The following is a 56,580-nucleotide window of genomic DNA, read 5'->3' as shown; positions in this document are numbered from 1 at the left end:
GAAGGCCGGACCCGGCGGCACGCTGGTGATCGCATTGACCGCCAGCAGCTTCGACGAACAGCGCGAGGAGTTCCTGCGCCTGGGTTGCGACGACTTTCTCGGCAAGCCGTTCAAGGAAGAGGCGCTGCTGGAGATGATCGGCCGGCACCTCGGCCTGCGCTACGAGCATGAAGCGCAGCCGGCCGCGCCCGCCGACGCGGTGCTCGACCGGCAACGGCTCGCGCAGCTGCCGCAGCCACTGCTGGCCCGGCTGCGCAGCGCGCTCGATCACGGCGACCCGCAGTCCATCGGGCAGACGCTGCAAGAGATCCGGCCCGGCGATGCCGACACCGCCGACGCCCTCGCGGCGATGGCCGCGCGGTTCGAATTCAAGCGGATCCAGGCCTTGCTGAACGAGGTGGGCCGCTGACAGGAGAGTTGCCATGGACACGACGCGTCGACAGTTCCTCGGCCACGCCGGAGCCGCCCTCGGGGCCGCGTGGTTCGCCCGCGGCGTCGCCCGGGCCGGACCGCCCGGCGACAAGCCGGTGCCGATCGGCCCGCCGATCGAGACGCTGCGCATCGTCATCGGGTTCGCGGCCGGCGGCTCCGGCGACCTGCTCGCCCGCAGCGTGGCCGAATCGCTGCACGGCACGCATGCGCGCACGGCGCTGGTCGACAACAGGATCGGCGCCGGCGGCCAGCTGGCGCTGCTGTCGATGAAGACCGCGCCGGCGGACGGCAGCACGCTGCTGCTGACGCCGTCGTCGATGCTGACGCTTTTTCCGCACACCTACAGGCAGCTGCCGTACGACCCGCTGCGCGACGTCGCCCCCGTGTCGCTGGCCTGCACCTTCGACCTGGCGTTCGCGGTCGGGCCGCAGGTCGATGCGTCGGTGCAGACGCTGGCGGATTTCATCGCGTGGGCGCGGGCCCATCCGGAACTGGCCAACTTCGGCAGCCCGGCCACCGGCTCGTCGACCCACTTCGTCGGCGAGATGCTGGCTCGCGCCGGCAACCTGCCGCTGCGCCACGTGCCGTACCGCGGCAGCCGGCCCGCCATCGTCGACCTGATGGGCGGGCAGGTCGCTGCGGTCTGCACACCGCTGGGCGACATGTTGCCGCACCTGCAGGCCGGACCGATCCGCCTGCTGGGCGTGTGCGGGTCACGGCGAAGCCGCTTTGTACCGGAGGTGCCGACCTTCGTCGAGCAGGGCCTGAAGGACATCGTCGCCGACGGCTGGTATGCGTTCTACCTGCCGGGCGGCGCCGGGCCGCAGGTCGTGCAGCGTGCGAATGCCGCATTGCGCGGCGCGCTCGACGATGCGCAGGTGGTCGCGATGCTGGCGCGGATGGGCTTCGATCCGGCCGGGTCGTCCGCGGCCGAACTGGCGGCCTTGCAGCGGCGCGACACCGAACGCTGGGGCGCCGTCGTGAAGGCGCTCGGGTTCGCCGCGGTGTGATTCAGTCGCCGGCCAGCCGGTTGCGGCGCGGTCGCTCGGGCTTCAGCAGGCTGCGAACCCGCGTCTTGCGCGGCACGGCGGCGCCGCTGTTCGACGGGTCGTCCGCCTCGTCGACGCTGCCCTGCGCGGAGGCCTCGGCCGGCGGCGCTTCGCTGTAGCGCGGCGGCCAGTCCTTCAGCGTCGAGCGGCGCAGCAGCGCCATGCCGCCGCTGGCGGCGTAGGTGCGCTCGAGCACGTGCGTGACGAGCCGCTTGTTGACGCGCTCGGTGATCACCAGCGTCGAGCAGCGGGTGCCGTAGCTGCCGTCCGGCGTGCGGATGAACGCGGCCGACAGCAGCTTCTCCCAATCGGGCGACACGCCGGTCGACGGCAGCAGCGCGTCGTCGGCCAGCGTGCGGTCGCCGAGCGCCTCGAACAGCCGGCTGCCGAGCGCGTCGACCGTGTCGCTCGCCGACAGCGCCGCATCGACGCGCGCCTTCAGCAGGTCGACCTTGGGCCACGGCGCATCGAGCCGGCCGTTCGACAGGCCGAACAGCCCGCGTTCGAGCCGCACCGGATGCACCTCGTGGCTCGACGCCCAGAAGCATTCGCCGCGCTGGAAATCGGCGGCCACCAGGTTGAAGCCGTTGTAGCCGGCCAGCGCGGTGCGCATCCAGAAGCGGTCGGTCTGCAGCTCGCCCGACAGCCAGCGCGGCACGATGTCGCCGCGCGAAGGGGCCTGCGGGTCCTGGCGCGACGGATCGCGCACGTTGGTGACGAAGGCCAGGCGCCCGGCGGCCGTCAGGCCGAGCCAGGTGCCGCCGGCTTCGAGGTCGCGCCCGCCGAGGATGTCGGGCCGGTCGGCACCCGGCGACCACCAGGCGAGGCGCGCGGTGGGGCGCTTGAAGAATTCGTCGCGGTTCGCCGCGATGACCAGCGGGAAGCGGCGCGACTGGTCGATCGCCAGTGCTACGAGGCACATGGCACGAAGCCCTCGCAGTGGCGGGGGCCGACGATCCACGGCGCGAGCACGGCAGCGAGCTGCGCTTCGATCAGGCGCGCCAGCGTGTCGTCGATGCCGTGGGGCGCGAAGGCGTAGGTTTCCATCCAGGTGTGGTGTTCGTCGCGGGAATCGGGGCGGCGCAGCAGCCGGGCCTGGAGCCCGGGCCAGGCCGACTGCAACAGCGCCTGGGTCGCAAGGACCGCGGCCGACAACGCCTCGGCGTCGCCGGCCTTCGCCCGATAGTAGATGAACAATTCGCGCACGATGCCGCCGCCGATGCGGGTCCGTGAAGTCGTGCCTGGAATGCCCGCGGCGGCCCGGCCGGTCAGGCCGTCACGTCGATGTCGACGTCGTACGGCATCGGTTGGCGGACCAGCACCGGCCCGTCGACGGCGCCCAGGTGCAGGCTGCCGCCGTCGAGCGCCGCGAGCTTGACCTCGGCCAGTACGCGCGGCCCGGCCGCATTGACGACGAGGCCGGCCGGCTGCCCGGGGTCGGCGCTGTGGAAGATCTCCTGCCCGGCGCTCGCCGGCACCGCCGACTCGAACAGGAAGCTGCGGCGCTTGATGGTGCCGCGGTACTGGCTGCGCGCGACGATCTCCTGCCCGGGGTAGCAGCCCTTCTTGAAGTCGACCCCGCCGACCAGCTCGAAGTTGAGCATCTGCGGCACGAACTGGTCGACGGTGGCCGCCTCGACGCGCGGCACCGCGCTCGCGACCTCGCCTTCGCGCCAGGCGTCGAGCGACAGCACGGGCAGGGCAGGGGCCGGCGTGCCGGCGGCCGCGGCCCACAGGTAACGTTCGTGACCATCGGCATCCGGCAGGCGCACCAGGCTGCCGCCGGCGTGCTCGATGCGCTGCCACGGCTCGGACATCGCAGCGCTGCCGAGCCAGGCCCGCGCCGAGGCGCCGGCGAGGCCGTGCAGCACGAACTCGGCCGACGCATCGCTCAGCTTGCACTGCGCGCGCAGCACGAACATCGACAGCCGCTTCAGCGTCGGTGCCAGCAGGTCGGCGCTGCAGGCGAGCAGCAGCTCGTCGGGGGCGGGTTTCCACACCACGAAGCTCGCGAGCAGCCGGCCCTTGGCCGAGCAGTAGCCGGCCAGCCGCGCCTGGTCGGCACCGAGTTGCGCGACGTCGCTGGTCAGCTGGCCGTGCAGGAAAGAGGCGGCATCGGCGCCGCGCGCGCGGATCACGCCCCAGTGGGACAGGGTCGCGATTCCGTCGAGGGAGAGTGTTGTGCTCATTGGATACAAGCCGTGCGGAAGTGCCGATTATCATCAGCGCCCGTCATCGGGTCCCGACCGGGGTCTCCAGGCCTTCTTTCGAGCTTCCCGCCGTGAAATTCCTGCGCCGTCTCGTCCTGCTGGTGTTCGTGCTGGGCCTCCTCGTCGTCGGCGCGGCCGTCGGCGGCACGGTGTGGTGGCTGCAGCAGCCGCTGCCGCTGAATGCCGATGCGGTCGAGGTGTCGATCGAACCCGGCACCTCGCCGCGCGAGGTCGCACTGGCCTGGACCCAGGCCGGCGTGCAGGCGCCGCCGGTGCTGCTCTACGAATGGTTCCGCTGGTCGGGCCAGGCGCGCAGGATCCGCGCGGGCAGCTATGCGATCACGCGCGGCATCACGCCGCGCGGCCTGCTCGACAAGATGGTGCGCGGCGACGAGGTGCTGTCCACCGTGCGCCTGATCGAAGGCTGGACCTTCCGCCAGTTCCGCGCCGAACTCGCGAAGGCCGAGAACCTGAAGCAGACCACCACCGGCATGACCGACGCGCAGCTGATGGCCGCGATCGGCGCGGCCGGCCTGTCGCCCGAAGGCCGCTTCTATCCCGACACGTATGCCTACAGCAAGGGCGCGAGCGATGTCGCGGTGCTGAAGCGGGCACACCGCGCGATGCAGCGCCAGCTGGAGCTGGCCTGGGCCGAGCGGGCCGCCAGCTCGCCGCTGCGCAATGCCGACGACGCGTTGACGCTGGCCTCGATCGTCGAGAAGGAGACCGGCACGCCGGCCGACCGCAGCCGCGTGGCCGGCGTGTTCACGAACCGGCTGCGCATCGGCATGCCGCTGCAGACCGACCCGACGGTGATCTACGGGCTCGGCGAGGCCTTCGACGGCAACCTGCGCAAGCGCGACCTGACCACCGACGGCCCGTACAACACCTACCTGCGCACCGGGCTGCCGCCGACCCCGATCGCGATGCCGGGGCGGGCCTCGCTGCTGGCCGCGGTGCGGCCCGACACCACCAAGGCCTTGTACTTCGTGGCCCGAGGCGACGGCAGCAGCCAGTTCAGCGAGACGCTGGCCGAGCATAATCGCGCGGTCAACCAGTACCAGAAGTAGCCACCAGACTCGTGCGCGGACGATTCATCACCTTCGAAGGCATCGACGGCGCCGGCAAGTCCACGCACATCGACGCACTGGCCGAGCACCTGCGCAGCGCCGGCCAGCCGGTCGTGCTGACCCGCGAGCCGGGCGGCACCACGCTGGCCGAGCAGTTGCGCGAACTGCTGCTGCATTCGCCGATGGACCCGCTGACCGAGGCGCTGCTGGTGTTCGGCGCGCGCCGCGATCATTTGACGCAGGTCATCGAACCGGCGCTGGCCGCCGGCCGCACCGTGCTGTGCGACCGCTTCACCGACGCGAGCTTCGCGTACCAGGGCGGCGGGCGCGGCTTCGATGCCGGCGTGCTGGCCACGCTCGAGAGCTGGGTGCACCGCCACCTGCAGCCCGACCTGACCTTCTGGTTCGACCTGCCGGCCGCGCTGGCGGCCGAGCGCCGCGCCGCGGTGCGGGCGCCGGACCGTTTCGAACAACAAGACCTGGCCTTCTTCGAGCGCGTGCGCTCGGGGTATGCATCGCGCCTGCAGGCCGCGCCGGATCGCATCGTCCGCATCGATGCCGCCGCACCGCGCGAGCAGGTCTGGCAGCAAGTTCTCGCCTCGCTGGAGCAGTACCCGTGGTAGATCCCGATGGAAAGCTGCCGTTGCCCTGGCTGGCGACGGCGCTCGACGAGGCGCTGCGCACGCAGCGCGGCCATGCGCTGCTGATCCACGGGCCGCAGGGCATCGGCCAGTTCGAACTGGGGCTGGCGCTGGCGCAGTCGTGGTTGTGCGAGGCCGTGCCGGTCGGACAGTTCAAGCCGGCCTGCGGGCGTTGCGCGAGCTGCCACCTGGTGCAGTCGCGCTCGCATCCCGACCTGCTGGTGTTGCTGCCCGAGGCGCTGCGCGAAGCATTGGGTTGGGACAGCGCCGACGACGGCGGCGACAGCGAGGCCAAGGCCTCGAAGGCCAAGCCGAGCAAGGAACTGAAGGTCGAGGCGATCCGCGGCGCGGTCAACTTCGCGCAGACCACCTCGGCGCGCGGGCGTGCCAAGGTCGTGCTGCTGCACCCGGCGGAGCGGATGAACGGCATTTCGGCCAACACGCTGCTGAAGACGCTGGAAGAGCCGCCCGGCCAGGCGCGCTTCATCCTCAGCAGCGGCTCGCCCGATGCGCTGCTTCCGACCATCCGCAGCCGCTGCCAGGCGCTGCCGCTCGCGCTGCCGCCGACCGACCAGGCGACCCGCTGGCTCGCCGAGCACAAGATCGCGCAGCCCGACGTGCTGCTCGCCGCGGCCGGCGGCCAGCCGCTGCAGGCGCTCGACTGGGCGCAGGACGGCGTCGACGCGGTGGCCTGGCTGCGCCTGCCGAAGCAGCTTGCGGCCGGCGACGCGGGGCAACTGGCCGCCTGGCCGCTGCCGCGGCTGCTGGAGGCGATGCACAAGCTCTGCCACGACGCGCTGTGCCTGGCGTGCGGCGCACCGCCGCGCTACTTTCCGCCGGCCTCGCTGCCCGCGGCGATGCCGCTGTACGGGCTGACGCGCTGGGCGGCGTCGCTGTCGGCCGCGAGCCGGCATGGCGAACACCCGTGGAATCAGCCGGTGATGGTGGAATCCTTGGTGCAACAGGCCCGCGAGGCGCTGGCACCGGCGCGCCATGCCAAGGGTCCTTCGGTACACTCGGCCCGATGAGCGATTCCTCCGCCACTCCCTCCCGCGCGGTCGCACCGGCCGCAGCCTCGCGGCCGAGCGTCATCCAGCTGGTCTTCCGCGAAAAAGGCGCGCTGTACGCCGCCTACATCCCGCTGTTCAGCGAGGGCGGCCTGTTCGTGCCGACCACCCGCGAGTACAAGCTCGGCGAAGACATCTACCTGCTGCTGTCGCTGCCGGACGATCCGCAGCGCTATCCGGTCGCCGGCAAGGTGTCGTGGCTGACGCCGCCGAACGCCTCGGGCGGCCGCACCCAGGGCGTCGGCGTGCGCTTTCCGACCGATGAGAAGACCCGCGTGCTGAAGCTGAAGATCGAAGAGATCCTCGGCACCTCGATCCAGTCCTCGAAGCCGACGCAGACGATCTGAACCCTGTCGGTCGGGCGCACTGCGCCGAGCCCGTCGACGCCGATGTCCCGCTCCCGCCGTTCCCCCATGTTCGTCGACTCGCACTGCCACCTGAGCTTCCCCGAGCTGCACGCTCGCCTCGACGAGATCCGCGCCGAGATGGCGGCCGCGCAGGTCGACCGCGCGCTGTGCATCTGCACGACGCTCGAGGAGTTCGACGGCGTGCAGGCGCTGGCGGCGGGCCACGACAACTTCTGGGCCTCGGTCGGCGTGCACCCCGACAACGAAGACGTGCTCGAGCCGAGCGTCGAGACGCTGGTGGCATTGAGCCGACGCGACAAGGTGGTCGCGATCGGCGAGACCGGGCTCGACTACTACCGCCTGAACGGCCGCAGCATCGCCGACATGGAATGGCAGCGCGAGCGCTTCCGGGTGCACATCCGCGCCGGGCTCGAACGCGACCTGCCGCTCGTGATCCACACCCGCAGTGCGTCGGAGGACACCGTCGCGCTGCTGAAGGAGCAGGGCGCCGGGCGCTCGCGCGGCGTGTTTCATTGCTTCACCGAGACGATGGCCGTCGCGCGCGAGGCGCTCGACCTCGGCTTCCTGATCTCGTTCTCCGGCATCCTGACCTTCAAGAGTGCCGTCGAGCTGAAAGAGGTCGCGCGCTACGTGCCGCTGGACCGCTGCCTGATCGAGACCGACAGCCCCTACCTGGCGCCGGTGCCGTACCGCGGCAAGACCAATTCGCCGGCGTACGTGCCCTACGTCGCCAAGCAGCTCGCCGAATTGAAGGGCTGCACGGTGGACGAGGTCGCGGCCCACACCAGCCGCAACTTCGAAGCGCTGTTCCGGCTGCCGAGGCTCGCGGCCGTGTAAGTGGCAAGATCTAAAGTCTTGCATGAGGTAACTCATTCAATTCATTGATCTGTAACGATAAATATGATTCCATACGGAGCTGGATCACCGGCTTCCGCATGCCTCGCCGACAGACTTGTCAGGGTTCTTCTGACCCCTCGTTTGGAGCAGTACCGACTACGAGGAAACGGACGCGGCGCCTACAGTGACTCCATCGACACACCCGTTCACTGGAGCGTCACCATGCAGAGCACCGACAGCACCGAGATCGTTGGCAACCCCTTCGTTCTGATGATGAATCCGGCCGAAGTGTTCCAGGCGATGGAGCGTTCCGAGCGACTCGAACGCCTGCAGCGCCGCATCTGCCGCCCGCTGGACAAGCCGCTGATCCCGCGCGTCGAGTCCGACATCAACGCCTACGATCACCTGATCGACGCGGAACCCGAATCGGACACCGATTCGGCCGACTGAATTCCTCGGGGTCTGTCCGGGCCCGGCCAGGCCGGCCTGACGTAGCATCGATGCACAACGCATCGATGACATGACGACCAAGACACCCGCCTACGACGCGCTGGCCGCCCTGAGCCAACGCCTTCACCACTTCGATCACCTTCGCGCCATCGCCGGCTGGGACCAGGCCGCGATGATGCCGCCCAAGGGCAACGACGCCCGGGCTGCCGCGGTGGCGGAGCTCTCGGCGCTGATGCATCGCTTGCGCACCGATCCGTCGACCGCCGGCGAACTCGAACGCGCCGGGCAGGAACCGCTCGACGACTTCCAGCGTGCCAACCTGCGCGAGATCCACCGCGAATGGCGGCTCGCGAACGCGCTTCCCGAATCGCTGGTGCAGGCCCGCTCGCTGGCCACCGCACGCTGCGAACACGCGTGGCGCACGCAGCGCCCGGCCAACGACTGGGCCGGCTTCGTCGTCAATTTCCGCGAGGTGCTGCGCGTCGGGCGCGAAGAGGCGAGCCTGCTGTCGCAGCAGACCGGCCTGTCGAAATACGATGCGCTGATGGACCGCTACGAGCCCGGCATGACCAGCGTCGAGGTCGACCGCGTCTTCGACGACCTGCGCCAATGGCTGCCCGGTCTGATCGCGCAGGTGCGCGAGCGGCAGTCCCGCGAGACCTGCATCGAACCGACCGGGCCGTTCCCGGTCGAGCAGCAGCGCCGGCTGTGCGAGGCGGTGATGCAGCTGCTGGACTTCGATTTCGACGCCGGCCGGCTCGACACCAGCGCCCATCCGTTCTCCGGCGGCGTGCCGGAAGACGTGCGCCTGACCACCCGCTACCGCGAAGACGGCTTCCTGCAAAGCCTGATGGGCACCATCCACGAGACCGGCCACGGCCGCTACGAGCAGAACCGCCCGCGCAGCTGGCTCGGCCAGCCGGTGTCGAGTGCGCGCTCGATGGCCATCCACGAAAGCCAGAGCCTGAGCTTCGAGATGCAGCTCGGCTGCAGCCGCGGCTTCACGCAGCTGCTGGCGCCGGTGCTGGCCACGCATTTCGGCGCGCAACCGGCCTTCGCGCCCGACAACCTGTACCGCCTGGTCACACGGGTGAACCCGGGATTCATCCGTGTCGACGCCGACGAGGTGACCTACCCGGCGCACGTGATCCTGCGCTACCGGATCGAGCGCGCGCTGATCGAAGGCGAGATCGAGCCGGAAGACATCCCGGACCTGTGGGACGCCGGCATGATGGAATTGCTGGGGGTCGACACCCGCGGCAACTTCACCAACGGCCCGCTGCAGGACGTGCACTGGCCCGAAGGCCTGTTCGGCTACTTCCCGTGCTACACGCTCGGCGCGATGTATGCCGCGCAATGGTTCGCGACGCTGCGCCGCCAGCACCCCGACCTCGATTCGCGCATCGCCGCCGGCGACCTGTCACCGGTGTTCGACTGGCTGCGCGAGCAGGTCTGGCAGCAGGCGAGCCGCTGGACGACGTCCGAACTGTCGGTGCGCGCGAGCGGCGAGCCGCTGAACCCGCTGCATTTCCGCCGGCACCTCGAAAGCCGCTACCTCGGCTGAACCTCTGCGCTGCCCGTGGTGGCGGCGCGGCGCGGCCGCACCATCGCGTCGAGCAGCCGCTCGAGCGCGCCCGGCAGGTCGCGGCAGCGTCCGGTGTGCACCGGCGAGGTCTGGATCGCGGTGCTGCGCGGCGCGACCAGCCAGTCGAAGCGCTCGCGCGGCAGCAGCCGGCCGAGCACGCCGGCGTCGGCACCGCCGCGGCAGATCGCCGGGATCGCGGCCAGCGACGCGCGGATCGCGGCCAGGTCGAGCCCTGGGTCGAGCGCCAGCAGCCGTGCGTCGTCGACCTCGATGCCTGCCTGCAGGAAGCCCGACGGCGCGCACGAGACGATCGCCCCGACGTTGATGAACTCGCCGCGCTCGACCCGCGGCACCACGCGGACGATCGCGTAGTCGTAGGTGCAGAGATCAGCGGAGCTGGGAGCGGGCACGGATCGCCTCCTCGACAAAGACATGCGACGCCGCCAGCCGGTGCGTCAGGTAGTCGGCATAGGCCTGGCGGTGCGCGGCCCGGTCGGCGAACACCTCGGGCTCGTCGAGCCAGGCATCGGGAATCAGCGCGACGATGTCGGCAATGGCCTGCGGCGTGATCGCTTCGCGCATGCGCGCATCGGCCTCGGGCAGCGCGGCCGCGAACGGCAGCAGCACATGGTCGCGCACCAGCGCAAAAGGGCTGGCAGCGCGGTCGAGGTGGCCATCCCACGAGTGATGGAAATACAGCGCCGCGCCATGGTCGATCAGCCACAGCCGGCGGTGCCACATCAGCAGGTTGCTGTTGCGCGGCGTGCGGTCGACGTTGGTGACGAAGGCGTCGTGCCAGACGATGGCCGACGCGATGTCGGCGGCCGGCCGGTCGACCAGCGGATCGAAGGTGACCGAACCGGGTAGGTAGTCGAGCGCGAGGTTCAGCCCGGCGCTTGCGCGGATCAGGTCCTGGATCTCGGGGTCGGGTTCGGTGCGGGCGAGTTCGGCCTCGAGTTCGACCAGCACGATCTCGGGCACCGCGAGGCCGGCCACCCGGGCCAGTTCGCCGCACACCAGCTCGGCGATCAGCGCCTTCGGGCCTTGGCCGGCACCGCGGAACTTGAGGACGTACAGGCCTTCGTCATCGGCTTCGATGATCGCGGGCAGCGAGCCGCCTTCGCGCAGCGGCGTGACGTAGCGGTGGGCGCAGACGGTGCGCAGGGCAGGGCGGGACATCCGGCGATTGTCGCTGGCTACGAGCCGTAGCGTTCGGTGCGGATCGTCGCGGCGTCGATGCCGGCCGCACGCAGGCCCGACGCGACGGCCTCGACGAAGGGCGTCGCGCCGCAGACGAAGGCGGCTGCGGGCGCATGGCCCCAGTCGGCCAGCGCCTGGCGCAGCAGCGTGTCGTCCAGCCGGCGGTCGAGGTCGCCGGGCCGGCGGGCGGGCTCGCGGGTCGTGATGAAGACCAGCCGCAGCGATGGATCGGCCGATGCCATCGCACCCAGTTCATCGGCAGCGATCAGCTCCTCGTGGCGGCGCGCCGAGTACAGCAGCAGCGTCGGCACGCCGCGGCCGGCGGTGTGCCGCAGCCGCAGCATCGCCAGCAACGGCACGACACCCGAGCCGCCACCCACCAGCAGCAGCGGTCCGCCGTCGGCCGGTTGCCACACGAAATGACCGCCGATCGGGCCGCGCGCTTCCAGCGTGTCGCCGGCCTCGGCGGCGTCGTGGAACCACGGCGAGACCTCGCCGTCGTCGAGCCGCTCGATCAGCAGCTCGACCCGTGCCGCACCGGGCGCCGACGCGATCGAGTAGCTGCGCTGCGCCTGGTAGCCGTCGGGCGCCGACAGCCGCAGGTCCAGGTGCTGGCCGGCCTGCGACGCGGGCAGCTGCAGCCGCAGGAACACGCTCGCGACGCGTGGCGTGCGCCGCACGATCGCGTCGATCGCGACCTCTTGCCAGGGGCTGGTGGCCATCACGGATCGTTCGTGTAGCGCTGCTCGCGCCACGGATCGCCACGCATGTGGTAGCCGCGCAGCTCCCAGAAGCCGGCCTCGTCGCGCGAGGTGAAGCGCAGGCCCTTGAGCCACTTCGCGCTCTTCCAGAAATACAGGTGCGGCACCAGCAGCCGCGCCGGGCCGCCGTGCTCGGGGGCGAGCGGGGCGCCGCCGAAGCGCGTCGCGACCATCGCGCGGCCGTCGACCAGGTCGGCCAGCGGCACGTTGGTGTCGTAGTCGTCGAACGAACGCGCCAGCACGTAGGGCGTCGGCGCCTCGATGCCGGCGGCGCGCAGCAGGTCGTCGATGGTGACGCCCTGCCATTCGGTGTCGAACTTCGACCAGGTGGTCACGCAGTGGATGTCGCCGCGCCAGGTGGTCTGGGGCAGGGCGTTGAATTCGTCCCACGACCAGCTGGCCAGCGGCCGCGGCCCGTCGTGCAGCGTGAAGCGCCACGCGGCCAGCGGCAGCTCGGGCGTCGGGCCGTACGACAGCACCGGGAAATCGTCGGTGAGGTGCTGGCCCGGTGGCAGCCGCTTCGCCAGGTCGGTGGCGGGGCGGCGGCCGAAGAATCCGCGGGTTGCCATGGGAGATCTCCGTCGCAAAGGTGTCGGCCCGATGTTCGCATGCAGGAACGCGGCCTGCAGACCGCGGCGCGTTGCCCCCGCTACAGGCCGCGCACGTCCGATTCGACGCGTGCCAGTTCGGCGCCGATCTCGTCGAGCGCGGCACCCAGGTCGCCCGCCGTGCCGGTGTGCACGCTGTCGGCCAGCGCCATCGACAGCGTGGCCAGCCGCTCGGCGCCCAGCTGCCGGCCGGAGGTGGCCAGCGCATGGGCGGCGCGCTTCAACTCGGCCCATTGCACCGGTTCGCCCGCGGCGGCACGCATCTGCTGCAGCAGCCGCGGCGCCTCGCCGAGGAAGGTCGACGTGACCGAATGCAGCAGGTCGTGCATGCCCGGGCGCTGCCGGGCCCGCAGCTCGGCCAGCGCTTGCGGCGCCAGGCGGGGCGGCGCGCTGAGCCAGCGCTGCAGCACATGCTCGATCACGTCGCGGGTGAACGGCTTCGCGATGTAGTCGTTCATGCCGGCGGCCAGGCATTCGTCGCGGTCGCCCGCCATCGCATTGGCCGTCAGCGCGATGATCGGCAGGTCGCGCTCGCCGTGGGCGCGGATCCGCCGCGTCGCCTCCAGCCCGTCGATGCCCGGCATCTGGCAATCCATCAGCACCGCGTCGTAGACGCGCTCGCGGCAGCGCGCGATGGCCTGCAGCCCGTCGCTCGCGCGATCGACCTGCAGGTTCAGCGATTCGAGCATCGCCGCGGCGACCTCCATGTTGACCGGGTTGTCCTCGGCCAGCAGCACGCGCCGGCCGGCCAGCGGGGCGCCCTGGCCGCCCGGTGCGGCCGGCCGCTCGCGCGGGGCGGGCATGCCCTGCGCCGCGGCGAACGGGATGCGCACGCAGAAGGTGGAGCCGCGCCCCTTGGCGCTCTCGACCGCGATGGTCCCGCCCATCAGCGTTACCAGCTGCCGCGTGATCGCGAGGCCCAGCCCGGTACCGCCGTAGCGCCGGGTCATCGAGCCATCGGCCTGCGTGAACGGCTGGAAGAGCTGCGCGCGGGCCGCGTCGTCGATGCCGATGCCGGTGTCGCGCACGCTGAATTCGATGCGCGATCCGGAGGCCGCGCCGCCCAGCGCGACCAGCTTCAGCTCGATCTCGCCGTGCTCGGTGAACTTGACCGCATTGCTGAGCAGGTTGGCCAGCACCTGGCGCAGGCGCATCGGGTCGCCGCGCACGACCTGCGGCACGCCGTCGCCGATCTCCACCGCCAGCGCGACGCCCTTGCGCCGGGTGGCTGCGGCGTACATGCCGAGTTCGTCGTGCACCAGCGCGGACAGGTCGAAGTCGATCTCCTCGAGCTCGACCTTGCCGGCTTCGATCTTGGACACGTCGAGGATGTCGTTGATCAGGTGCAGCATGGTTTCGCCGGAGCCGTAGGCGGCGGTCGCGAGGTCGCGCTGGCGCGGCGTCAGCCCGGTCTGCAGCAGCAGCTCGGTCATGCCGAGCACCCCGTTCATCGGCGTGCGGATCTCATGGCTCATGTTGGCCAGGAATGCGGATTTCGCGCGGCTCGCGCTTTCAGCGGCCGAGCGGGCACGCTCCAGCTCGCTCAGCATGTGGTCGCGACGCTCGAGGAGGCGGTAGACCGACAAGGTCAGCCACAGCAGCAGGGCGTTCATCACCAGGGCCAGCGACGCGACCAGCCAGGTGCTGCGCCGCCAGTGCGCCAGCACGACGGTTTCGGTTGCGATGATGCTGACGACCAGCGGATAGGTCTGCGACACCGCCGGCGCGACGATGCGCAGCCGCGAGTCGCCCGGGTCGGTGGCGCGCGGATCGTTGAAGAGGGCGGTGCCGCCAGCCTGCGCGCCTTCGGACAACGCGCGAAACGATGCGCTGCCCTTGATGACCTGGCCCATGAAATCCTCGCGCGGCGGATGGCGCGCGAGCAGCGTCGCGTCGCCGCGCAGCAGCGCGAGCGAGACGTCGCCCTGGTCGAAGTTCATCGAACGGTAGAAGCGCTCGAAGTACTCGCTGTCGATGCCGACCTGCGCGATGCCGATCATCCGGCCTTGCGGGTTGCGCAGCTTGCGCGCGAGGTAGAAGGTCCAGCGGCCGTTGCCGCGGTTCTTGACCGGTTCGGACAGGAAGACTTCCAGCGACGGATTGGCCAGGTGGGTCTTCAGGTAGTCGCGGTCGGACAGGTTGATGTCCGGCGGCGGGTAGCTGCGCGAGAAGTTGACGAGGTCGCCGGCGGTGGTCGCGATCGAGATCACGTCGATTTGCGGCAGGTCTTTCTGGCGCTCGCGCATCATGTCGAACACCGCCTGCCGGCCGGCGATGCGGCGCAACGCGCTTTCGTCGATCGGCTGGGATTTCTGGATGTCATCGACGACGCGCCCGAGCACGGCATCGGCCGCCGCGAGCGTCTGGTCGGCGTGGCGCACGGCCAGTGTCGACAGCTTCGACAGGAACAGGCGCCAGTCGTCGAGGGCATCCTGGCGGCTGCGCCAGCTGACGAAGCCGGCGGCCGACAGCGTCAGCACCATCACCGCGAGTCCCGCCGCCAGCACCGACTGGCTGCGGCGCAGCCCGGGCCGGCGCGGGGCGAGGGGCTCCCCGGCCGGTGCCGAGCCGGACCCCGCTACTGCTTCCGGGGTCGCCGGACCTTCGTGATGCCCCATCCTCATGCGCGGATGATGCCGCGTTTTGCCGGTCGGGAGCCCCGGGGATTCCGGTGTCGGGTCGGCTGATGGGTCAGCGCTGCCGGGTCAGCTGATCATCGGCGTCAGCGCGCGGGTCACGCGGCTGGCCTGCTCCTCGGTCAGCATGCTGGTGAGCAGCTGGAAGAAGCGGGGCTGTTCGATGCCGGAGACGATGTACTGCCAGCGGTAGGCCTTCAGCATCACCGCGTGCAGCCGGGCCAGCTGCTCCGGCGACGGTTGGCCGCGCAGGTGGACGAAGTACCGCACGTCGGCTTGGCTCTGCAGCAGCAGCAGGCCGTCGATGGCGCGCATCAGTTCGATCAGGTCGTTGACGGCAGCGTCGCGCTGCGGCGGCGTCAGCTTGGCGTCTTCGCGCCGCCATTCCAGTTCGTCGAGCACCGCGTGCTGCGATTCTTCTTTCCAGTGGAACAGGAACACGTCCTTGAACAGGTCCGACAGGTCGGGGTCGACGTGGATGCTGCGCTGGTAGTGCGTCTGCGTGAAGAGCTCGATGTGGCAGGTCAGTGCCAGCACGGCCCAGGTCGACTTGCCGAGCACCAGCCGCGCGACGGGGTCGGCCTCGGGCACGAACTGGTAGCCCGGCGCCATGCCGGTGGCCATCAGGTGTTCGAGCCGCCGGAACAGCGCCTGGTGCTTCAGCTCCTCGTCGCTGAAACGGATCAGCGCCTCGAGGGCGACCTGGTCGCCGAACCAGTGCTCGCGGCTCACCTCGAGCAGCTTGGCGTTGATGAAGCGCTCGACCATGCCGAACATGTTGGCGTAGGTGCGGCCCTGGATCTGGCTCAGCAGCCGTTTCTCGCCGGTGCTGAAGCCGTGCAGGTGCTCGAGGTGCGTCAGCCCGTCGGGCAGGAACTTGCGGTCGAAATCGAAGGTGCGGCTGCGGATGACGTCGCGGTCGATTTCCCAGCGCACGCGCTTGGAGATCTCGATGCAGCGGGCGTAGCGGGCAGTGGTTTCGGCGCAGCTGTCCTGCGGCGTCGACGGATGCGAGAGTTGGTCGGTGCTCATGATCAGTCCTCCTGAATGTGTTTGCGGATCGGTGGAGCACCGGCGACCCTAGTCACAACAAGAGGAGAAATTGTGCAGTTCACCCTGTTGTCGAAACGACTTCAGGTACTGCAAACGATGCCAGGCAGAGCACGCAGCGTGTGGCGACGCTGCGGCTGCTGCTGGGCAAGGCTCAGGCCATGCCCGCGCCGGCCGCGCGCTGCGGCAGGGTGGGACCGGTCTTCGGTCGGCGTCGGCCGATGCGGCCGCGCGTCACCGGCGTCGAGAGCGGTGCGACGATGGCGGCGGCCGTGGCCTGGATCGGCTGCGTCAGCCACGTGGGTGGCTGCCAGTCGCCGAACCAGGCGGGCGGCGGCTGGGTGCTGACGCGTGGCGTCAGTTGCTCGTCGACGATGCGGCCGAGCTTCATCAGCAGCGCGTGGGCATAGTCGGCTTCGTCGGCCACCAGGTGCTGCAGTTCGTCGCGGATCTGCATCACCTGCAGCCGCAGTTGCTGCACCGGCGCAACCTCGGCATGGCGTTCGATCGCCAGCAGGTGGTCATGGGTCAGTCGAGTCATGGACGAGGTCCCTCCGGGTTGGATTGGCTGGATTCGTTGGCAACACGTGTTTACCTTTCAGTGCTTGCGGCGCGGACGCGGCCGTGGCAGCAGTGTCCGGTTCGGCGCGGACGCGGCGGCAGACCCATGCGAACGGGCGATGGCAAATGCGAAGCCGCGGCGATGGGCGGCCGGGTGAGTCTTCCGGTTCGTTGCTTCGTAAGCGCGACAATGTATATTATGTAAACTACGCCGTAATGCCGAACGACGTTGCGCCGACCGTCGTGGCTCGCATGGCGTGCGAGTTGACCGACAGCACGGCGTTTCTTTCCGGTTTCTTTCCGGCCACGCGGGCTACGCTCAGAACCTCGGCGTGCGCCCCGGGAAGCCGGCGTCGTATTTGCGCATCTGGGCCAGGTCGTCGCGGTTGCGCACGCCGCAGGCCAGGTACTGCGCATGCAGTTCGGCCAGTTTGCCGCGGTCCAGTTCGACGCCGAGCCCCGGCGTGCCGGGCAGGCGCACCGCGCCGTTCTCGAAGGCGACGCGGCCGCCCAGGATCACCTCCTCTTCCTGCCACGGGTAGTGCGTGTCGCAGGCATACGTCAGGTTCGGGATGCTGGCCGCCACGTGGGTCATCGCCATCAGGCTGATGCCCAGGTGCGAGTTCGAATGCATCGACATGCCCAGGTCCCACAGCGCGCACATGCGCGCGAGCGTCTGCGTCACGCGCAGCCCACCCCAGTAGTGGTGGTCCGACAGAAGCACCTTGACCGCGCCGGTGTCCGCCCCCTTGCGGAAGTCGTCGAGCGTCGTGATGACCATGTTGGTGGCCAGCGGCAGGCGGGTGTGCCGGGCGAGCTCGGCCATGCCTTTCAAGCCCGGCGTCGGGTCTTCGTAGTACTCGAGCAGCTCGTCGAGTTCCGGCGCGGCCCGGATGCTGGTCTCGAGCGACCAGTTGGCATTCGGGTCGAGCCGCAGCGGCAGGCCCGGAAAGGCCGCGCGCAGCGCCCGCATGCAGGCGATCTCGTGCGCGGGTTCGAACACGCCCCCCTTCAGCTTGATGCTCTGAAAGCCGTACGCGTCGATCATGCGCTGCGCCTGCGCGACGATCTGCGCCGGGCTGATGCCCTCGCCCCAGGCGTCGGCCGCATAGGGCCGCCCGATGTGTTCGGCGTACTTGAAGAACAGGTAGGCGCTGTACGGCACGGTGTCGCGCACCGCACCGCCGAGCAGGTCGACGACTGGCGCACCGAGCAGCTGCCCTTGCAGGTCGAGCATGGCCACCTCGAAGGTGCTGGTCACCTTGGCGGCGTTCTTCGCGGTGTGCGAACCCGGCGCCAGCTCGAACTCGACGGCGCCCGGGCCGGGCCGGATGGCGGCGCGCACGCGTTCTTCCATGCGATTGAGGTCGAACGGCGACAGGCCCAGGACCAGTTCCTTCGCCTGCGCCAGCACGCGCAGCATCGGCTCGTCGCCATAGGTCTCCGAAATGCCGACGCGGCCGTCGCTGGTCTCGAGTTCGACGATTGCACGCAGCGCCCACGGCTCGTGGATGCCGGCGGCATTGAGCAGCGGGCCGTCGCGGAAGGCGATCGGCGTGATGCGGACGTCGGTGATGCGGATGTCTCGGGTCATGGCGGGTCTCGGTGGGAATCTCAGTTGGCGGTGGCACCGGATTTCTTCACCAGCGCCCCCCAGCGCGGGATCTCCCGGGCCATCAGCGCCGACAGCTCCTCGGGCGTGCCGCCGACGAGCTCCATGCCCAGTTGCCCGCCCAGCTTGGCCTGCACGTCGGGCATCTTCAGCGCCCTGGCAATCTCGGCATGCAGCCGGTGCACGACGGCCTTCGGCGTGCCCTTGGGGGCGTAGACCGCCTGCCACGACGACATCTCGAAGCCGGGCACGCCCGACTCGATCATCGTCGGCGTGCCCGGCGACAGCGCGATGCGCTTGCCCGTCGTCACCGCCAGCAGCTTCAGCTTGCCGGACTGCAGCAGCGGCAGCGCCGCCGTCATCTGGTCGAACATGAAGGTGACCTGGCCCGCGGACACGTCGACCATCGCCGGCGGCGTCCCCTTGTACGGCACGTGCGTGAGCGGCACGCCGATCAGGTCGGCGAACAGCTCGCCCGCCAGGTGGGTGGAGGTGCCGGCGCCGGACGACGCGAAGGTGCGCCGCTTCTCGTCCTTCTTGAGCAAGGCGATCAGCTCCGCCACCGAGTTCACGCCGAGCGCGGGGTCGACCAGCAGCACGTTGGGCAGCGTGGCCACCAGGGCCACCGGCTCGAAATCCTTCACCGGGTCGTAGGCCAGGTTCTTGTAGAGGCTGGCGTTGATCGCGTGCGTGCTGATGGTGCCGCCGAACAGCGTGTACCCGTCGGGTGCGGCCTTGGCGGCAAAGCTCGCACCGATGCCGCCGCCCTGCCCTGGCTTGTTGTCGACGACCACGGTCTGCTTCAGCGCGAGCTGCAGCTTCTCGGCGAGGACGCGCCCGACCACGTCGGTGGAACCGCCCGCCGTGAAGGGAACGATGTAGGTGATGGGCCTGGCCTGCGGCCACTCCGGCGCCTGGGCGGCGGCGCCGCCGGCGAGGGCCAGCGACAGTGGCAACGACAGGAACAACGACACGAGGGCTCGACGATTCAAGGCAGTCTCCGGTGGTGGCAATGGGGCCGCGCTGCATGGGCGCGGCTCGTTGACCCGAAGTGAAGCACTAATATATTAGTGTGTCAATGCGCCGGCCCCGCCGCTAGAATGCGCGCCATGCCTGCCTCGCCCCCCGGCCGTGCCGCCGCCCTGGATCGCTCGCGCCATGCGGCGCCGCAGGTCTTCGAGCGTCTGCGCGACCTGATCCTGTCGCTGGAGATGGCGCCGGGCACGGTGCTGTCGCGTGCCGACCTGGCGGCGCACTTCGGCCTCAGCCAGACGCCGGTTCGCGATGCGCTGATCAAGCTCGGCGAAGAGGGCCTGGTCGACATCTTTCCGCAGCACGCCACGGTCGTGAGCCGCATCGATGCGGCGGCCGCCGCGCAGGCGCAGTTCCTGCGCCGCTCCATCGAGGCCGAGGTGGTGTTCACGCTGACCGGGCATGCCGACGCCGTGCTGCTCAGCCAGTTGCGCGCGCAGATCGACGTGCAGACGGCGTTGACGGGCAGCACCGCGTACCTCGATTTCATCGCGGCCGACCGGGCGTTCCACCGGCTGATGTATGTCGCCGCCGGCGTGCCCGACCTGTTCGACCTGGTGCGCAAGCACAGCGGCCACGTCGACCGCCTGCGCATGCTGAACCTGCCCTCCGTCGGCAAGCAGCGCGCGATCGTGCGCGACCACCGCCGCATCGTCGACGCCATTGCCAGCGGCGACGCCGCCGCGGCGCAGGCGAGCTTGCGCGATCACCTGTCCGGCACGCTGGGGCAGATCGACGCGATCCGCCAGGCGCATCCGGACTACTTCACGGCGTAGCGAAGATCGCGGGCGCGGTGGTGATCTTGCGGCCGCGCGACGAGGCCCTGGATCACCCCTCTTCGCTGGCCGGAAGACTCTCGGCGTCCCAGAGCACGGTGATGCCGCCCGGCCATGTGGGCGTGGCACCCGAACGGCCCTTGGGCCAGGGCTCTGCCACCAGCTGGTCGGACGGATACGGCTGCATGAAGCTCATCATCTGCTCGGCGCGACAGGTGAGCCAGGCGTCGTGGTCGGCCTCGTCCAGGATGACGACCATCCGCTTTTCCTGCCAGGGCTTGCCGAACTGTCTCATCAGCGGGTGCGTGTCCGCGTTGACGGTGAGCATCGTGAAACTGGGGACTTCCTCGCCGGTCCTGCTGTCCGTCCACCAGCACCAGAGGCCCGCAATCCCCATCGGCGCGCAATCGCGGCGGGCGATGCGCCACCGAACCGGCCTGCCGGTCTGGTAGTCGAGTTCGTAGATGGCCTCGGTGGGGACGATGCAGCGTTGACCGCGACGCCATGCACCGCGAAAAAAAGCCAGCTCGCCGGCGATGTCGGCCGGTGCGTCCTGGGCACGCCGGCCGAGCGTCAAGGTCTTGCAACGACACGAAGAAGGCTCGCAGCCACAGCGCGGCATCTCGCGCTCGAGCCGGATCCCGTCCGGCGCCCGCAAGATGAATGGCGCGAGATAGCGCGGGAGACTTCGTGCCGCCATGTCGCCCACGGGCGGCGCCACTCCGAAGTGAGAGCGCATGCGATCGGGGGCAGCGACCGGGTGGTAGTTGATGGCCATCGTGCGCGTTGCGGGCAAGTCGGCAACGGTGAAGCGTGCGGTGGCGAGCATTTCATCAGCGTTTCCCGGGCGTCGCTTCCCATATTCATGGCAGGTGCAGGCGCCGGCGGCTCCCTACCATCGGGCCACAGCCCCCACTGCCGGACGCTCGATGATCGACTTTGCTGAAGCGCCCCGGCGTGCCCCTCACCCTGCGCACGTCGGCAAGTACGCCATCACCGGCGTTCTGGGACACGGCGCGATGGGCGTCGTCTATCGAGCCTTCGATCCGGCGATCCAACGGCCGGTGGCCGTCAAGGTCATCCTGCGAAAGCTGCTGGAACACGACCGGACGGCAGCCCTCGTCGCGGCGCGTTTCAAGAACGAAGCACGAGCGGTCGGCCGGCTGTCCCACCCCGGCATCGTGGCCATCTACGAATACGGCGAGGACGACGCCTGCGCCTTCATCGCGATGGAACTGGTCGAAGGGCGCAGCCTCGATCGGATCCTGTCGCGCACGCCGGTGCTGTCCGAGGCCGAGCTGCTGCGCATCATGGACCAGGTGCTGGACGCGCTGGATTGCGTGCACCGCCACGGCGTCTGGCACCGGGACATCAAGCCCGAGAACCTGATCGTCACGCCGCGGGGTGATGTCAAGCTCGCCGACTTCGGCGTTGCACGCGTCGAAGACGTCGCACTGACCCAGGGCCGCCCCGGGGTCGGAACGCCGGGGTACATGGCCCCGGAGCAGTACACCGCAGGGGGGCTCGACCACCGCGTGGACATCTTCGCCGCCGGCGTGCTGCTGTACCGGCTGCTGACCGGCGAGGTACCGTTCAAGGGGCGCTCGCGGTCGGTGATGCGCGCAACGCTCGACGACGATCCACCGGCGCCGAGCGCGGTCGCGACGACGCTGCGGCATGCCTTCTACGACGCGATCGTCTCGACGGCCCTGGCCAAGAACCCGAACGCGAGGTTCTCAAGCGCCGCGCAGTTCCGCGACGCACTGTCGAAACGCGCCGAGGTGGCGCCCGCGATCTCGTCTTGCGTCGATGGCGTCGAGGTGCAAGCCTTGGCCGTGCCGTTGTTCCCCGATGCCACCATCTCGACATCGTGGGCGGGCCTGGACCCGTGTGTCGGCACTCCCCACGTCACCGGCAGCGAACCCCTGAGCCCCGAGGTGCTGGCCCACGCATGCCGCGTCCTGGCGAGCCAGATGGGGCCGATTGCCGCGGTGGTGGTCAAGAGGGCCGCCGGCCAGGCGCGAACCCGCGCGGAGTTCTTCCATCTGCTGGTCGTGCAGAGTGCCGATGGCGTCGACCCGGCGAAGCTCCGCAGCGAGTTGCAGCAGGGACCGTCATGACGCCAGCCGGGGTGCGATCCGGATGCCCGGCTCAACCGGTCGGCGGCAGCACCAGCCGGATGGAGCCGCCGAGCGGCGTCGAGCTGATCTCCAGCACGGCACCGAGCCCGACCGCGTGCTCGTGCATCGTTCGCAGCCCGGCGACCGGCACATCGTCCAGGCCAGGTCCGTTGTTCGTGAGGGCGACGCGGATGCCGCCGTCGGTAGCGTTCGCCGCCAGGTGCAGTTCGGTGGCATGCGAATGTCGCAGCGTGTTCGATATCGCCTCGAGCAACAGCCGCTGCAGGCGGCGCATCGCGTCGCCATGCTCGCCTGCTTCCCAGTGCGGCAGCCGATCGACCTCCCAGCGCAGATCCAGTCCGGCGGCTTCGATGCGCCTTTGCAGGCGATAGCGCAAGCTGGCCAGCAACGCATTGACGTCGCCGGGCGGCATGCTCAGCGCATCGATCAACAGCTTGAGCCGGTCCAGCGTCTCGCGCAGCGTCTGCGCGACCGTCAGCGGTTCGGCGCGCTCCTCTTCGAGTTGCCGCATGGCGATGGCCAGGCGGGTGCCGACGGCGTCATGCAGGTCGCGCAGCACGAGCGCCCGTTCGGTCGCCACCGCGAAATCGCGATCGGCCTCCGCGAGGTGGGCGAAGGACGCGCGCAGTTCCACCTCGCGCTGCCGAACGCGGTCGGCGAGTTGGCGGTTCAACCGTGCCAGGTCCTCCTGGGCGCGGGTGTAGTCGCCGGCAATCACCCACGCCGAGATCGACAGCACCAGGGGAGCGGCGTATGCCACGAGGTGCGTCTCGTCGAACGGCAGCACGAAGATCGTGAGCAGCCAGTCGTGGGCTCCGACGACCATCCCGACGGCAGCGGCGGTGCCCAGCAACAGCCGGTCGCGCCTCGACCGGCCCTGCGCATCGGACAGCAGCACGGTGGTCGCCCAGCCGCACAGCAGCAGCACGCCAAGGATCACCACCGCAAAGGCGATCTGTTGCCAGTCCGGGTCGACCAGGATCTGCAGCGCATTGCCAGCGAGCACGAAGCCGATCGCGCCGCGCTCCAGGCGCGGCAAGACCCGGCCCGCGAAGCGCAGGAAGAACAGCGCGAACAACAGCGACGTCCAGATGTTGCAGACGAAGATCAGCACCTGCCAGGCATGCGGCGAAAGGGGCGGGTCGCTGAGGAGGTCGTTGCTCGTGCAGAGGGCCCACAAGAGAGTCGCCGCCGCAAAGTAGCCGTATTGCACGGCTTCGCGGCGGCGCGACCAGATGATCGCGAACAGCACCCCGAGCGCAAAGATGTAGGCGTCGGCGACGGTCAGCAGGCCGGTTCGCCAGAAGACGCGTTGCTCATGGACCTTCGAGAGCTCATCGGCCGGCCCCGCGAACAGGTGACCCAGGCCGCCGTCGCTGCTGGTCCCGCAGCGCACCCGCAGGTAGACCAGGTTGTCCGTCGCCGTCCATGCCGATGACGGAACCGTGAACAGAAGCGGTGTGTTCCAGTGACGCGTCAGGTTGCCCGGTTCCATGCGCCCGGCGCGTCCGACCAGCATCCCGTTGACCCACAGGTCGCTGTTCATCGTCGCGTAGGCCACTTCGAAGGCCCACAGTTCGCGCTGCCCGGGATCGATGTGGACGCGCAGCCGGTACCACACGGTCCCTGCGCGCGCCCGGCCGTTTTCTGCCCAGCGGTCGGGCAGCCGTACCGGCCGCCAGTCCGCGGTGTCGGGCGGCGGCTGTTCGCTCACCGACACCACGGCTTCCAGGTCCGCGATGGACACGACGTTCTTCCGTGGCGACAGCGCGACGACGGCAGCGGCATGCGCTGCGTCGGCCAGCAACCACGCGGCCATCAGCACGCGCAGGTGGCGTCCCATCGTCATCAACAGGTCCAGTGCGTGCGGTGACGCCGACCCCATCGAAATGTCAAAAGCGATTCGGCGAAGGACAACGCGGCGTACTGCATGACGGCAGCTTAAGCCCGATGTCGACCGATGTCCGTCCCCACCTTGCTCTCCGCGCTCACAGGTTCATGGGACGCGTTGCGGGTGTTGCTTCCCTGCAGAATCGGCCTCGCGCCGCCTGCGGCTCGCCCGCGATGGCGGGCGATGCGCGCGTGTTTTTACGGCTTGTTACGTCGATGAACTCCTTCGAAAACGAGCGACCGAGGAATCAGGATCAGCGGGCAGCCGCCAGGTGGCGCACGAGGCCGGGCCACCAGCGCGTGGCGCGGTAGAGGAAGCGCCCCTTCAGCGTCGGAACCACCATGAAGCGCTTGCGGGCGATGGCCTCGAGGAGGACGCGTGCCACGTAGTCCGCCGTCACCGGCTCGATCCAGGCTTCGGCCTCGCGCACCGCGGCCGGCTTGGTCTTGTTCTCGGTGTCGAATCCCGGCGTGAGGGTGGCCGGTGGGCACAGCACGCAGACCTCGACGCCGTGCCTGCGGTACTCGGAGTAAAGCGATTCGCAATAGCCGACCACGGCGAACTTGGTCGCGGCATAGGCGGCCCAACCGAACGAGCCCACGAAACCGAGGATCGAGGACGCATGGATCAGGTGGCCGCTCCCCCGCGCGCGGAAGAGCGGCAGGAACGCATGGCTGAGGTGGACGGTGCCCATGAAGTTCAGGTCCATCATCGAGCGATAGTCCTCCAGCGGCTGCTCTTCGAGATAGGCGGCGACCGCCCTCCCCGCGCAATTGATGACATGCGTGGGCGTGCCGACCCGGGCGACCAGCTCATCGCGCAGGGCCAGGACGCTGTCATGGCGGCAGACATCGACCACGAGCGTCTCGATGGTGGCGCGGCTGCCGGCCACGCCGGCCAGCTCGGCGCGCGCCTGCTCCAGCGTCGCGGCGTGCCGCGCGGCGATGATGATCCGGCAGTCCAGCACGCACAGGCGCCGTGCGATGGCCAGGCCGATGCCTTGCGACCCCCCGATGATCAGGACCGTGTCTGAATTGCGAATTCGACCCATCGACGTCTCCTTGGTGCAGTGCCTGCACGTGCTCAGATGATCTGCAGCGCCTTGGCGTGGTGTGCCAGGCGCTCCAGGGCATGGTCCATGTGCTTGAGCTCCAGCCCGCTGGTCACGCTCAGCCTGATGCGGGACTGCTTCTCCGGCACCCCCGGGAACACGACCGGCGTGACGACGATGCCGTCGTCATAGAGGCAGCTGCAAAGCGCCTTGACTTTCAGGTCGTCGCGGACCATGACCGGAAAGATGGCCGAGGCGCTGGCCCCGATGTCGAAGCCGTGGGCACGCAATCCGCGCCCGAAGTGCTCGACATTGCGCCACAGCCGCTCGCGGATCGCGGGCTCGTCCTTGAGGAGGCGAAGCGCCTCCAGGACCGATGCCGCGACGCACGGAAGCACCGATGCCGAGAACACATAGTGCCGGCTGGCCATCTGCAGGTAGCGGATCAGCCGGCGCGACCCCGCGACGAAGCCGCCGACGCTGCCCAGGCTCTTGCTGAAGGTGCCGGCCACGATGTCGACCTGGCCGAGGATGCCGAAATGCTCGGCGGTGCCCCGCCCTCCAGCGCCGAACACGCCGGTGGAATGAGCCTCGTCGAGCATCAGCATCGCGCCGTGGCGGCGTGCGAGCTCGACGATGCCCGCCAGCGGTGCCAGGTCGCCGTCCATCGAGTACACGCCCTCGACGACGACCAGCCGATTGACGTACTGGCCTCGCGAGCGAACCAGGATGCGCTCGAGCGAGTCGAGGTCGTTGTGCTCGAAGATCCGCATCGGCGCGCCGCGGCAGCCTTCCATGACGCTGCCATGTATGCAGCTGTCCACGATGGCGAGGTCGTTGCGCCGCAGCAGCGCCGACAGGACGCCGCAGTTCATGCCGAAGCCGGAGCTGTACAGCAGCGCGGCTTCGCAGTTCGTGAAGTCGGCGAGTTCGCGCTCCAGCCTCTCGTGCAGGTCGGTGTTGCCGATGGCGGCGGGCGACGCGCTGGTTCCGGCGCCGTAGCGCTGCGTCGCCGCGACGCTGGCCGCGATGGTCGCCGGATGCTGGGACAGGTCCAGGTAGTCGTTCGATGCCAGGTTGACGACCTCGACGACGCGCCCGCTGTCGCGGTCCCGCAACCTGGCGAACCCGGACGAGCCGCTGGTTCTCACGCGCCGGTAGTGGTAGTGCTTGCGGCGCACCAGGTCGTCGACATACTCGGACAACTGCTCGAAGCGCTCGTCGAATGCCAGCGCGTCCTGTTGCGAAGCGACGAGGAACTCGTACAGGCTCGAATGCCGCGAGTCGATCGGGCCCCGTGGCTTCGTGCGACGCTCGTGCTCGTCGTGCGTCGTCGTGGCCACCGGGTTGGCGCAGTCCTCGGATTGATCCAGCACGTGCAGTTCCTTTCAGGCGGCGACCGGTTGGGGATGCAATGGGCCCCGCCCCTGCGCGGACCCGTCGCTGCGGGCCACCACGTCGAGGCGACCGCCGATGTGGGCTGCGCGGGCGACGCAGCGCTGGAGCTTTCCGCTGGTGGTCCGGGGAAGGCTGCCGTGGCTGACCAGCACCACGACGGCGGGACGTATGCCGTGCCGCTGTGCGACCTCCGCCATGATGGCGTCGAGGACGGGCTGGGGATCGCTGCGCCACGTCCGCTTGATCTCCTGCACGATCAGCAACGACTCGCGCCCGTTCTCTTCCAACGGCAGCGCAACGCCGGCATGCCGGCCGATCGCCGGATGGCAGGTCTCGACGGTCGCTTCGATGTCCTGGGGGTGGTGGTTGACGCCGCAGATGACGATCAATTCCTTCAGGCGCCCGACGATCGTCAGTTCCCCGTCTCGAACGAAGCCGAGATCGCCGGTGCGCAGGAATCCTGCGCCGCCGTCGCCGGCCATCCGGGCGTCGAAGACCGTCTCGGTTTCCGACGGCAGGCCCCAGTAGCCGCGCGCAACGCTGCTGCCACGGACCCACACCTCGCCCACCCGGTCCGCGGGGCACGGCCGCAGGGTGTCCGTGTCCACGATGGCCACATCCAGGCCGGCCAGCGCCTGTCCGCAACTCACCAGCACCTGCGCCGGCTCCGCGGCCTGCGGCGCGGCGACGCGGCCTTGCCCGAGCGCAGACGTTGCCACGGTGACGAGGCGTGCCGCCCCTCCTGCCGGCCCGCCCGACACCATCAAGGTCGCCTCGGCGAGCCCGTAGCACGGAAAGAACGAACGGCTGCGAAAACCGCAGGCCTCGAAACGTGACGCGAATCGCTGCAACGTGTCGGCGCACACGGTTTCGGCACCGCAGAAGGCCACGTCGAGGCTGCTCAGGTCGAGGTCGGCGAGTTGCTCCTGCAGCACCTTCTCGAGGCACAACTCGTACGCGAAGTTCGGCGCCCCGGTGACCGTGGCCCGTTGCCGCGTCACGGCCTGCAGCCACGCCAGCGGGTCGGACACGAATGCGCTGGCCGGCATCAGCGTCATCGGGCAACCATTGAAGAGCGGACCGATCACGCCTGTCATCAGGCCCATGTCGTGGTGCAGCGGCAACCAGCTGACGCCCACCGTGCGCTCGCTCAATCCCATCGCCCGGCTGATCATCGCCGCGTTCTGCAGGAAATTGCCGTGGCTGATGCAGACGCCCTTGGGCGTCGCGGTGGATCCGGAGGTGTACTGGAGCACGGCCAGCGAGTCGCTGGAGGCCGTTGCATCGATGCAGCGGCCGGACGTGCCGGCGGCGAGCTCGTCCGGCGTTGTCAACTGCAGCGCGGCAAAGGCTTCGTTCGTCGCCTGCAGTTGCACGAACCGCTTCAGCATCGTGCCGGGCACGATGGCCATCCTGGCCCCGGCGTTGCGCACGATGGATTCGGAGCGCGCGAGCGCGCGCGACAGGTGGGGCGGACTCAACGGGACCGCGACGGCGCCGGCCAGGAGGATCCCGAAGAACGAGACGAGGAAGTCCGCGCTCGTGCCGACGTACAACAGGACGCGCTCGCCGCGCAGGCCGGCGGCCTGCAGCGAAGCCGCAACCCGCTGCGCACGCTCGTGGAGTTCGCCATAGGTGATCGACGGATCGCCGTCGGCATCGCGCGCCAGGAAGCGATAGGCCACGCGACCACCGCACTGAAGCGCTCGCGCGGCCAGCAGTCGGGTCAGGGATTCAGCAAATGCATGGCGCATCCTGGGCTCCACGAATCGATGTCCGGCCAAGGTTCACTTGGCGCGGACGACTTGCGTCGCCACGCCCAGTGCGGCGAGCAGCCGGATGGCGGCATAGCCGATGTCGATCTCGTACCAGTGCCGGCCGAAATTGGCCGCCCCGGCGTTCGCGTGGTGGCTGTTGTGCCAGGACTCGCCCAGCGACAACACGCTCAGCCACCAGACGTTCCTGCTGGCGTCATCCGTTTCGTGGCTGCGCCGCCCGAAGGCGTGACAGACGGAGTTGATCGCGTAGACCACTTGCAGCACCGCAAATTGCCGGAAGAACCCGGCGTACAACACGGCACTCGCGGCGGCCGCCGGCGACCCGGTCAGCAGCGCCGCGATGACGCCGGGCAACAGGATCGACGCGACGTGGATCCGCAGGTAGTGCTTTTCCAGCCGCACCAGGGCCGCATCCCTCAGCAGGTCGGGCGCCAAGGCGCCGGCGTTGGCCTTCCGGTTCATCAGCATCCAGCCGACATGGGCGTGCAGGAACGATCGCGCGCTGATGCCGCCGGTTTCGTCGATGGGGCTGTGGGGATCGGAGTCGGTGTCCGTCCGGGCGTGGTGCAGACGGTGATGGGCCACCCAATACACCACCGGCCCCTGCCCTGCCGTGTAGCCCAGCACCGCCAGCAGCGCGCGCCAGAACGGGCCCACCTGGAAGCTGCGGTGCGCGAACAGGCGGTGATAGCCGACGGTGATGCCCAATCCACTGGCGAGGTAGAAGAGGACGAAGAGCCCGGCATCCAGGCCGGACACGCCCCACACGAAGGCGCAGGGAATCGCGGCCAGGCCCATGACCGTGGACACCAGCACGGCGGCCGCGATCGCGAGCCGCTCCTTCCTGTGGGCCTGTGGCCGCAAGATGACGTAGAGATCGCGATTCGGTTCAACGATCGGCATCGGTTGCTCCTGGGTCGTGGAGGGGATGGCGTGGACGCCGCATTCAATCCAGGCAGGCCGGCACGGCCACGGCGGGGGTCTTGGCCGCCAGCCGATCGAACAGGTATCGGGTGAGACTTTCGACCGTGGCGTGGTCGTACAGGATCGTCAGGTCCAGCATCAGGTCGAGGGCTTCCTCGATGTGGCCGACGAACGCCGTGGCCTCGATGGACGAGAGGCCGAGGTGCTTCAACGAATGCTGCGGGCCGATCGCCCGCGCGTCGCAGCCTGCCTGCTTCGCCAGGGCCTGAATGACACAGTCCTGCACGTCCTGCAGCGCGTAGCTCTTCTTCGACATGGTGACTCCTCGCGGTTGAGACCCGGCGCGCTGGCGCTGGGCGTGCAGGAACGATAGGCCGCGAGCCGCGTCGAGTGGTCTCGTCGACGTCACATTTGGGTTCATTCGACGTGCCATCCGAGTCCCGACCCTTGGGGCGGGCACCGCACCGCGCCGCTCGAACTTGCGCCAGCGCCGTTCCAGTGGGCCGGATCGATCACGATCATCAGCGGCTGCTCGCGACCGAGCGCTTCGATCAGCGCGCACCAGTCGCCGAGGCCGAGCGCGGCCCAGGACTCAGGGATGCCGATCGGATGGCGCAACAGCGTCTCGACCAGGGTCGACTTCCCGGAGCCGGCTTCGCCCGTCAGGACCACGATGCGCGGACCCGCGTGCCGGCCTGCCTGCAGGACACGTTCGAGCGCCCGGCTCGGCTCCTCGCGTCGAACCCCATTCGATGGACGGGCGGCGGCGCCGGCGTCGCCGGCCTCGGGCTGCGGCCGCGACGCGCCAGGCAGGCAGACGTCCACGTTCGCGACGAAGCGGTAGCCGCGCTGGTTGACGGTCTGGATGAAGCGGCACTGCTTCGCATCGTCTGCCAGGCCCGCGCGCAGTCTCGCCACGGCGCCCTTCAGCACGGACGGGCTGACGCAGCGATGTGCCCAGACGGCGTCGAGAATCTCATCGTGTGTGACCAATCGTCCCGCGTGCGTCACCAGGTACGACAGCAACGCGAAATTCTTCGCCGTCAACGGAACGCGTTCGTCATCGCGCCACAGCGTGGCGTCGAGCGGATCCAGTCGAAAGGGCGGGAAGACGTACTGGCATTGCTGCGACATCGACAGGCTTCCTTCGCGCAACATCGTCGCGCATGGTGGGTCCGTGGACGCCTTCCTCGGCTCCGGATGGTCGAGTCGGCGTAGCGCGGCCCGATGCTAGGGAGTCGTTGCGGCACGCGCTTCCCATGAACATGGGAAGCGATGCGCAGGCCGCACTGCTCAGGGGTGCGAGGGCGTCGAAGCCGCCTGCGCGGGCGGCGGCACCGGCAACAGGATCTCGACGCGTGTGCCGCGATCGCGCATCACGACGCTCAGTCGGGCCGACAGCGCCGCGGCGCGCTCGCGCATCGAGCGCAGGCCGTTGCCTTCGTCGCCGGACGTGCCCAGGCCGTTGTCGCTGAGGCTCACCTCGATGCCCGCGGCCACGCTTCGAGCGGCCAGCGTCACTGCCGTGGCCTGGGAATGCTGCAGCACGTTGGACAATGCTTCGAGCAACAGGAACTGCAGGTGGCGCATCGCGTCGTGGGTGCCCGTCGGCCAGAGCGGCAGCGGCCCCACATCCCAGTGCAGCTCGACGCCGGAAGCCTCGATGCGCGCCTGGAGCCGGTAGCGCAGGCTGGCCAGCAAGGCATTGACATCGCCCACCGGCAGGTTGATGGCGTCGATGGACAACTTCAGCTGGCTCATCGACTCGCGCAGCGATTCCAGCACGTGGCTGGTGGAGATGCGCCCGCCTTCGAGCTGGCGCACGGCACTGGTCAGCAGCGAGCCGACGCCGTCGTGCATGTCGCGCAGGATGCGCGCGCGTTCGGCGGCCACGGCCAGCGTGCGGTCGCTGCGCGCCAGCCTGTCCAGCGATTCATGCAACTGGGCCTCGTGTGCGTGCACGAGTGCGGTCAGGTCGCCGTTCAGCGCGTTGACCGCGCGGTGAGCCCGGCTGTATTCGCCGGCGATCATCCAGCCCAGTGCCGACACCAGCACGGGCGCGACGTAAGGCAGCGCATGGATGTGCCCGAACGGCAACTGCCCGGCGGCGACCAACATGTCGTGCACTCCGGCCAGCCAGGTGACCACCACCACCAGCACGAGCAGGAGACCGTCGCGCTGCGGGTCCGTCGCCAGGCTGCGCAGCGTCAGCACCAGCACCCAGCCGCCGGTGCCCAGCACGGGCACCATCAACAGCGCATGGACGGGGTTGACGCCCTGGCCCTGTGCAGGCGCGACGGCCACGACGAGCGCAGCGAGCAGCGAGAACAAAAATGCGGCTGCTTCGAGCCGCGGCAGGCGCCGCCCGGCAAAGCGCAGGCAGAACAGGTTGATCAGCACCACCGACCACAGCCTCGTCACGACGATCAAGCCTTGCCAGGCCGCGTCGGGCATCGGCGGGTCCTGCATCGTCATGTCGACATTGCTGAGGCCCCAGAGAATGGTGCCGACCGCGAAGTAGCCGTAGTAGGTCAACTCGCGCTTGCGCAGCCACACGAACAGGACGAACAAGCCCAGCGCGATCACGAACGCATTCGCGGCGCTGACCAGCGTGTTCTGCCAGAACACCCGTTCGCCATGTCGCTGCGCCATCGCGTCGACGCTCCCGATCAGCATCGGCGCCAGGCCGGCGCGGTGCTCGGCGGCTGCCCGCACACGGACGTGAACCACGTTGTCGCCCGCGGCCCAGGCACGGTCTGGAATCGGAAACAGCAAGGGCGTATTCCAGTGCCGCGTGAGCCCTGCGTCCATGCGTCCGGACCGCCCCGTCAGGACCCCGTTGACCCAGATGTCGGCGTTCATGCTGACGCCTGGCAGCATCAAGGCCCAAGGCCCGTCCGGCGGGCCCGAAAAACGCACGTTGAAGCGATACCAGACGGTGCCTGCTGAAGCCGGGCGCGACTGCGCCCACGCATCGGGCAGGCTGGCAGCGGCCCAGGGCGCATCGCCGCCGGGTGGCGTGCGCGAGGCGCTGGCCAGCGCATCGACGCGCGTGATCTGCACGGGCGACATGCCGCCGCCGAGCGCAAGAACCGGTGCCGAACCAGGCTCGGTGGCCGTGCTGCCCGCAGGCCGCGCTGTCGAGCCCGCCGCGACGCACAGTGCCAACGCCACCAGGCACCGAAGGACCCGACCTGGCAGCACCGGCTCAGTCCCGGGATTTCAGACTGCTCAGCAAGCCCATGCGACCGGCCTCGAAGACGGCCTCGCTGCGCGAATGAACGGCCAGTTTGCCGTACAGGTTCTTGATGTGCGTCTGCACGGTGTGCATCGTCACCCCCTTCAGCTGCGCGATCTCGGCGTACGACAGGCCGCGGGCGATCAGCTCCAGCACCTCGGCCTCGCGCGGGGACAGCAGGTCGGCATTCAGGGCATCGGGTGCCTGGGCACGCGGCGCGGCCGTCTGGCGCACCCGGTCGAGCACCTTGCGGGCGATCATCGGCGAGATCGGCGAGGCGCCGCCCTTGACGTCCAGGATGGTCTGCGCCACATCGGCCGGCGTGGCGTCCTTGTGGATGTAGCCCACCGCGCCGGCCTCGACGCAGGACAGCACCGTGTCCTCGTCGCCGAACACCGACACCACGATCACTTCGCAAGCCGGCTGCGTGGTCGCCAGGTGGCGCAACAGGTCAATGCCGTTTCCGTCCGGCAGGCCCAGGTCGGTCAGGAGCACGTCGGCGGTGTGCGAGTCGAACCAGCTGCGCGCATGCGCGAGCAATCCGAATGACGCCACCAGCTGCAGCGAGGGGTGGCCGGCGATGCATTCCTTGAAGTAGCCGCGGATTTCCGCGTCGTCTTCAAGCAACGCGACCCGCCAACTGAGTGTTGCCATGGCTAGACCTTCGACTGGTTCAAGGGCCGGAGCTTAAGGCGCGGACGCGCCCAGACGACAGGCCGGGCCTGCGGACTCACATATTCATGGGAGGCCGGACCGTTCGACCCTGGTTCCCGTCAGGCGGCAGCGACGCGATGCCGCCGTCGGTGCAGCAGGTACCAGGCCGCGGGCACCACCAGCATCGACAGCAGCGGCGCGGTCACCATGCCGCCGACCATCGGCGCAGCGATCCGGGCCATGATGTCCGACCCCGTGCCGTGCCCCCACATCATCGGGACGAGGCCGGCCAGCACGATGGCCACGGTCATCGCCTTCGGCCGCACCCGCAGCACGGCGCCTTCGCGGATGGCGGCCAGCAGGGTCTCCTCGTTGTCGGGTTCGCCGGCCGCCAGGCGCCGCTTCAGCGCGTTCTCGAGGTAGACCAGCATCACGACGCCGAACTCGGCCGCGACGCCCGCCAGCGCGATGAAGCCCACCGCCGTCGCGACCGACACCGAGTGCCCGAGCAGCCAGACCAGCCAGAAGCCTCCGACCAGCGAGAACGGCACCGCCGCCATGACCAGCGCCGCGTCCGTCGCGTTGCGGAACAGCAGGTACAGCAGCACGAAGATGACCGCCAGCGTCGCGGGCACGACCAGCTTCATCCGTTCGGTTGCCCGCTCCAGGTACTCGAACTGCCCGGACCAGGACAGCGCGTAGCCGGCCGGCATCGCACCCGCCTTCGCCACGGCCGCCTGCATGTCGTGCACGACGGACCGCAAGTCGCGGCCTCGAACGTCCACGTAGACCCAGCCGGAGAGCCGGGCGTTCTCGCTGCGCAGCATCGGCGGGCCCTCCTCGAGGCCGACCCGGGCGACGTCCTGCAGCAGCAGCCGGGCACCTTTCTCGGTCACGAACGGCAGCGTGCGCAAGCGCTCCAGCGAGTCGCGGATCTCCCGCGGATAGCGGACGTTGATGGGGAAGCGCTCTCGCCCGCTGACCACCTCGCCGACGTTCTCGCCCCCGATCGCGGTCGCCACGATGGCCTGCACGTCGGCCACCGACATCCCGTGACGCGCTGCAGCGGCACGGTCGACGTCGACGTCGATGTATCGCCCGCCGGTCAGGCGCTCGGCCAATGCAGAGGACACGCCCGGCACCCCCTTGACCACGGATTCGATGTGCGTCGCCAGCTGGTCGATGGTGGCCAGGTCGGGGCCGGCCACCTTGATGCCGACGGGACTCTTGATGCCCGTGGCCAGCATGTCGATGCGGTTGCGGATGGGCGGAACCCAGAGGTTCGACAGGCCGGGGACCTTCACCGCGCGGTCGAGTTCCTCCACCAGCCGGTCCGGCGTCATGCCGGGGCGCCACTGCTCGCGCGGCTTGAACTGGATGGTGGTCTCGAACATCTCCAGCGGCGCCGGGTCGGTGGCGCTGTCGGCGCGGCCGGCCTTGCCGAAGACGCGTTCGACCTCGGGCACCGTCTTGATGAGGCGGTCGGTCTGCTGCAGCAGCTCGGTGGCCTTGGACGCCGACAGCCCGGGGAGCGCGGACGGCATGTACAGCAGGTCGCCCTCGTCCAGCGGCGGCATGAATTCGCCGCCGACGCGGGTGAGCGGGACGACCGTCAGCGCGAGCACCGCACCCGCGATGGCCAGCGTCGCCTTCGGATAGCGCAGCACGGCTTCGAGCGCCGGCCGGTAGAGGCGCATCAGGAAGCGATTGAGCGGGTTGGCGGTTTCGCGCGGGATGCGCCCGCGCACCAACAGGCCCATCAGCACCGGCACCAGCGTCACCGACAGGGCAGCCGCCGCGGCCATCGTGTAGGTCTTCGTGAAGGCCAGCGGCGAGAACAGCCGTCCTTCCTGTGCTTCGAGCGTGAACACCGGCAGGAACGACAGCGTGATGACCAGCAGCGAGAAGAACAGCGCCGGACCGACTTCCACCGAGGCATCGGTCACCAGGCCCCAGCGCTGCGCAGCGGTCGGCTGTCGACCCTGCCGGTGCTCGAAGGCTTCGATGTGCTTGTGCGCCGCCTCCAGCAGCACGACCACGCCGTCGAGCGCGGCGCCGCACGCCAGTGCAATGCCGGCGAGGCTGAGGATGTTGGCGTTCAGGCCTTGCCAGCGCATCGCGATGAACGCGATGCCCACCGCGATGGGAAGCGAGACGACCGCCACCAGCGCCGAGCGCAGGTGGAACAGGAAGACGGCGCAGACCACGGCGACCGCGATGAACTCCTCGGCGAGCTTGAGCGTGAGGTTGTCGATGGAGCGGTCGATGAGCCTGGAGCGATCGTAGGTGTCCACCACCTCGACGCCGGGCGGCAGGCCGGGCTTGAGCTGCCCGAGCTTCGCCTTGACGCCTTCGATGGTGGCCCGGGCGTTCTTGCCGGAGCGCATCACCACCACGCCGCCGGCGACTTCGCCCTGCCCATCCAGCTCCGCGATGCCGCGACGCATCTCCGGGCCGACCTGGACGAATGCGACGTCGTTCAGCAGGACCGGCGTGGCGCCCGAGACCGACACGGGAATGTCGCGGAAGTCGTCCAGCGACGTCAGGAAGCCGCGCGAGCGGACCATGTACTCGGCCTCGGCCAGCTCGACCACCGAACCGCCGGAGGACTGGTTGGCCTTGCGCAGCGCCTCGATGACCATGCCTTGCGTGATGCCCAGCTGCCGCATGCGGTCGGGGTCGAGCACCACCTGGTACTGGCGCACCATGCCGCCGATGCTCGCCACCTCCGCGACGTCCTGCACCGTCTTCAGCTCGAACTTCAGGAACCAGTCGTTCAGCGCACGGAGCTGCGCGATGTCGGTCCGGCCCGTCCGGTCGACCAGCGCGTACTCGTAGACCCAGCCGACGCCGGTGGCATCGGGGCCCAGGGCCGCGGTCGCGCCCGCCGGCAGCCTGCCCTGCGCCTGGTTCAGGTACTCGACGACGCGGGAGCGCGCCCAGTACGGGTCGGTCTTGTCGTCGAACAGGATGTAGACGAACGAGTCGCCGAAGAACGAGTAGCCGCGCACCGTCTTCGCGCCCGGCACGCTGAGCATCGTGGTCGTCAGCGGGTACGTGACCAGGTCCTCGACGACCTGCGGCGGCTTGCCGGCGTAGGTCGTTCGGACGATGACCTGCGTGTCCGACAGGTCCGGCAGCGCGTCGACGGGCGTGTGGGCCACCGAGAACCATGCCGCCGCGACGACGAACGCCGTCGCGACGAGCACCAGGAACCGGTTGGCCACCGACCCGCGGATGAGGGCGGCAATCACCGGGCACCTCCTGTCGGGTGAACCGGCGCGGGCTCGTGTCCGTCGCCCCTGCCCTGCGCCGGCTCGCTCGCGGCAGACAGGCTGCCCAGCACCGAGCGAAGCCGGGCCTCGGAGTCCACCAGGAACTGGCCGCTCGCCACCACCTGGTCGCCCTCTGCCAGCCCGTCGATGACCTCCAACTGGTCGCCCAGGTCCGCGCCCAGCTTGACCTCGCGAGGCTCGAAGGCACCCGACGCCTGGCGGAGGATGGCCACCGCCCGCGTGCCGGTCCGGATGACCGCCTCGGCCGGCACGACCAGGCGGGACGACGCGGTGCCGGCCACCTGCAGCCGGAGCAGCATGCCCGGCACGAGCTTGCCGCCCTGGTTGTCGACTTCGAACCGGGCCTGCAGTGTGCGCGTGGCCGCGTTCACCTGCGGCAGGATTTCCTGCAGCATGCCGGTGAATGTCCGGCCCGGGTCGGCCTGCAAGGCTGCGGTCACCTTCTGTCCGCGGACCAGGCGCACCGCCTGGGCTTCCGGCACCTCGGCGACCGCCCAGACCTTCTCGAGGCCGGCGATCCGGAAGAGCGTCATGCCGGGCGACACCGCAACGCCTTGCCGCACGCCGAGCTCGACGATGACGCCACCGGCCGGCGCGACGAGGACGTAGCGCGCGTCCGGCGCACCGCCCTCCTCGACCTGCCGGACCAGCTCCGCCGGGATGGACATGGCCCGGGTGCGCTCCTTCGCGGCCGCGACCAGCTCGGCCGAGGCACCGGCCCGCTTCAGGGCCGCGATGTCGTTGAGCGGGCCGAGCCACTCGGGCGCAAACACCGTCCCGAGCGCCTGTCCCTTGGCGACGCGCTCCATCGGGGCCCGCACGTCGAGCCGCTCGAGGTAGCCGGCCGTCCGGGTCTGGACCGCGACGCTCAGGCGCTCGTCGAACTGCACCGCGCCGACCGCGTCGAACGACGAGCTCACCACCCTCTTCTTCACGGCCGCCGTGCGGATGCCGAGGTTCTGCCGGACCTGCGGGCTGACCATCACACCGGCGGCATCGCCCGCCTCGTCGGCATAGACCGGCTGCAGCTGCATGTCCATGAACGGCGACTTGCCGGGCTTGTCGAAGCGCTGGCCGGGGACCATCGGGTCGTGCCAGTAGAGCACCTTGCGCTCGCCGGGCGACGAGGCCGGTGCCGCGGAGGAATCGACCGTGCCGTGGCCGGCCGTGCTGCGGCCGAGGTAGAACGCGACACCGCCGAGGGCGATGGCGCCCGCCACGGCGACCACGGAGCGTTGCAGGCGGTTCATGGCGCGGCTCCTTGCGCGGCTCGTTGCGCGGCTCGTTGCGAAACGGGTTTGAAGACGAGCTGCGCCCGGGCCTTGGCCCAGTCGCGCTGGAGGCCCAGCAGCTTGCGTTGCGCGTCGACCTCGGCATGCCGGGCCTCGAAGACCATCGCGAGGCCGGCCTGGTTCGAGCGGTAGGCGGCCAGCGTCGCCTGCGTGCGCTGCCCGAGCGGGGTCAGCACGGCGCCCTGGTAGCGGTCGATGCGCTCCTGCAGCCGGCGCGCGTCGCCGGCAAGCGCCGCGTACTCAGCGGCTGCGGCGCGCTGCGACTCGGCCAGGTCGGCCTCCGCCTTGTCGACCATCGCCAGCTTGGCGGCCGTCTCCCGGTCCTGGCGGTCGGCCGGGGCGACCGGAAGCGGGATGCTCACGCCGAAGGACACCAGGTCGGGCCGGCCCACGCGCTGGCCGTACGACACCTCGTAACGCCAGGTCGGCCTGCGATTCAGGCGCGTGGCATCCGCGTCCTGCCGCGCCACCTCGATGTCGCGCTGCCTGGCGATGACCAGCGGGTGGCCGCCGACGAACTCGTCCTGGTTCGGCGCCCCGGCCAGCCTCGGCTCGGCCAGTTCGTCGGTCGAAACGCCGATCCAGCGTTGCAGGCTCGTCGCGGCGGTGGCCTGCTGCTGCTGCATCGCGGCCGACTCGTCCTCGGCGGAGCCGAGGGCGCCGGCCAGCGCCAGCACCTCGGCGCTGTTGCCCGACACGGTCGCCAGACGGCCCTTGCCGGCTTCCAGCGCCTCGCGAGCGTGCTGCTCGTCGAGCGTCGCGAGCTTCCAGGCCTCCGCGGCGAAATACGCCTCGACGTAGGCCAGGGCCGTCTGCAGGCGGGCATCGGCGGCCGCGATGGGTTCCATCGCCGCCTCGCGGCGATGCATGGCCGTCGCCACGCCTTCGCGGGCGGCGCGCTTGTCGGCCGAGACCCATTCCTGCGAGAGGCCGATGCGCTTCATCGTCATGTCCTCGGCGTTGGTGCTGAACCGGTTGCCACCGGTGGCCGGAAGGTTGTCGACGCCGAAGGCGAGCATCGGATCGGGCCGCTGGCCGGCGGCGCGCGCCATCTCGGCGGCACTGGTCGCACCGGCTCGCGCCGAGCGGGCCGTCTGCGACCGTTCGACCGCCAGGTCGACCGCCCGCTCCAGCGACAGCGGCGCCGCGGCGGCCCAGGCGGCCGGCAGCAAGGCGGCAGCCAGGGCGGCGGCGCGCAGGAAGTGTCTTGACATTGAAAGCTCCGAGGACGAAGGAAAAGGCGGCTGGCGTGCGGACGCAACGCACCAGCACCGGTCAGTCGGCGGAGCGGGTCAGACCCGAAGTCTGAGCGTGGACAGGAAGAGTGGGTCCGGCGGCGGCTGGCCCTCGGACGTGGCGGCCGCAGGAACGGCCCGGGCCACGTGGGCTTCGGGCACGAACGGCAGCTCGAGGACCTGGGCGATGGCGGGCTGCGCGACCGTCGGCAGCTTCACGGCCTCGAAGGTCTTGCCCGGGTCGGTCGCGTGCTGGTGGCACAGCACCGGCTGCTGCGGGTCCATGCCGTCGCACGGCGTGCCCGACGCCATCATCGCGGCCATCGTCTCGACGCCCGCCGCCTGGGGGCAGGCGTACTGCGCCAACGCCAGCTGCGAAAACAGCAGCGACAGCACCGCGAAGAACGCGGTGGCCAGGCGGTGGACGCGAAGGCGCAGCATGAGGATGCGGAGTGTACCGACCGTTGTTCAGCGGGGGGACATGCCCGACACGGCGCGGTTGACACAGGCCACGTCGCCGTTCACGCCACCGAGGTGTGTTGCGCTGGGTCAAGGCGCGATGGTGCCGCCCCCTTGACCTTCCAACGGTATCAGGGCCCAAAGTGCGCTTCACCGATTGAAAGGAGCATGAGATGCAGGTCTTCCAGGTTCGTACTGTTCTGACGTTGATGGCGGCGGCCGTTCTGGCAGCTTCCACGACCTTCGCGCTGGCCCAGTCGGGCCAGGAGCACGCCGCCCACCATCCCGAGGGCGCTTCCGCCCCGGTGTCGGGGAAGGCGGTTGCAACGAAGCCGAAGGCGGCTGCGCCTGCGGCTTCTGCCGCTTCCGGCGGCATGGGGATGGGCATGGCTGGTGCCCACACGAAGCAGATGCACGACGAGATGCACAAGCCCGGCGGCATGCACGACCGGATGCACGGCAAGGACGGCTCGACGATGGGTGCCATGCCTGCCGCGTCTGCGGCGAGCAGGTAGTCGGGACGGTTCAGGCGGCGAAGAACAGCGGGAGAGTCCATGGAGCCATCCAGATCGAACCACCACGCGCACACGATGCCGGATGGCACGGTGATGACGGGCGAGTCGTGCAGCCACTGCGCACACGGGCCTGCGGCGGCCACCCCGGCGCCCGAGGGTGACCGCAGCCAGGTCGAGTACACCTGCCCGATGCACCCTCAAGTGCGACAGCGGGGGCCTGGCAACTGCCCGATCTGCGGCATGGCGCTCGAACCGGTCGTCGCGACAGCGGACCAGGACGAGAGCCCGGAACTGCGCGACATGACGCGCAGGTTCTGGATCGGCACCGTGCTGACGGCGCCCGTCTTCGCGTTGGAGATGGGCGGCCATCTCTTCGACATTCACCACTTCATTGCCCCGCGGGCCTCGAACTGGGTTCAGCTGCTGCTGGGAACGCCGGTGGTGCTGTGGGCCGGTTGGCCCTTCTTCGCCCGCGCAGCGGCTTCGGTGACGCACCGGAGCCTGAACATGTTCACGCTGATCGCGCTCGGTACGGGGGCTGCGTGGCTCTACAGCATCGCTGCGACGCTCGCACCGGGCTGGTTCCCGCCCGCATTGCGAGGCGAGGACGGTGCGGTCGCGGTCTACTTCGAGGCTGCCGCCGTCATCACGGTGCTGGTGCTGCTCGGCCAGGTGCTGGAACTGCGGGCGCGCGAGAAGACCTCCGGCGCCATCAAGGCGCTCCTCGGACTGGCACCGAAGACGGCGGTCAAGGTCGACGCGCAGGGCCATGACGAGACCGTGCAGGTCGACGCGATCCAGGTGGACGACCTGCTGCGCGTGCGGCCCGGCGAGAAGGTGCCGGTCGACGGTGAACTCACCGAAGGCAAGGGCAACGTCGACGAGTCGATGGTGACCGGCGAGCCCATCCCGGTGGCCAAGGCCGCCGGCGCCAAGGTCACCGCGGGGACGCTGAACCAGACCGGCGGCTTCGTGATGCGGGCCGAGAAGGTCGGCGCCGACACCTTGCTGTCGCAGATCGTCCACATGGTGGCCGCGGCCCAGCGCAGCCGCGCGCCCATCCAGCGGATGGCGGACCAGGTCGCCGGCTGGTTCGTGCCGGCGGTCATCCTCGTCGCCGCGCTGACCTTCGTCGCCTGGCTGGCCTGGGGCCCTGCGCCGGCGTTCAGCTATGCGCTCGTCGCCGCGGTGGCGGTGCTCATCATCGCGTGTCCCTGTGCGCTGGGCCTGGCCACGCCGATGTCCATCATGGTCGGTGTCGGCAAGGGCGCGCAGCACGGCGTGCTGATCCGCGACGCCGAGGCACTCGAGAAGATGGAGAAAGTCGACACGCTCGTGGTCGACAAGACGGGCACGCTGACGGAGGGCCGGCCGAAGGTCGTCCACATCGAGCCGGCGCCCGGTTTCACGGCCGACGAGGTGCTGCAGAAGCTCGCGAGCGTCGAGCGCGCCAGCGAGCATCCGCTGGCCATGGCCATCGTGATGGATGCGCAGCAGCGCCGGCTGGCCCTGTCGCCCGTGACGGACTTCGACTCGCCCGTGGGCAAGGGCGTGGTCGGGACGGTGGCGGGCGTGGCCGTCGTGTCGGGCAGCGCGAAGTTCCTGGCGGAACATTCGATGGCCACTTCTGCGCTGGAGAAGAACGCCGATGGGCTGCGGCAACAGGCCGCGACGGTCATCTTCGTCGGCGTCGGCGGGAAGCTCGCCGGCTTCGTCGCGATTGCGGACCCGATCAAGGCCACGACACCGCAGGCGCTGCAGGCGCTCCAGGCCGCCGGTGTGCGCGTCGTGATGCTCACCGGCGACGGAAAGACCACCGCACAGGCGGTCGGCCGCCAGCTCGGCATCGACGACGTGGTGGCCGATGTGCTGCCGCAAGACAAGGCCGCCGTCGTGAAGCGCCTGCAGGCCGAGGGTCGCGTGGTGGCCATGGCCGGCGACGGTGTCAACGACGCCCCTGCCCTGGCGCAGGCGACGGTCGGGGTCGCGATGGGCACCGGCACCGACGTGGCGATGGAGAGCGCCGGCATCACGCTGCTCAAGGGCGACCTCATGGGCATCGTTCGCGCTCGCGCGCTGTCGCGCGCGACCATGCGCAACATCCGCCAGAACCTGTTCCTGAGCTTCGCCTACAACGTGGCCGGCATCCCGCTCGCGGCAGGCGTCCTGTACCCCTTCTCCGGCCTGCTGTTGTCGCCGGTCGTCGCGGCAGCCGCCATGGCGCTGTCGTCCGTCAGCGTGATCGCCAACGCGCTGCGGCTTCGCACCGTCCAGGTGGAGTGAGGGGCGCGATGCCGCGCCGAATGCGCTTCGCTTCCTCGCCGGGCGGCGTTTCGCGAATGGCTTTTCGAACAGGTGAGGCCGCCTCGCGCCGCTTCCCGGCGAGCCTGAAGCCACGGCCAGGGCCGCTTCAGGGAGGAACGCGGCCGGCGTCCACGTGCGCCTTGAGATCCACCGCCAGGTCGTGGTCCGGGTGTGGTCGAGGACCACGTCCAGGATCTGCAGCGCGTCGCCGCGGCGGTGTTCTTCGGCCGCGCGCGACGCGAGGTCCAGCATCTGCGTCATCCACGCATCCTCGTCGGCGGCTTGGGCCGGCGACTGCGCCTGCGCGGAGTCGGCCTGCTGCCGCAGCAGCCTGGCGGCCAGCCGCCGGCCGAGCGCCGCCGGCGAGCGGTCGTGCAGGCTCCCGTCGGTCCGGGCCACGGGCGACACCTGCGAGCTTCAAGGAACCGACGACGGCATGGCGCGCGCCGGTAGCGTGCAGCATCTGCAGCATCCGGGCGTTCCCCTGGGGCCAGGACGCCTCCAGCGACTGTGCGTCCTGGACATGGAGGCGTCCGTCGATCGACAGGCCATGCGCGATGCACGCGATCGGGCCGCGCCCCGCCCACTGCAGGCCGGGCCGCCCGGTCTGGTTGCGCAGCGGGCCGATGATCAACGACGGGATGCCGTCGCGCGGCAGGCCCGCCGCGGCGGGCTGCGGCTCCGGTGCCGACGGGACGTCGAAGATGTAGCCGAGTCGCGGGATCGAGCGAATGATCGGCGGCGACCCGCCGGGCAACGGGATGAGGCGCTCGCTCATGGCGTCGGGGCGCATCGGGGTGTGGGAAGAGGCATCGGGCTTCGGCAGGGGGCAGACACGCTGGATTGTTGCGCAGGCGCATCGGTGGACGTCGAGACCTGGGCGTCGTCACAAGTCGATCAAGACTGCGCGCCGGCGCTTGTCGAAACTCCAGCACCATGGACTTCGCACGCATCACCCCTCTTGCCACGACCCTGTTTGCCGCCGTGCTGGCCGCGTGCGGCGGTGGATCGAGCAGTTCGGGCGACGCTGCCGTGACGACCGCCAACGGGTCCCCCGCCGCTCCTGCACCCGCGCCCGCACCTGCGCCCGGCTCGTCGATCAACGCCGCGCTCGGCATGCCCGGACGGTTGCTGGGCGGCCTGGGCGCCGGCAATGCGATCGCCGACATGACGAGCCAGCAGATCCACCCGGACATCATCGACACCTACCTGGTCGGGGTGGGAGCCGGTTCGTGGCCGCACTGGAACAGCCCCGACGGGGCCTACGTCACGTATGTCTCCGCGAACGTCAAGGCCGCCGGCGCGGTGCCGCTGTTCACGCTCTACCAGATGGCCTCCAACGGCGACGGCAACATCAGCGGCATCAACGATGCGACCTTCATGGCCACCTATTGGGCCCAGGTCAAGTTGATGTACCAGAAGATCGGCGCGACCGGCCAACCGACGCTGGTCAACCTCGAACCCGATTTCTGGGGCTACGTGCTGACATCGGCGCCCGGCGCCGACCCGACGAAGCTGCCGGCCCGCGCGAGCCTGATGGCGGAATGCGCCAGCCAACCGGACACCGCGGCCGGTCTCGCAGGATGCCTGTTGACGCTCGGACGCACCTATGCGCCCAACGCGAAGATCGGCTTCCCGCCCTCCTTCTGGGGGCGCGATGCCACCACGGTCGGCACCTTCATGGCGAAGCTCGGTGCCGACAAGGCCGACTTCATCGTGGCGCAGACGAGCGATCGCGACGCCGGCTGCTTCGAAGTCGCATCGCCGGTGCCCGAGTGCGCAGGTCGCGGCAGCGGACCGTTCTACTGGGACGAGAGCAATGTCGCGACGCCGAACTTCCGCCAGGACCTTGCCGCGTGGAGCAGCGTGCGGGGCCTGCTCGGCAACCTGCCGATGCTGTTCTGGCAGACGCCGATGGGCGTGCCGTCGGCCACCCCCGGCGGCACGCCCGGCCACTACCGGGACAACCATGTCCACTACATGCTCACGCACCCGACCGAGTACACCGCCGCCGGCGTGTTCGCGATCGTGTTCAGCGGCGGTGGAAGCACCTCCGCCAGCATCACGACCGACGGCGGACAGTTCGCCCGCCTGTTCCAGGCCTACCTGACCCATCCGGCGCCGTTCCCCCGCTGAGCGATGGCGTGCCCTGTCTGCGCCGCAACGATCCGTTGTGCTTGCTTACCACTCGACACCTTCATTCGGCAGGAATGAGGGAATGCGACCGGCGCGGTGCACTCTCTGCGTCGCCGTCATGGCTCGATCAAGATTCGGCTGACCTGCCGGCACTACATTGCCGCGTCTGAACGGCAGAACAAGGAACGGAACGTGACCAGGACATTGGAAGACAACAATCTCGAAGACTTGCCCGATCCGGCACGGCGTGCGTTCTCCTTCGGGCTGGGCCTCTTCCCGATGTTGCCGATGTTGCCGATGCTGTCCGGATGCGATGCAGACACCGAAGACGACGACCCGTCGGCGCAGGCGGCACCGGCCGCAGGGACCGGTGCCACCCCGGCGTCGGCGAGCGGCGTCTTTCGCCATCCCGGCCTGCTGGTCACCGAAGACGACTTCACGCGCATCCGCGCGCACATCCAGGCCGGCCAGCAGCCGTGGACGGACTGGTGGAACAAGCTGTGCGCCGACGGCCTCACCCACCTGGACGCCAAACCGAATCCGCAGGCGGCGGTGTATCGCGCCGACGGCACCAAGTGGGCGATGTACCGCGACATCCAGCGCGCATGGTGCCTGGCACTGCGCTGGCGGCTGTCCGACGACACGCGCTATGCGGACAAGGCCGTCGAGACGCTGGACGCCTGGGCGAACACGTTGAAGATGATCGGGACCGTGCCCGAGGGATCGACCGCCCATGACGACCACACCTTCATCCTGCTGGCCGGCATGCAGGGCCACCAGTGGGCGCAGTCCGGCGAGATCCTGCGCGGCTACAGCGGCTGGGCGCCGGCGAGCCTGGCGCGGTTCCAGGACATGCTGCTGCGGGTCTTCGGCGGCATCTGCCGGGATCGCCTCGCAAACCCGAGCCTCGGGTCCCACGCCAACTGGGACATGTCGTCGCTCTGCGGTGCGCTGGCCATCGGCGTGTTCTGCGACCAGCCCGACCTGTACCGGCAGGCCTGCGACTACTACGCGGGCAACAACCGCGGCAAGCTGCAGATGTTCGGCAACGGCTCCGTCGTGCACGGCGTCTACTTCATGCACCCGGGCCATCTCGGGCAGTGGGAAGAGAGCGGCCGCGACCAGGGGCATTCGACGCTGGGCATGTCGCTGGGCGGCGACCTGCTGGAGATGGCCTGGAACCAGGGCGACGACCTGTACGGGCTCCACGACAACCGTTTCCTCGCGGCGGCCGAGTACGTGGCCCGCTCCAACCTGCTGGACGAGAGCGGCAAGACCTACCCGATGCCCTATGCCCGCGAACACAACCCGTCGCAACCCCACACCTCCCTGTGGACGGAAGTGAACCAGTCGTTCCAGCACGGCCGCAACGCCTGGGAGCCGATCTTCAACCACTATGTGAATCGCATGGGCCTGGCGGCCCCGAACGTCGCGCGCATGGTGCCGCTGTGCGAGCCGAACTACGGGTCGGGCAATGGCGACGACATGGTGTTCCCGACGCTGACGCACCGCCGCGCGGCCTATGCCGGGCCGATGAAGCCGCCGTCCGGCCTCGCGGTCCAGGTGCGCGACGGCCGGGCCGTGCTGTCATGGTGGGGCAGCGTCGGCGCGAGCTCCTATGTGGTGAAGCGGAGCGCCCGTGCCGAAGGCCCCTTCACCGAACTGGCCACGGTCCCGGCAAGCGAACTGCTCACCCACACCGACGCCCCTTCGAGGAGCACCTGGTTCTACCAGGTCACCGCCGTGGGCAGCGACGGCACCCGGGCCAGCTCCAGTGCCGTGCGGGCCGCGGTGGGCGGCGAGAAGCGCCTGGTCCTGCCGCTGAACGGCCTCGGCAACACCGGCACCACCGGCTCGCTGCTGACTCCCGCCGGCGTCCAGTCCAGCATCGAGGGCCGCCTGCTGGACGGCGCGACCTGGGGCGAGGGACGCCGCAACGACAAGGCCCTGGTGTTCGACGGCAAGGCGGCGGGCCTGCAGCTGCCGCCGGGGATCTTCAGCGGCCTGGACGACTTCACCGTGTCGCTGTGGGCGTATGCGAATTCGCTGCGCTGGGACAGCTGCCTGTTCTTCGCCGGGCATGACGGCTTCTCCAGCATGTACATCGCACCGAAGGCCGGCCAGGGCCTGCGTTTCGGGATCTATGGCGCGGGACACAACGACAGCCAGGTCGTGGAAGCACCCGGCTTCATGGCGATACGGCGCTGGGTCCACGTGGCGGTCACGCTGCAGGGCAGCACCGGGCGGCTGTATGTCGACGGCATCGAGGTCGCGAGTTCCAGCGACATCCTGCTGTCGCCGCGCCAGGTCGGCGACCAGGTGGCCTTCCTCGGGCGCAACTGGGCGCACCCGTCGTTCGACGGCCGCATCCAGGACTTCCGGGTCCATGCCGGCGCGCTGAGCGCCGCGGAGATCGCTGCGCTGGCGCAGTGAAGAAAAGGGCCCCGTGCGGGGCCCTGCGCTCAGTCCGAGACCTTCACCCAGTCGTAGTAGGCCGGACCGCCGCCGCCGTTGTAGGTCCCGACGAAGCCGACGGCGCCCGACGAGTTGTTGCCGACCCAGTGGTTCAGCATCAGGCGCATCGGCGCCGAGAACGCCGTGTTGACCCGCCGGAACTCCATCTCCGCGCCGGCATCGTTGACGTGGAACCAGCGCACGTAGGTCGGCCGCCATTCGAAGCCGATGGTCCGCCAGCCGGTGGCGATGGCGAACTGCTGGAAGTTCTGCCGGCCGCCCGTCCACACGTTGGTGTGCAGCACGGTGCCGCCCTTGATGAACTCGAGGTCGATCTCGAAGTGGTTGGAGGTGCCCGCATTGCCGGTGTAGAGAAAGAACGAGCTGTTGCCGCCGGGGATGGTGCCGGGCTGCAGCCGGGTCACGAACTTGCCGTACCGGAAACTCTGCCAGGTGCGCACCTCGGCGCATTTCACCGCGCTGCGGTTGCTGCCGTTGACGTTCAGGTCCAGCCCGCCCCACCCTGTCAGCCATGCTTCGCTGAACGCGAAGGTGCAGCCGAAGATGTCGCCGTTGGCCCAGTTGGCGGTCTCCCAGACCGATCCGTTCGGGCCGCCCGTGCCGTCGAACCCGTCGAAGAAATTGGTCGCCTGCGCGCCCACGTGCAGGCCCATGGCCAGCACCGCGGCGAAGGCGCCCTTGACGATGGAATTGATCATGCTTGTCTCCTCGTTGTGCTTGTCGTGCGCGATCAGGGGGCGAGCTTCACGGTGCCCACGCCCAGGTTGTGCGAGCCCGTCGTGGTGGCGCCGTTGATCACGTCGATCGCGAAGAGACCGGCCTTGACGGTGCCGACTTTCGAGCCGGTGCCGTTGCAGTAGTCCGGCAGCGCAAACATCGTGTCGTTCAGGTCGATGACGAGTTCGGACAGGGTCGCGTCGACGATGGCCTGGGCCGTCGCCGTGCAGCCGTCGCCGGCCACCGGGCTCGGTTGGAGCTTGATCGACAGCACGCCGTCGCTCGACGACTTCAACCGGATCTTCAGCTTGGTGAACCCCGAGGCATCGAAGGCGCTGACCGGTGCCGCGCCGGTGTTGCCGGGCGCGTAGACGCGGATCGCGGTACCGGCATAGGCCTGGTTGCCCGACAGCGACGCGCTGAAGTCCACCTCGCCCGATGCCTGGGTCACCGCGCCGGCCACGATCTCGCCGCTCTTCTCCGCGAAGAAGTAGGTCTCGATCTTGCCGGCCTCGCTGGTGTCGGTCGCGCTCGACGGGGTTGCGAACGCGACGTCGCCCGACGAAGGACCGGCGGGCGGTGCCGGCACGGGTGCCGACGGCGGCGCAGAGGCAGCCGGTGTGGGGGCCGCCGACGTGGGGACGCTGGTCCCTCCTCCGCCGCAAGCCGTGAGCGCCACCGCGCCGAAGAGCGCGGTCAAGGCGGTGCATGAATGCCGAACTGAACGCCGAAACATCTGATCCACTGGTGTCTCCTGAAGTGACACGTGGATGGTGTTCTCACGCTGCCTGCAGCGCCGTCGTGCGTTTGCGTTTGACCGTGCCGTTCTTGCGCTCAACGCCCGGCGTTCAGTAGCACATCATCAAGCCGAACTTGTTGCGCTCGCAGGTGACGACGCGCGTGCGTGCGGCCGGCTCGGCGGCCGCGCGAGGCGGCGTCGGCCTCGCCACCGGACGGGCGACCGGCGCCGCGACATTCAACGAGTCGTACGCCGTCTTCCAGGCCGCCACCCGCGCGCGCGACACGGCTGCAAGCTCGTCCTTCTGGTAGATGCGGACATGGTCGACGAGCATCGGCTCGGCGCCCGGTCCGACCTCCAGGTTCAGCAGGAAGGGCCATTGCTCGAAGACATCCCGCGCGCCGGGCGGCACGTCGGCGCGCAGCACCGCTTTCACCGCCACGTCGTCGACGGCCCAGCGGATCTTCACCGGGTCCCATTCGAGCGAGAAGCGGTGGAAGCCGTCATCCGAAGGCGTCAATTCCACCGACGCATGGAACGCCGGCTCGTCGCTGATGCCCGGCGCATTCAGGCCGAGACCGAGGTCGGCCCCCTCCTTCTCGATCAACGTGATCTCGCCGGCTTCCAGCCAGTCGAGCGATGCCAGCGGTGCCCCTTGCAGCGAGACGCGTGCGTTGCCGGCCGGCAGCTTCGCGCGCAACTCGATGCGGCCGTAGACCATCGCGCCCGTCGGACGCACGTGAAGGCTGCTCGCGGGCGGCAGCAGCAAGCGGCCGTTGCCGTCGAGCTGCGGTCCTGCTCCGCCGGGCGCCTTGTGCACGCGCCAGCGTTTCTCGTCGACCCGCCCCGTGGCCGCCGCATCGAACTCGTCGGCCCAGGCGAGCCGCCATGCGGCGTCCCGCGTCTCGCGGGGAACGGGTGCCGCCTCGCTCGCGGCATTCGAGAACTCGATGCGCCCCACCTCGAAGCGCACCGGCTCCTCCGAGGGTTCGTTGGCCGTGACCTCCACGCTCGCGACGGCCGGCAGCGTCTGCGCGATGCTCGCGCCGTTGCCGGCGCAATAGGGCTCGGGCTCGAAGACCGCCAGCGGGATGTCGATGTCCATCGTGCCCCGCACCTTCTGCAGCAGCACCGGGTAGCAGCCGGTGTTCTGCAGCCTCGTGTCCGTGCCCTTGATCCGGATGCGAAGCACCTGTTCGACCGGCGACACGAGCCGGATGCGCAGGTTGCGGAACGCGGAGAGGTCGATCGCCGCCCCGCCGCGACCCGCTCCCACGTCCACGCCCAGCGTGCTCCAGGTGCTGCCGTGCGCACGGCTCAGGCGGCCGGACACCCGCACCCCGCCGTCGAAGACGCCGAGCGGATCGGCCGCGACGTCGCCGGGCTTCTCGGAGATCTGGAGAAGATTCACCGGCGGGCGCGGGCGGCCGGCCGGAGCGGTCCGGAAATCGGCCCACACCACCGACGGCGCATCGGCGCCCCGGGCCGGCGCGGACAGCCATGCCGCGGCAAGCGCTGCCAGGTACCACGGTGCGCGCTTCATTGCGCGCTGACCGGCATGCACAGCTCGCAGCGCACGAACGGCGAACCGGGCGGCGGCGAGCCGGGTTCGCAGCGCTGGATGAAATGTCCTTCCGCGAGCGCGAACGGAGAGGTCGGCAGCCATTCGGTGAGCAAGGTGTTCCAGCCGCGCCCGATCTCGCTCGACGGGCCTTCGTAGTGCAGGCAGGCCGCCCAGTGCGCCGGCAGGCTCTTTCGCATGGCCCTCAGGCCGGGGTCCTGCCAGCCCGCGGGCAGCTCGACGCAGGCGTCCATGCGGCAATGCGCCGCGCGGGTGATGGCCGGGTCGTCGAGGCCGATGGACAGCATCGGCCGGTCCGACAGGCCCAGGCTGTCGACCCAGGGCACGAAGCGCGCGTACAGGATCTCCGAGCTGTGGCCGTAGTCGCCGCGCTCGCGCATGTAGAGGCATTCCTTGGCGTCGAAGTGCCTGAGCTCGACACGGCCGCGGGTGGCGGTCCGGCCGTCGTCGGCCGGCGCTCGCCAGTCGTTCCACCCGCCCGAACGCCAGCGCGACGGCGTCATGCCGAAGTGCTCGCGGAAGGCCCGGGCGAAGGCTTCCGGCGACGCGAAGCCGCAGCTGCGCGAAACGGCCGTGACCTTCTCGTTCGGGCAGTGGCGCAGCCGGCCGGCCGCCATCTCGAGCCGGCGGCGCCGCACGAACTCCTTCGCCGTCTCGCCGCTCCAGGCCAGGAAGAGCCGGTGGAAGTGAAAGGGCGAGAACGCTGCGCAGTCGCTCAGCCGCTCCAGGCTCAGGTCCTTCGACAGGTGCGACTCGACATGGTCCAGCACCTGCTCCATGCGCCGCAGGTGGTGGCTGCGCAGCGAGGGTTGCTCGCGCGGGCGAACAGGGGGCAGGCTCGGGCCGCAGGGCCTCTCGATGCCGTGGAAAGTCGGGTGGGTCATGGTCATGTCCGTGGCAACGTTCATGCAAGCGCTTGCATGGCCAGTGTATGAACGGTCTGCCGGTGCCGGCCCAGGGGGGAACCCTGAACGGACCTGACCGATCTTGCGGTTTCGCGGCCGAGGCGCACCGGGACAGGGCGCCCTGCGTCAACCTGTGACAGGAACCGCCTTGGTCGATTCGCGGACGATCAATTCCAGCTTCGCCATCGACGCGCGCGGCGGCTTGCGGCCCTCGATCAGCGCGACGACGGCCCCCGCGGCTTCCCGGCCGAGGTCGCGCAGCGGCTGCCGCACCGAGGTCAACGGCGGCAGCGAGAAGGACGAATGGGCCAGGTCGTCGTAGCCCACGATGGACATGTCGTCGGGCACGCGCACCCCGCGCCGGTACAGCGCGAGCATCGCGCCGTAGGCGGAGTCGTCGTTGGCGGCGAAGACCGCGCTGAACGGCAGGCCGCGATCGAGCAGCATGTTCATCGCCGTCACGCCGCCGGTCTCGACGTAGCCGCCCGGCGCCACCAGCCGCTCGTCGAAGGGGAGCCCGGCCGCGACCAGGGTGTCGCGGTAGCCGCGCAGGCGCTCTTCGGCGTCCTGGCGTCCCGGCGGGCCGGCGATGAAAGCGATGCGGCGGTGGCCGAGTTCGAGCAGGTGGCGCACCGCCTCGCTGGCGCCGGCATGGTGGTCGAAGCACAGCGAATGCACCCGCATCGACGCCGACAGCCGCCCGAGCAGGACCGTGGGCACGCCGCGCGCATGGTGGTCCAGCAGTTCGTCGTCCAGGTCGCCGACCAGCAGGATCACGCCGTCCACCCGGCGGCCCATCAGCGACATCAGCCGCTGCTCTTCCTCGACCTTGTTCCAGTGGCCGCTCACGAAGATGGCCTCGTAGCGGTGGCTGGCCAACCCGTCTTCGACACCGCGCATGGCCTCGTTGAAGAACGAGCTGGAGATCTCCTGCGTCAGCACGCCGACGGTCATCGTGCGGCCCTTGGCGAGCCCGCGCGCGACCAGGTTGGGCCGGTAGTTCAGGCGCTTGATGCTGCTCTCGATGGCCGCCGCCTTCTCTTCGGCAACGACGTGGGTGCCGCTCAGGTAGCGCGACACCGTGCTCGTGGAGACCCCGGCCAGGCGCGCCACCTCTTCGAGCGTGACGCTGGTGTTGTCGATGGGCATGGCGCGATGATAGCGCTTGACTTTCCAGCGCGTGGAAAGGGAAAGGCCGTGCGGGTCGGGGTATGACGCCCGGTAAACCACGGGGTTTCCCGATTGCATCCGCCGATTCGCAAGAACGGTCAGGCCTTGGCATTGCAAGCGCTTGCACGGAACGCTATCGTGCCGGCCATGAAGCCGAAAGCCCTCCCTCACCCCACCCCCTTCCGCTCGGCCGCGCGCTGCGTCGGCGTCTTTGCCCTCACGGTGGCGACCTGGGCGAACGCGCAGGTCGCCACGGTGCGCATCGACCCGTCGCGCGCCGGTCCGGCCGTCAATCGTCAGGTGCTGTCCGGTTTCAACTTCGGCAACTGGATGTCGGTGACGGAATTCCGCGATGAACTCGCCAAGGTCCCGGCCGCTGCACTGCGCTTCCCCGGCGGCAACGTCGGCGACGACCACGACATGGACGAGCCGACGCTGGACGCGTTCAAGTCGCTGCTGTCGCAGGTCGCGGGCGAACGCGAGTTGCTCGTGCAGACGCGCGTGTTCCAGGGGCGCCCGGACCGCCCGGCCGCCAACACGCCGCAGGACGCGGCCCGCGCGGTGCGCCTGGCCCGCGCCCGCGGGCTGGACGTCAGGATCTGGGAGATCGGCAACGAACCCGATCTGTTCAGCACCGTGCGCGGCGACGCGAGCTGGACGGTCCGGCGTTATTGCGACGTCTTCCGTGCGCAGGCCGCGGCGATTCGCCGCGAGGACCCGAAGGCCTTGATCGCCGGCCCCGCCGTCTCCGGCGACCAGCCCGGCGCCCCGCTCTTCCTCGAGCGCTTCGTCGAGCTGTGCGGCGACGTCGTGGACGTGCTCACCTGGCACATCTACCCCACCGAAGGCGACGGCACCGAAGAAGCCGCGCTCGCGACGGTGGCCGAGGTCGACCGCTCGATCGCGCGCTTCTCCGCACTGTGGAAGGACCGCTCGCGCAACCCGCTCGGCCACGAGAGGAGCATCCGGTTCGGCGTGACGGAATACAGCCTGTCATGGCGCACCGACCGGCCGCGCTTCCTGTCCGACCAGGTGGGTGCGATGTGGGCTGCCGAATCGGCCCTGCGCATGGCGCAGCACGGGGTGAGCCTGGCCCACTACTTCGCCTACATGGGCACCGGGTTCCACGGGCTGCTGGACACTGGGGGCGTGCCGCGCCCGACCTACTACGGCTTCGGCATCCTGGGCGAGCTGGATGGCACCTTCGTCGAAGCGAGCAGCAGCGACCCGATGCTGTGGGCCCATGCGACGAAGAAAGGTTCGCAGCTACAACTCGTGCTGTTCAACACCGGCACGCAGGCCCGCCCGGTGCGCATCGACGGCCAGGCCGCGTTGACGCTGAAGGATGCACGCTTCTTCGACGCGGGCATCGTGGACGACGAGAAGCCGTTGCAGCCGCTCGCCGCGCAGGCGGGGCGCACGATCACCCTGCCCGCCCGCTCGATGGCGATCGTCCGGCTGGAGCTGGCACCATGAGGCCCGATCAACGCCTGCGCCGCCGCCTGCTCGCCGCCTCGGCACTCGGCCTGGGCCTGCCGGCCTGCGGCAGTCCGCCGAAGAAGGCGTCTGGGCTCGACGATGCGCTGGCACTGCCGGTCCTCGTCGACCGCGACGAGGACAGCGGCCGTGGCATCTTCTTCGGCCTCTTCCGCGAGAGCGCGCTGCCCGACCTGCTGGTCGACGCGCAAGCCGACCTGCGCCGCCAGCCGGCGGCCGCGATGTGGTTCACCCGCTTCGGCGCGGCTTTTCCGGAATCGCAGATCCGGTTCCTCGCGCAGCACGGCGTGGCGGCGCAAGTGACCTGGGAGCCCTGGGGCTTCGACAACAGCCCGGTGGCGCTCGCCGACATCGTCGCAGGCAAGTGGGATGCCACCATCGACGCGTGGGCGCAGGGCGCGGCACGCATCGACCACCCCTTCATGCTGCGCGTGGGCCATGAATTCAACGGCGACTGGTACCCCTGGTGCCTGGTGAAGAACGGCCGCCAGCCGCAGCTCTTTGCGCGGGCCCACCGCCACATCGTCGAGCGCTTTCGCGCGGCCGGCGCGAACAAGGTCCGCTGGGTCTGGTGCTTCAACAACGACAGCACGCCCGCGGAGTCCTGGAACGACCCGCGCGCCGCCTACCCCGGCGACGAGTACGTCGACTGGATCGGCATCGACGGCTACAACTTCGGCACCAGCCAGAGCTGGTCGCACTGGACGCCCTTCAGCCAGGTCTTCGGCCGCGCGGTCGGGATGGCGCGCGAGATCGCACCGTCCAAGCCCATCGTGCTGGCCGAACTCGGCTGCTCGGAAATCGGCGGCGACAAGGTCGCATGGATCGAGCGCATGTTCAGCGACATCGAGACGCTGCCCAACGTCCGCGCCTTCACCTGGTTCGACATCATCAAGGAGACCAGCTGGGCGCTGACCTCCAGCAACGATTGCTGGCTCGCCGCGATCCAGGGCCTTCGCCGCGCGTCCATTCGCGGAAACGGGAACGCGCTGCTGTCCATCACCACCACGAGGAAACCGGCATGAACACCAGAAGCGCCACGGGCCCTGCAGCGCTCGCAACCATGATCGTCGCGGTGCTTGCCGCGGGCTGCACCACGGCGCGCCCGCCGACGGCCGCCATCGCGGGCAACGACGCCGCGCGCGCACCGACGAGCCCTGCCGCCGAGCCGGCGGTCGACGGCAACCGCCTCGTGCTCGCGACCATGAAGGCCGGCACCGGGACCGATCAAGGAGGCGCAACCGATGCCTTCGCGTATGCCGAGAAGGCCGGCGATGCCTCGGTCGGCAAGCTGGCGGCCGCCGACGGGGTCGCCCGCGTGACCGGGATCATCTGGCCGCAGAAGGGCAGCACCTGGGCCGGTGTCGGTTTCACCGTCGGCGTGAGCCGCGGCGGCAAGCCGATGGACGCCTCGGCCTACAAGACCTTGACGCTGCAACTGGCCGCCAGCACGCCGGGCGTGCTGCGCATCCGCGTGCTCGGCGACGAGAAGGCCATTCGCGATGCCGGCTGCTACCCCGTCGTGCTGCAGCCGGTCACGCCGGAACTGCGCGAGTACAGCATCCCGCTGGCCCGGTTCGCCTCGGAGTCGTACTGCGGTGCCAATGCGCGAACCGTCGCGGTCACGCAGGGCGCGCTGTCGGCCGTGGAAGTGGCCGACGCCAAGGTGGGCGGCGGCAAGCGCGACGTCGACTTCCAGGTGGGGCGCCTCACGCTGGGCCGCTGAACCGCATCGGAATCAGAGCGAGAAGCCGAGCAGCGCCGCGACGCCAGCCTCCTTGTTGGGGCGTGCAAAACCGTCGCGCGTCAGCCGGCTCATCCGGATCGTCAGCGTGTCGGTCATGAACCACTTGTCGTACAGCGCGTTGATCTCGCCGCTCGCGTAGAGACGCATCAAGCTGCGGTCCACCGCCGCCAGCAAGGCCTGGTCGCCCTTTCGGACCATCACCGCATAGGGTTCGACCGACAGCGCCAGCGGGCTCACTTCGAGCGAATCGAGCGCCCTGTCGGCGGACGCCAGGCCGAGCAGCAAGGAGTCGTCCTGCGGGAAGGCCCGGGCCCGGCCTTCCTTCAGCGCCTGGTAGGCCTCGGCATTGCTGGTATAGGACTGGAACTTCGCACGCAGTTCTCCATCGGCCAACTGCCTGAACAGCTTCTCCGAGGTGGTGCCCTGGATCAGCGCGATGGGCAAGCCGTTCAGGTCCTTCACGGACTCGACGTGAAGGCTCCTGGGCGTCAGCACGCGCATCGAGGCCACGAAGAACGAGTAGCTGAAATCGACCTTCTGCTGGCGCGCCTGCGTGTTGGTCGTGGAGCCGCATTCGAGGTCGATCTCACCGCTCTGCAGCTTGGGAATGCGCTCCGCACCGCTGACGACCTTGAACTGCACCTTGAGCTCGCCGAGCTTCAGCTCGCGCTTGATCTCCTCGACGGCGTTCATGCACAAGTCGACCGAGTAGCCGATGGGTTGCTTCTGCGCGTTCAGGAACGAGAAGGGCCTGGCCGATTCGCGCACGCCGATGGTGATGGTCCGGCTGTCGCGGATCCTGGCCAGGGTGTCGCCGCGGGACTGTGGCCATGCGGCGCCGACGGAACCAAGAAGCAGCAAGCACAGCAACACGCGAGGGTGAAATGAAGACATGACCTGGACTCCGCGACAAACCTGAAGTCTGGCGGTCGCGCCCACCAAAAAAATGATCGACTGTCTATCGATCCATGATCTCGATGAACCGGGCTCGCCGCCCTCCTCTTTCTGCATCGGCAAGCGGGCCGACGCATCCGGGGCACCCATCCGATTGGATGTAAATCGGGTGCGCTGAAATTGCATCCTGTTGCACTGCGTCTCGCAGCGCCAACGCCCTGCGTGGGCATCCATCGTTTCCGCAAGTTTGGTCAATTTTCCGCACATCGCGACTCACACAATCGCGCCGGAAATCGGGAGCGCAGCACATCGAATGAGATGGGCGCGCCGCACTTGGACGCAACAGGATCTTCACGATGAACATGCCAGGCCAACGACCCAGACGCGCAACTGCGACAAGCGCACTGCTGTGCGCACTGGTGATGACAGCGTGTGGAGGGGGCAATGATTCCGGCACCGCTGCGGCGCCGGTAGGGTCGGCACCTGCACCTGCACCCGCGCCTGCACCTGCACCTGCACCTGCACCTGCACCTGCACCTGCACCTGCACCTGCACCTGCACCTGCACCTGCACCTGCACCTGCACCTGCACCTGCGC

At 69.6% G+C, this 56,580-nt stretch carries 52 protein-coding genes (1 of these 52 only partly in view); 18 read left to right on the top strand and 34 right to left on the bottom strand.

Translation table 11 applies throughout. From position 1 onward, the window contains the following. Window positions 1-409, top strand: partial view of an ATP-binding response regulator gene (locus FHT26_RS01010; protein ID WP_168558337.1) — the final stretch only. It extends 2,447 nt beyond the left edge of the window; 409 of the gene's 2,856 nt are visible here — the last part of the coding sequence; its start codon lies off the left edge, out of view; it ends in the stop codon at window positions 407-409. 13 nt (window positions 410-422) lie between these two features. Beyond that, window positions 423-1,442 (top strand): Bug family tripartite tricarboxylate transporter substrate binding protein, encoded by a 1,020-nt coding sequence (locus tag FHT26_RS01005; protein ID WP_168558336.1) that lies wholly within the window; start codon window positions 423-425, stop codon window positions 1,440-1,442. Window position 1,443: 1 nt separating this feature from the next. Here the strand turns inward: FHT26_RS01005 and FHT26_RS01000 are convergent, their stop codons facing one another. The 3 genes from FHT26_RS01000 to ygfZ all read right to left on the bottom strand — a co-directional run bounded on the left by FHT26_RS01000 (window position 1,444) and on the right by ygfZ (window position 3,670). Continuing rightward, window positions 1,444-2,403 (bottom strand): NRDE family protein, encoded by a 960-nt coding sequence (locus FHT26_RS01000; RefSeq protein ID WP_168558335.1) that lies wholly within the window; start codon window positions 2,401-2,403, stop codon window positions 1,444-1,446. Beyond that, entirely contained in the window at window positions 2,391-2,687 is a 297-nt protein-coding gene (locus FHT26_RS00995) for a DUF4936 family protein (RefSeq protein ID WP_349238061.1), read from the bottom strand. The genes FHT26_RS01000 and FHT26_RS00995 overlap by 13 nt, the downstream gene beginning before the upstream one ends. 62 nt (window positions 2,688-2,749) lie before the next feature. Further along, window positions 2,750-3,670 (bottom strand): CAF17-like 4Fe-4S cluster assembly/insertion protein YgfZ, encoded by a 921-nt coding sequence (ygfZ, locus tag FHT26_RS00990; protein ID WP_168558334.1) that lies wholly within the window; start codon window positions 3,668-3,670, stop codon window positions 2,750-2,752. A 92-nt stretch (window positions 3,671-3,762) separates the two neighbouring features. On the opposite strand from ygfZ, the gene mltG reads away from it, so the two are divergent. From mltG to FHT26_RS00955, 7 genes are all read left to right on the top strand, one after another. Next, window positions 3,763-4,761: an endolytic transglycosylase MltG gene (gene mltG / locus FHT26_RS00985; protein WP_168558333.1), complete on the top strand. Its 999-nt coding sequence runs from the start codon at window positions 3,763-3,765 to the stop codon at window positions 4,759-4,761. 11 nt (window positions 4,762-4,772) lie between these two features. Next, window positions 4,773-5,384 carry a dTMP kinase gene (gene tmk, locus FHT26_RS00980; RefSeq protein WP_168558332.1) on the top strand — a complete coding sequence of 204 codons (612 nt, stop codon included), beginning with the start codon at window positions 4,773-4,775 and terminating at the stop codon, window positions 5,382-5,384. Next, window positions 5,378-6,430, top strand: coding sequence for a DNA polymerase III subunit delta' (holB, locus tag FHT26_RS00975; protein WP_349238060.1), 1,053 nt, complete (start codon window positions 5,378-5,380; stop codon window positions 6,428-6,430). Before tmk ends, holB begins: the two co-directional genes overlap by 7 nt. Next, the gene (locus tag FHT26_RS00970; protein WP_056808915.1) at window positions 6,427-6,816 is read left to right on the top strand and encodes a PilZ domain-containing protein; all 390 of its coding nucleotides are present in this window, start codon (window positions 6,427-6,429) and stop codon (window positions 6,814-6,816) included. Before holB ends, FHT26_RS00970 begins: the two co-directional genes overlap by 4 nt. Window positions 6,817-6,882: 66 nt before the next feature. Beyond that, complete coding sequence (locus FHT26_RS00965; protein ID WP_168558331.1) at window positions 6,883-7,674, top strand: TatD family hydrolase; 792 nt, start codon at window positions 6,883-6,885, stop codon at window positions 7,672-7,674. Window positions 7,675-7,896: 222 nt separating this feature from the next. Next, window positions 7,897-8,124, top strand: a complete 228-nt coding sequence (locus FHT26_RS00960) for a hypothetical protein (protein ID WP_246867657.1) — start codon at window positions 7,897-7,899, stop codon at window positions 8,122-8,124. 70 nt (window positions 8,125-8,194) lie between these two features. Next, window positions 8,195-9,688, top strand: coding sequence for a carboxypeptidase M32 (locus FHT26_RS00955; protein WP_168558330.1), 1,494 nt, complete (start codon window positions 8,195-8,197; stop codon window positions 9,686-9,688). On the opposite strand, the gene FHT26_RS00950 is transcribed toward FHT26_RS00955, so the two are convergent. The 9 genes from FHT26_RS00950 to FHT26_RS00910 form a co-directional block, all read right to left on the bottom strand. Further along, window positions 9,676-10,119 carry a DUF3037 domain-containing protein gene (locus FHT26_RS00950; protein ID WP_349238059.1) on the bottom strand — a complete coding sequence of 148 codons (444 nt, stop codon included), beginning with the start codon at window positions 10,117-10,119 and terminating at the stop codon, window positions 9,676-9,678. The genes FHT26_RS00955 and FHT26_RS00950 overlap by 13 nt on opposite strands. Continuing rightward, window positions 10,097-10,888, bottom strand: a complete 792-nt coding sequence (locus FHT26_RS00945) for a HipA family kinase (protein ID WP_349238058.1) — start codon at window positions 10,886-10,888, stop codon at window positions 10,097-10,099. The genes FHT26_RS00950 and FHT26_RS00945 overlap by 23 nt, the downstream gene beginning before the upstream one ends. A 17-nt stretch (window positions 10,889-10,905) precedes the next feature. Then, window positions 10,906-11,631 (bottom strand): FAD-binding oxidoreductase, encoded by a 726-nt coding sequence (locus FHT26_RS00940; RefSeq protein WP_168558328.1) that lies wholly within the window; start codon window positions 11,629-11,631, stop codon window positions 10,906-10,908. After that, window positions 11,631-12,239 carry a sulfite oxidase-like oxidoreductase gene (locus tag FHT26_RS00935; protein WP_168558327.1) on the bottom strand — a complete coding sequence of 203 codons (609 nt, stop codon included), beginning with the start codon at window positions 12,237-12,239 and terminating at the stop codon, window positions 11,631-11,633. Before FHT26_RS00935 ends, FHT26_RS00940 begins: the two co-directional genes overlap by 1 nt. Window positions 12,240-12,319: 80 nt before the next feature. Continuing rightward, window positions 12,320-14,785, bottom strand: coding sequence for an ATP-binding protein (locus FHT26_RS00930; protein ID WP_168558326.1), 2,466 nt, complete (start codon window positions 14,783-14,785; stop codon window positions 12,320-12,322). Window positions 14,786-14,983: 198 nt separating this feature from the next. Further along, window positions 14,984-15,946, bottom strand: a complete 963-nt coding sequence (locus FHT26_RS00925; protein WP_210427196.1) for a hypothetical protein — start codon at window positions 15,944-15,946, stop codon at window positions 14,984-14,986. A gap of 172 nt (window positions 15,947-16,118) precedes the next feature. Beyond that, window positions 16,119-16,505, bottom strand: a complete 387-nt coding sequence (locus FHT26_RS00920; protein WP_168558325.1) for a hypothetical protein — start codon at window positions 16,503-16,505, stop codon at window positions 16,119-16,121. A gap of 339 nt (window positions 16,506-16,844) precedes the next feature. Beyond that, window positions 16,845-18,119, bottom strand: a complete 1,275-nt coding sequence (locus FHT26_RS00915; RefSeq protein WP_168558324.1) for a glucarate dehydratase family protein — start codon at window positions 18,117-18,119, stop codon at window positions 16,845-16,847. A gap of 20 nt (window positions 18,120-18,139) precedes the next feature. Further along, complete coding sequence (locus tag FHT26_RS00910; RefSeq protein ID WP_168558323.1) at window positions 18,140-19,129, bottom strand: Bug family tripartite tricarboxylate transporter substrate binding protein; 990 nt, start codon at window positions 19,127-19,129, stop codon at window positions 18,140-18,142. A 117-nt stretch (window positions 19,130-19,246) separates the two neighbouring features. Here FHT26_RS00910 and FHT26_RS00905 point away from each other — a divergent pair, with 117 nt between their 5' ends. Beyond that, entirely contained in the window at window positions 19,247-19,945 is a 699-nt protein-coding gene (locus FHT26_RS00905; RefSeq protein ID WP_168558322.1) for a GntR family transcriptional regulator, read from the top strand. A 52-nt stretch (window positions 19,946-19,997) separates the two neighbouring features. On the opposite strand, the gene FHT26_RS00900 is transcribed toward FHT26_RS00905, so the two are convergent. Further along, window positions 19,998-20,774, bottom strand: coding sequence for an SOS response-associated peptidase family protein (locus FHT26_RS00900; protein ID WP_168558321.1), 777 nt, complete (start codon window positions 20,772-20,774; stop codon window positions 19,998-20,000). Window positions 20,775-20,874: 100 nt separating this feature from the next. Between FHT26_RS00900 and FHT26_RS00895 the strand changes: the two genes are divergently transcribed. After that, on the top strand, window positions 20,875-22,065 hold the full coding sequence (locus FHT26_RS00895) for a serine/threonine-protein kinase (RefSeq protein WP_168558320.1): 1,191 nt from the start codon (window positions 20,875-20,877) through the stop codon (window positions 22,063-22,065). 31 nt (window positions 22,066-22,096) lie between these two features. On the opposite strand, the gene FHT26_RS00890 is transcribed toward FHT26_RS00895, so the two are convergent. The 13 genes from FHT26_RS00890 to FHT26_RS00830 form a co-directional block, all read right to left on the bottom strand. Then, window positions 22,097-23,935 carry a sensor histidine kinase gene (locus FHT26_RS00890; RefSeq protein ID WP_168558319.1) on the bottom strand — a complete coding sequence of 613 codons (1,839 nt, stop codon included), beginning with the start codon at window positions 23,933-23,935 and terminating at the stop codon, window positions 22,097-22,099. A 295-nt stretch (window positions 23,936-24,230) separates the two neighbouring features. Beyond that, window positions 24,231-25,028: an SDR family NAD(P)-dependent oxidoreductase gene (locus tag FHT26_RS00885; RefSeq protein ID WP_168558318.1), complete on the bottom strand. Its 798-nt coding sequence runs from the start codon at window positions 25,026-25,028 to the stop codon at window positions 24,231-24,233. Between the two features lie 32 nt (window positions 25,029-25,060). Beyond that, window positions 25,061-26,404, bottom strand: a complete 1,344-nt coding sequence (locus FHT26_RS00880) for an aminotransferase class I/II-fold pyridoxal phosphate-dependent enzyme (protein ID WP_168558317.1) — start codon at window positions 26,402-26,404, stop codon at window positions 25,061-25,063. 12 nt (window positions 26,405-26,416) lie between these two features. After that, on the bottom strand, window positions 26,417-28,180 hold the full coding sequence (locus FHT26_RS00875) for a fatty acyl-AMP ligase (RefSeq protein WP_168558316.1): 1,764 nt from the start codon (window positions 28,178-28,180) through the stop codon (window positions 26,417-26,419). A 33-nt stretch (window positions 28,181-28,213) separates the two neighbouring features. Next, window positions 28,214-29,107: an acyl-CoA desaturase gene (locus tag FHT26_RS00870; RefSeq protein WP_168558315.1), complete on the bottom strand. Its 894-nt coding sequence runs from the start codon at window positions 29,105-29,107 to the stop codon at window positions 28,214-28,216. A 43-nt stretch (window positions 29,108-29,150) separates the two neighbouring features. Then, window positions 29,151-29,444, bottom strand: coding sequence for an acyl carrier protein (locus FHT26_RS00865; protein ID WP_168558314.1), 294 nt, complete (start codon window positions 29,442-29,444; stop codon window positions 29,151-29,153). Between the two features lie 101 nt (window positions 29,445-29,545). Next, entirely contained in the window at window positions 29,546-30,286 is a 741-nt protein-coding gene (locus FHT26_RS00860; protein ID WP_168558313.1) for a winged helix-turn-helix domain-containing protein, read from the bottom strand. Window positions 30,287-30,421: 135 nt separating this feature from the next. Next, window positions 30,422-32,200, bottom strand: a complete 1,779-nt coding sequence (locus tag FHT26_RS00855) for a sensor histidine kinase (RefSeq protein WP_168558312.1) — start codon at window positions 32,198-32,200, stop codon at window positions 30,422-30,424. Window positions 32,201-32,336: 136 nt separating this feature from the next. Next, the gene (locus tag FHT26_RS00850) at window positions 32,337-33,020 is read right to left on the bottom strand and encodes a response regulator (RefSeq protein WP_168558311.1); all 684 of its coding nucleotides are present in this window, start codon (window positions 33,018-33,020) and stop codon (window positions 32,337-32,339) included. A gap of 119 nt (window positions 33,021-33,139) precedes the next feature. After that, entirely contained in the window at window positions 33,140-36,274 is a 3,135-nt protein-coding gene (locus tag FHT26_RS00845; protein ID WP_168558310.1) for a CusA/CzcA family heavy metal efflux RND transporter, read from the bottom strand. Continuing rightward, on the bottom strand, window positions 36,271-37,566 hold the full coding sequence (locus FHT26_RS00840) for an efflux RND transporter periplasmic adaptor subunit (protein ID WP_168558309.1): 1,296 nt from the start codon (window positions 37,564-37,566) through the stop codon (window positions 36,271-36,273). The genes FHT26_RS00845 and FHT26_RS00840 overlap by 4 nt, the downstream gene beginning before the upstream one ends. After that, window positions 37,563-38,822 carry a TolC family protein gene (locus FHT26_RS00835; protein WP_168558308.1) on the bottom strand — a complete coding sequence of 420 codons (1,260 nt, stop codon included), beginning with the start codon at window positions 38,820-38,822 and terminating at the stop codon, window positions 37,563-37,565. The genes FHT26_RS00840 and FHT26_RS00835 overlap by 4 nt, the downstream gene beginning before the upstream one ends. A 78-nt stretch (window positions 38,823-38,900) precedes the next feature. Next, window positions 38,901-39,284, bottom strand: a complete 384-nt coding sequence (locus FHT26_RS00830; protein ID WP_168558307.1) for a hypothetical protein — start codon at window positions 39,282-39,284, stop codon at window positions 38,901-38,903. Window positions 39,285-39,475: 191 nt separating this feature from the next. On the opposite strand from FHT26_RS00830, the gene FHT26_RS00825 reads away from it, so the two are divergent. Both FHT26_RS00825 and FHT26_RS00820 read left to right on the top strand, forming a co-directional pair. Then, window positions 39,476-39,817: a hypothetical protein gene (locus tag FHT26_RS00825; protein ID WP_168558306.1), complete on the top strand. Its 342-nt coding sequence runs from the start codon at window positions 39,476-39,478 to the stop codon at window positions 39,815-39,817. Between the two features lie 75 nt (window positions 39,818-39,892). Next, on the top strand, window positions 39,893-42,100 hold the full coding sequence (locus tag FHT26_RS00820) for a copper-transporting P-type ATPase (RefSeq protein ID WP_168558674.1): 2,208 nt from the start codon (window positions 39,893-39,895) through the stop codon (window positions 42,098-42,100). Between the two features lie 127 nt (window positions 42,101-42,227). Here the strand turns inward: FHT26_RS00820 and FHT26_RS00815 are convergent, their stop codons facing one another. Next, a complete protein-coding gene (locus FHT26_RS00815; protein WP_168558305.1) occupies window positions 42,228-42,914 on the bottom strand; it encodes a hypothetical protein in 687 nt (228 codons plus the stop codon). A gap of 143 nt (window positions 42,915-43,057) precedes the next feature. Here FHT26_RS00815 and FHT26_RS00810 point away from each other — a divergent pair, with 143 nt between their 5' ends. Then, a complete protein-coding gene (locus FHT26_RS00810) occupies window positions 43,058-44,257 on the top strand; it encodes a hypothetical protein (RefSeq protein ID WP_168558304.1) in 1,200 nt (399 codons plus the stop codon). A gap of 192 nt (window positions 44,258-44,449) precedes the next feature. Beyond that, entirely contained in the window at window positions 44,450-46,690 is a 2,241-nt protein-coding gene (locus FHT26_RS00805; protein WP_349238057.1) for a LamG-like jellyroll fold domain-containing protein, read from the top strand. Window positions 46,691-46,719: 29 nt separating this feature from the next. Here FHT26_RS00805 and FHT26_RS00800 read toward each other — a convergent pair whose 3' ends face one another. The 5 genes from FHT26_RS00800 to FHT26_RS00780 form a co-directional block, all read right to left on the bottom strand. Then, window positions 46,720-47,430, bottom strand: a complete 711-nt coding sequence (locus FHT26_RS00800) for a family 16 glycosylhydrolase (RefSeq protein ID WP_168558303.1) — start codon at window positions 47,428-47,430, stop codon at window positions 46,720-46,722. A 32-nt stretch (window positions 47,431-47,462) separates the two neighbouring features. Then, on the bottom strand, window positions 47,463-48,038 hold the full coding sequence (locus FHT26_RS00795) for a hypothetical protein (RefSeq protein ID WP_168558302.1): 576 nt from the start codon (window positions 48,036-48,038) through the stop codon (window positions 47,463-47,465). Between the two features lie 259 nt (window positions 48,039-48,297). Then, window positions 48,298-49,731 carry a glycoside hydrolase family 16 protein gene (locus FHT26_RS00790; RefSeq protein ID WP_168558301.1) on the bottom strand — a complete coding sequence of 478 codons (1,434 nt, stop codon included), beginning with the start codon at window positions 49,729-49,731 and terminating at the stop codon, window positions 48,298-48,300. Further along, window positions 49,728-50,654, bottom strand: a complete 927-nt coding sequence (locus FHT26_RS00785; protein ID WP_168558300.1) for an AraC family transcriptional regulator — start codon at window positions 50,652-50,654, stop codon at window positions 49,728-49,730. The genes FHT26_RS00790 and FHT26_RS00785 overlap by 4 nt, the downstream gene beginning before the upstream one ends. 147 nt (window positions 50,655-50,801) lie before the next feature. Beyond that, complete coding sequence (locus tag FHT26_RS00780; protein WP_168558299.1) at window positions 50,802-51,824, bottom strand: LacI family DNA-binding transcriptional regulator; 1,023 nt, start codon at window positions 51,822-51,824, stop codon at window positions 50,802-50,804. Between the two features lie 168 nt (window positions 51,825-51,992). Here FHT26_RS00780 and FHT26_RS00775 point away from each other — a divergent pair, with 168 nt between their 5' ends. The 3 genes from FHT26_RS00775 to FHT26_RS00765 are packed head-to-tail and all read left to right on the top strand — an operon-like array spanning window position 51,993 to window position 55,068. Then, the gene (locus FHT26_RS00775) at window positions 51,993-53,321 is read left to right on the top strand and encodes a glycoside hydrolase family protein (RefSeq protein WP_168558298.1); all 1,329 of its coding nucleotides are present in this window, start codon (window positions 51,993-51,995) and stop codon (window positions 53,319-53,321) included. Continuing rightward, window positions 53,318-54,367 carry a glycoside hydrolase family 26 protein gene (locus FHT26_RS00770; protein ID WP_168558297.1) on the top strand — a complete coding sequence of 350 codons (1,050 nt, stop codon included), beginning with the start codon at window positions 53,318-53,320 and terminating at the stop codon, window positions 54,365-54,367. The genes FHT26_RS00775 and FHT26_RS00770 overlap by 4 nt, the downstream gene beginning before the upstream one ends. Continuing rightward, the gene (locus FHT26_RS00765; protein WP_168558296.1) at window positions 54,364-55,068 is read left to right on the top strand and encodes a hypothetical protein; all 705 of its coding nucleotides are present in this window, start codon (window positions 54,364-54,366) and stop codon (window positions 55,066-55,068) included. Before FHT26_RS00770 ends, FHT26_RS00765 begins: the two co-directional genes overlap by 4 nt. Before the next feature lie 12 nt (window positions 55,069-55,080). Here FHT26_RS00765 and FHT26_RS00760 read toward each other — a convergent pair whose 3' ends face one another. Both FHT26_RS00760 and FHT26_RS29450 read right to left on the bottom strand, forming a co-directional pair. Next, window positions 55,081-56,217, bottom strand: a complete 1,137-nt coding sequence (locus FHT26_RS00760; protein ID WP_246867656.1) for an amino acid ABC transporter substrate-binding protein — start codon at window positions 56,215-56,217, stop codon at window positions 55,081-55,083. A gap of 117 nt (window positions 56,218-56,334) precedes the next feature. Then, window positions 56,335-56,580 (bottom strand): hypothetical protein (locus FHT26_RS29450; protein ID WP_210427195.1); only part of this gene is annotated, 246 nt, incomplete at its 5' end.

Source organism: Rhizobacter sp. SG703, from assembly GCF_012275445.1.
Classification (GTDB): domain Bacteria; phylum Pseudomonadota; class Gammaproteobacteria; order Burkholderiales; family Burkholderiaceae_C; genus Rhizobacter.
Note: the sequence above shows the minus strand (reverse complement) of the source record. Positions and strands in the feature narration are given on the sequence as shown.

Bases quoted from the DNA above. Each gene is read 5' to 3' on its own strand.
- FHT26_RS01005 (WP_168558336.1), top strand. From the start codon at position 423: ATGGACACGACGCGTCGACAGTTCCTCGGCCACGCCGGAGCCGCCCTC.
- FHT26_RS01000 (WP_168558335.1), bottom strand. From the start codon at position 2,403: ATGTGCCTCGTAGCACTGGCGATCGACCAGTCGCGCCGCTTCCCGCTG.
- ygfZ (WP_168558334.1), bottom strand. From the start codon at position 3,670: ATGAGCACAACACTCTCCCTCGACGGAATCGCGACCCTGTCCCACTGG.
- FHT26_RS00970 (WP_056808915.1), top strand. From the start codon at position 6,427: ATGAGCGATTCCTCCGCCACTCCCTCCCGCGCGGTCGCACCGGCCGCA.
- FHT26_RS00965 (WP_168558331.1), top strand. From the start codon at position 6,883: ATGTTCGTCGACTCGCACTGCCACCTGAGCTTCCCCGAGCTGCACGCT.
- FHT26_RS00960 (WP_246867657.1), top strand. From the start codon at position 7,897: ATGCAGAGCACCGACAGCACCGAGATCGTTGGCAACCCCTTCGTTCTG.
- FHT26_RS00955 (WP_168558330.1), top strand. From the start codon at position 8,195: ATGACGACCAAGACACCCGCCTACGACGCGCTGGCCGCCCTGAGCCAA.
- FHT26_RS00945 (WP_349238058.1), bottom strand. From the start codon at position 10,888: ATGTCCCGCCCTGCCCTGCGCACCGTCTGCGCCCACCGCTACGTCACG.
- FHT26_RS00940 (WP_168558328.1), bottom strand. From the start codon at position 11,631: ATGGCCACCAGCCCCTGGCAAGAGGTCGCGATCGACGCGATCGTGCGG.
- FHT26_RS00935 (WP_168558327.1), bottom strand. From the start codon at position 12,239: ATGGCAACCCGCGGATTCTTCGGCCGCCGCCCCGCCACCGACCTGGCG.
- FHT26_RS00925 (WP_210427196.1), bottom strand. From the start codon at position 15,946: ATGAGCACCGACCAACTCTCGCATCCGTCGACGCCGCAGGACAGCTGC.
- FHT26_RS00920 (WP_168558325.1), bottom strand. From the start codon at position 16,505: ATGACTCGACTGACCCATGACCACCTGCTGGCGATCGAACGCCATGCC.
- FHT26_RS00915 (WP_168558324.1), bottom strand. From the start codon at position 18,119: ATGACCCGAGACATCCGCATCACCGACGTCCGCATCACGCCGATCGCC.
- FHT26_RS00905 (WP_168558322.1), top strand. From the start codon at position 19,247: ATGCCTGCCTCGCCCCCCGGCCGTGCCGCCGCCCTGGATCGCTCGCGC.
- FHT26_RS00900 (WP_168558321.1), bottom strand. From the start codon at position 20,774: ATGCTCGCCACCGCACGCTTCACCGTTGCCGACTTGCCCGCAACGCGC.
- FHT26_RS00895 (WP_168558320.1), top strand. From the start codon at position 20,875: ATGATCGACTTTGCTGAAGCGCCCCGGCGTGCCCCTCACCCTGCGCAC.
- FHT26_RS00890 (WP_168558319.1), bottom strand. From the start codon at position 23,935: ATGACGATGGGACGCCACCTGCGCGTGCTGATGGCCGCGTGGTTGCTG.
- FHT26_RS00885 (WP_168558318.1), bottom strand. From the start codon at position 25,028: ATGGGTCGAATTCGCAATTCAGACACGGTCCTGATCATCGGGGGGTCG.
- FHT26_RS00875 (WP_168558316.1), bottom strand. From the start codon at position 28,180: ATGCGCCATGCATTTGCTGAATCCCTGACCCGACTGCTGGCCGCGCGA.
- FHT26_RS00870 (WP_168558315.1), bottom strand. From the start codon at position 29,107: ATGCCGATCGTTGAACCGAATCGCGATCTCTACGTCATCTTGCGGCCA.
- FHT26_RS00865 (WP_168558314.1), bottom strand. From the start codon at position 29,444: ATGTCGAAGAAGAGCTACGCGCTGCAGGACGTGCAGGACTGTGTCATT.
- FHT26_RS00860 (WP_168558313.1), bottom strand. From the start codon at position 30,286: ATGTTGCGCGAAGGAAGCCTGTCGATGTCGCAGCAATGCCAGTACGTC.
- FHT26_RS00855 (WP_168558312.1), bottom strand. From the start codon at position 32,200: ATGTCGCCCGTGCAGATCACGCGCGTCGATGCGCTGGCCAGCGCCTCG.
- FHT26_RS00850 (WP_168558311.1), bottom strand. From the start codon at position 33,020: ATGGCAACACTCAGTTGGCGGGTCGCGTTGCTTGAAGACGACGCGGAA.
- FHT26_RS00840 (WP_168558309.1), bottom strand. From the start codon at position 37,566: ATGAACCGCCTGCAACGCTCCGTGGTCGCCGTGGCGGGCGCCATCGCC.
- FHT26_RS00835 (WP_168558308.1), bottom strand. From the start codon at position 38,822: ATGTCAAGACACTTCCTGCGCGCCGCCGCCCTGGCTGCCGCCTTGCTG.
- FHT26_RS00830 (WP_168558307.1), bottom strand. From the start codon at position 39,284: ATGCTGCGCCTTCGCGTCCACCGCCTGGCCACCGCGTTCTTCGCGGTG.
- FHT26_RS00825 (WP_168558306.1), top strand. From the start codon at position 39,476: ATGCAGGTCTTCCAGGTTCGTACTGTTCTGACGTTGATGGCGGCGGCC.
- FHT26_RS00820 (WP_168558674.1), top strand. From the start codon at position 39,893: ATGCCGGATGGCACGGTGATGACGGGCGAGTCGTGCAGCCACTGCGCA.
- FHT26_RS00815 (WP_168558305.1), bottom strand. From the start codon at position 42,914: ATGCGCCCCGACGCCATGAGCGAGCGCCTCATCCCGTTGCCCGGCGGG.
- FHT26_RS00810 (WP_168558304.1), top strand. From the start codon at position 43,058: ATGGACTTCGCACGCATCACCCCTCTTGCCACGACCCTGTTTGCCGCC.
- FHT26_RS00800 (WP_168558303.1), bottom strand. From the start codon at position 47,430: ATGATCAATTCCATCGTCAAGGGCGCCTTCGCCGCGGTGCTGGCCATG.
- FHT26_RS00790 (WP_168558301.1), bottom strand. From the start codon at position 49,731: ATGAAGCGCGCACCGTGGTACCTGGCAGCGCTTGCCGCGGCATGGCTG.
- FHT26_RS00785 (WP_168558300.1), bottom strand. From the start codon at position 50,654: ATGACCCACCCGACTTTCCACGGCATCGAGAGGCCCTGCGGCCCGAGC.
- FHT26_RS00780 (WP_168558299.1), bottom strand. From the start codon at position 51,824: ATGCCCATCGACAACACCAGCGTCACGCTCGAAGAGGTGGCGCGCCTG.
- FHT26_RS00775 (WP_168558298.1), top strand. From the start codon at position 51,993: ATGAAGCCGAAAGCCCTCCCTCACCCCACCCCCTTCCGCTCGGCCGCG.
- FHT26_RS00770 (WP_168558297.1), top strand. From the start codon at position 53,318: ATGAGGCCCGATCAACGCCTGCGCCGCCGCCTGCTCGCCGCCTCGGCA.
- FHT26_RS00765 (WP_168558296.1), top strand. From the start codon at position 54,364: ATGAACACCAGAAGCGCCACGGGCCCTGCAGCGCTCGCAACCATGATC.
- FHT26_RS00760 (WP_246867656.1), bottom strand. From the start codon at position 56,217: ATGGATGCCCACGCAGGGCGTTGGCGCTGCGAGACGCAGTGCAACAGG.